The following is a 57521-nucleotide window of genomic DNA, read 5'->3' as shown; positions in this document are numbered from 1 at the left end:
CATTTGCGCAAGGGCGTGAAATTCCACAACGGCGACCCCTTCACCGCCGACGACGTCGTGTTCTCCGCCGATCGCGTCCGCAAGAAAGGGTCCAATATGCAGACCCGCCTTGCGCCCGACGTCAAGGTCGTCAAGGTCGACGACTACACCGTCGACTTCATCCTGCCTTCGCCCAATCCCATCCTGCATAACTCGTGGGATGTCTGGTACATTATGGACAAGAAATGGGCCGAGGAGAACAACGTCGTCGATCCGACGCCGGTGGCGGCGCCCACGCCGAGCTATGCCTCGCTCCACGAGAACGGCACCGGTCCGTTCACCATCGAAAGCCATCAGCCCGGCGTGAAGACGGTTTTCAAGGCCAATCCCAATTACTGGGGCAAGGTCGAGGGTAACCTGAAGGAGATCGTCTTCACCCCGATCGCTTCGGACGCAACCCGCGTCGCTGCGCTGCTCTCGGGCGAAGTCGACGTCATCGAGCCGGTGCCGATCCAGGACATCTCCCGCGTCGATTCCAGCCCCAACGCCCAGGTGCTGAAGGGGCCGGAGCTGCGCACCATCTTCATCGGCTTCGATCAGATGCGCGACGAGCTGCTCTACTCCAACATCAAGGGCAAGAACCCGTTCAAGGACGTCCGCGTCCGCGAAGCCTTCTACAAGGCGATCGACATCGAGCTGATCAAGAAGCGCGTGATGCGCGAGCTGTCGACGCCATCGGCGCTGATGATCGCTCCGGAGCTGTTCGTGCTGTCCAAGGAGTTCACGCGGCCGAAATTCGACCCCGATGGAGCCAAGAAGCTCCTGACCGAAGCCGGCTATCCCGATGGCTTCGAAGTCACGATGGATTGTCCGAACGACCGTTACGTCAACGACGCCGCGATCTGCCAGGCCGTCGTCGGCATGCTTGCCCGCATCGGCGTCAAGATCAACCTGCTGGCGCAGCCGAAAGCGCAGTACTTCGCCAAGGTGTTGAAGCAGGGCGGCTACCAGACCTCGTTCTACCTCCTGGGCTGGACGCCGAGCACGATGGACTCCCACAACGTGCTCTATGACATCATGGGCTGCCGCGACGACGCGAAATCCTCACGCGGCGAGGCCAATCTCGGCGGCTACTGCAACAAGGAGTTCGACGCCATCACCGACAAGGTGCTGGTCGAAACCGATACTGCCAAGCGCAACCAGCTGATCAAGCAGGCCTACGAAATAGGCAACAAGGACTGGTCCTACATCCCGCTGCACCAGCAGGCGCTGGCCTGGGGCGTGTCGAAGAAGGTCAACCTGCCGCAGCGCGCCGACAATCTGGTCATGTTCCATTGGGCGACCAAGAAGGAATAGCACCAGTTGAACACGAGGTCCCGGCGGCGTCAGGCATCCGGGACCTTTCCTTTTCCGGCTGACAAAGACGTCGACCGCACGCACACCCAAGGATAGTGGAAGGCATGCTCGCTTTCACTCTTCGCCGCGCCGTTCAGGCCATCGGCGTCATGTTCGCCGTCGGCATCATCGCCTTCTCGATGTTCCGTTTCGCCGGCGACCCCGTCAATCAGATCGTCTCGATCGACACATCGGCGGCCGAACGCGAAGCCGTGCGCAAGTCGCTCGGCCTCGACGATCCCGTGCCGGTGCAGTTCGTGCGTTATTTCGCCGACGCCGCGCAATTCAAGTTCGGCGTCTCCTACCAGTTCCGCCAGCCGGTCTCGACCCTGCTGATGGAACGTATGCCGGCCACGCTGGAACTTGCGATCTGCGCCACCGTGTTTGCAATGGTGTTCGGCATTCTGATGGGCGTCTATTCGGCGCTGAGGCGCGACACCGTGCTCGCCAAATTATTCCAGGCGGTTTCGCTGATCGGCATCTCATTGCCGACTTTCCTGATCGGCATTCTCCTGATCTATCTGTTCGCGGTGACATTGGGCTGGCTGCCCTCGTTCGGCCGCGGCGAGGTGGTCAAGCTCGGCTGGTGGAGCACGGGCCTGCTCACGCTGTCGGGACTGAAGGCATTGATCATGCCCTCGATCACGCTCGGCCTGTTCCAGATGACCCTGATCATGCGACTGGTGCGGGCGGAGATGCTGGAAGTGCTGCGAACCGACTATATTCGTTTCGCCCGCGCCCGCGGGCTGACCACCCGCGCCATTCATTTCGGCCACGCGCTGAAGAACACGCTCATTCCCGTCATCACCGTGGCCGGCCTTCAGTTTGGCTCGGTTATTGCATTTTCGATCATCACCGAAACCGTGTTCCAATGGCCGGGCATGGGACTGCTGTTCGTGCAGGCCGTGCAAAACGTCGATATCCCGATCATGGCGGCCTATCTGCTGATGGTCTCGCTGATCTTCGTCACCATCAACCTAGTGGTCGACATTCTCTACACCGTAGTCGATCCGCGCCTGCGCGCGACCGTCGGCCGCGCTACATAAGGCCCCTGCATGTCCGACGCCGTCGCCTCCAATTCCGACAAGCAGAGCGCGCCGCCCGCGCATGCCGGTCGCAGCTGGCTCAGCCGCGCCCTCGACAGCGACATCTTCTACTCGTTCCGCCGTTCCAAGCTGACCATGGTGGCGGCGGCCATTACCGTGCTGCTCTTCCTGCTCGCGATCTTTGCATCGGCGCTCGCGGTGCAGAACCCGTTCGATCCGGCGCAGCTCCAGTTGATGAACTCGCGCATCTCGCCGCTCTGGACCGCCGACGGCCAAAGCCCGTTCCTGCTCGGCACCGACGAGCAGGGCCGCGACGTGTTCTCCGCCATCCTCTACGGGATGCGCATCTCGCTCGCCGTCGGCGTGGCCGGCGTGATCTTCGCCGGCGCGCTCGGTATCGCGCTCGGCCTGATCGCCGGCTATTTCGGCGGCGCGGTCGATGGCGTGATCATGCGGATCGCCGACGTGCAACTGACCTTTCCCGCCATTCTGATCGCGCTGCTGGTCAATGGCATTGCGAAATCGATCCTCGGCAACCGTCTGGATGCCACCAGCATGCTGGTGGTGCTGGTGATCTCGATCGGCCTCAGTTTCTGGGTCGGGTATGCAAGGACGGTGCGCGGCTCCGTGATGGTCGAGAAGAACAAGGACTACGTGGCCGCCGCGCAGCTGATCGGCCTGCCCGCGCCAAAGATCATGCTGCGGCACGTGCTGCCGAACACGATGGGCCCGATCCTGGTCATCGCCACCATCAACCTCGCACTGGCCATCATCACCGAGGCAACGCTGTCCTTCCTCGGCGTCGGCCTGCCCGACACCATGCCCTCGCTCGGCACGCTGATCCGCATCGGCAACAATTATCTGTTCGCGGGCGAATGGTGGATTGTCGCTTTCCCCGGCCTCGCGCTGGCCGGCTTGATCCTGTCGATCAACCTGCTCGGCGACTGGCTACGCGACGCGCTCAACCCGAAGCTCCGATGAGCAAAACTTCGATAAGAGCGCCTCACCCATGACCGAGCCCATCCTCTCCGTTCGCAACCTTCAGGTGGAGTTCGCCTCCCGCCGCGGCACGCTGCGCGCCATCGACGGCGTCTCCTTCGACATCGCCAAGGGCGAGGTGCTGGGCGTGGTCGGCGAATCCGGCGCCGGAAAATCCGTGACCGGCCTCGCCGTGATCGGCCTGATCGACCCGCCCGGCCGGATCGCGGGCGGCGAGGTTCGCCTGGCCGGCCTGCGCATCGACAATTTGCCGCCGGAGGAGATGCGCCGCATCCGTGGCAAACGGATCGGCATGATCTTCCAGGACCCCCTCACCTCGCTCAATCCACTCTACCGGGTCGGTGACCAGATCATCGAGACGATCCGAACCCACCTGAACCTGTCCGAGACGGCCGCCCGCCGCCGCGCCATCGACCTGCTTGCCGAGGTCGGCATTCCCGCGCCGGAAAAGCGCATCGACGGCTACCCGCACGAATTCTCCGGCGGCATGCGCCAGCGCGTCGTGATTGCGCTCGCGATCTGCGCCGAGCCCGAGCTGATCATCGCGGACGAGCCGACCACCGCGCTCGACGTCTCCGTGCAGGCGCAGATCATCTCGCTGATCAAGCGGCTCGGACGCGACCACGGCACCGCCGTGATGCTGGTGACGCACGACATGGGCGTGATCGCGGAGACCTCCGACCGGGTCGCCGTGATGTATGCCGGCCGTGTCGCCGAGATCGGTCCGGTGCAGGATGTCGTCAGAAACCCGCTGCATCCCTATGCCAAGGGCTTGATGGGCGCGATCCCGACGCTGGCCGGCGACGACAAGCGTCTCATGCAGATTCCCGGCTCGATGCCGCGGCTGTCGGCGATCCCGCGCGGCTGCTCGTTCAACCCGCGCTGCGCCTTCGCGTTCGACCGCTGTCGTGTTGATCGACCGGAGCCGCTGCCGCGCGGTGCGCAATCGGTCGCCTGCCATCTCTATGACAGCGTGCCGGCGGAGAGCGCGGCATGAGCGCTTCCTTCGTCCAGGCCACAAATCTGCGCCGGGTGTTCGACGTCTCGAAACCCTGGCTCAACCGCATGCTCGAAGGCGGGCATCTCGAATATCTCAAGGCGGTCGATCACGTCACCTTCGACATCAGGAAGGGCGAGACGTTTGCGCTGGTCGGCGAGTCCGGCTCGGGCAAGACCACGGTGGCGCGGATGGTCGTGGGACTGCTGCCGCCGAGCTCCGGCGATGTCTTGATCGACGGCGTCTCGATGACGGATCCGCGGCAGGCGCCGGCGCGCAGGAAGCTGCGCCGCCGCATCCAGATGATCTTCCAGGACCCCTATGCGAGCCTGAACCCGCGCTTTCGCGTCGATGCCATCATCTCCGAGCCGATCCGCGCCTTCGACCTGATCCAGGGCGAGCGCGACATCCAGGCCCGCGTCGGCGAGCTGCTCAGCCTGGTCGGCCTGCATCCCGACGACCGGCTGAAGTTTCCGCACGAGTTCTCCGGCGGCCAGCGCCAGCGCATCGCGATCGCCCGGGCGCTCGCATCGGACGCCGAGTTCATCGTCTGCGACGAGCCGACTTCGGCGCTCGACGTCTCGGTGCAGGCGCAGATCCTGAACCTGATGCGCGACCTCCAGGACAAGTTCGGCCTGACCTACATGTTCATCAGCCACAACCTCGCCGTGGTCCGCCACATGGCGAGCCGCGTCGGCGTGATGTATCTCGGCCGCATCGTCGAGATCGCTGAAGGCAAGGAGTTGTTCGCACGTCCCCGCATGCCCTACACCAAGATGCTGCTGGGCGCCGTGCCTGATCTTGCCATGAGCGGCCGCCAGCGCATTCCGGTGAAGGGCGAGATCCCGAACCCGATCAATCCGCCGCCCGGCTGCGCCTTCAATCCGCGCTGCCCGCTGGCGTTCGATCTCTGCCGCAAGGAAACGCCGGAACTGATCGACGGCGTCGCCTGCCACGCCGTCAACACCGCGCCGGTCCCGGCGTGACGCGCGCGTGCCATGCCGGCAGCGCATTGGCGGCGCGGCATCGCCTGTGATCAATTGCGCGCGCCGCAAATGAGGTAATCCATGGCCAGCATCGTCAATCCCGATCCGTTCACGACCCGCCCCGAGATCGAGGGCACGTTCGGGGTCGTCGCCACCACGCACTGGATCGCGACCGCAGTCGGCATGGCCATCCTGGAGAAGGGCGGCAACGCCTTCGACGCCGGCGTTGCCACCGCCTTCACGCTCCAGGTGGTCGAGCCGCATCTGAACGGCCCCGGCGGCGATGTCCCCATCATCGTGCACGACGTGAAGCGCGGCCGCACCGAGGTGATCTGCGGCCAGGGCCCGGCACCGGCACGCGCCACCATCGCGCATTACAAGAGCGAAGGCCTCGACATGGTGCCCGGCACCGGCCTGCTCGCGGCCTGCGTCCCCGGCACCTTCGAATCCTGGATGATGCTGCTGCGCGACTACGGTACGATGCGGGTGCGCGACGTGCTGGAGCCCGCGATCTCCTATGCACGCGACGGCTATCCGCTGGTCGAGCGCGCCTGCGCCACGATCCAGACCGTCGAGCAATTATTCCGCAAGCACTGGCCGACCTCCGCCGCGGTCTATCTCCCCAACGGCGAGGTGCCGAAGCCCGGCACACTCTTTACCAACGAGACGCTGGCCGCGACCTACGCACGAATTCTCAGCGAAGCCGAGAGCGGCGGCGGTGGCCGCGACGCCGAGATCGAGCGCGCGCGCAAAGCCTGGTCGCAAGGCTTCGTCGCGGAAGCCATCGACAAATTCTGCCGCACCCAGGAGGTGATGGACGTCAGCGGCTCGCCGCATCGCGGCGTGCTTTCCGCCGACGACATGGCGCGCTGGCAGCCGACGGTCGAGGCGCCGCTCACCTACGACTATGGCCGCTACACCGTCTGCAAGGCCGGCGTCTGGAGCCAGGGTCCGGTGACGCTGCAACAGCTCGCACTGCTGAAGGGCTTTGCCCTCGACGGGCTCGACCCGACCGGGCCTGAGTTCATCCATCTCCAGATCGAATGCGCAAAACTCGCCTTTGCCGACCGCGAGAAATTCTACGGCGATCCCAAGTTCAGCGAGATCCCGATTACGACGCTGCTATCGGACGCCTATAACGACGAACGTCGTAAGCTGATTACCGAGAAGGCCTCGCTCGATCTCCGGCCCGGCGCGATCGAGGGCTTCGGCGGCGTCGTCAAGCTGCGCCGCGCTGAAGGCCAGCGCGAGGCCGTTGGCGCGCTAGGCGCCGGTGAACCAACCGTGGGGCGCTTCGGCGAGGTGCGCGGCGACACCGTGCATTTCGACATCATCGACCGGGACGGCAACATGGTGTCCTCGACGCCGTCGGGCGGCTGGCTGCAATCCTCGCCCATCATTCCCGAGCTCGGCTTCTGTCTCGGCAGCCGCGCCCAGATGTTCGATTTGGAGGAGAACCAACCCGGTTCGCTCGCACCGGGCAAGCGGCCGCGCACAACGCTGTCGCCGACCATGGCGCTGCGCGACGGCGAGCCTTACCTCGCCTGGGGTTCGCCCGGCGGCGACCAGCAGGACCAGTGGATCACCCAATTCTTCCTACGCCACGTCCATTGCAATCTCAATCTCCAGGAAGCGATCGACGCGCCGGCCTGGCATTCCGAGCATTTCCCGATCTCGTTCTGGCCGCGTACCGCGCGCCCCGGCGTGCTCGTGGTGGAAAATCGCGTACCCAAGGCGACGATCGAGAACCTTCGTGAGCGCGGGCATATCGTGGAAGTCGGTCCCGACTGGTCCGAAGGCCGGCTCACCGCAGCCTCGCGCGTGGGTCGGCGCCGGCGCGCCGCCGCCAATCCGCGCGGCATGCAAGGTTACGCCGCGGGACGCTGAAGGCAGCACATGACCTGGTCGATCATCGCGCGAGACCCTTTCACCGGCCAGTTCGGCATCGCTGTTGCGACACGTTTTTTCGCCGTCGGCGCACGCGTGCCGTATATTGCCGCCGGCGTCGGCGCCATCGCGACGCAGGCCTTCGTCAATCCCTATTACGGCATCGACGGCGTCAAGCTGTTGCGGGAAGGCCTCAATGCGCGCGACGTGCTGGCCGCGCTACTCGCGACCGACGATGGCCGCGAGAGCCGTCAGATCCACATCATGGATGCGAGCGGCGAGATCGCCGCACATACCGGGCGCGACTGCGTCGACTGGTGCGGGCACGTCGCAGGCAGCGGCTTTTCCATCGCCGGCAACATGCTGGCCGGCGCCGACGTGCTCGACGAGACCGCAAAGACCTATATCGCCAATGACAGCCTGCCCTTCCCGCGCCGCCTGCTCGCCGCGATGCGCGCCGGGGAAGCCGCCGGCGGCGACAAGCGCGGCAAGCAGTCCGCCGCGCTGTTGATTCACGGCGAGGAGGAATGGCCGGCGCTGGACATTCGCGCCGACGACCATCCCGACCCGCTCGGCGAGCTCGAACGTCTCGAACACGTCAGCCACGAGCTCTGGGTGCATTTTCGCGATTCCATGCCGACGCGACGGAACCCGGCCGGCAACACCGACCGCGGCGTCGTCGACGCCAGCATCCAAGCAGCGCGTGCAAGGCAATCATGAGCGCGAGCCCTCTCATCGAGATCAGGGACCTCCGCATCCGCTTCCACGGCGACGACGGCCGCATCACCCACGCGGTCGACAGTGTCGACCTCAGTGTCGCCAACGGCGCGACCCTCGGCCTCGTCGGCGAATCCGGCTGCGGCAAGAGCGTGACCTCGCTGGCGATCATGGGCCTGCTGCCGAAACAAAGCGCGGAGATATCGGGCGCGATCCGCTTCGACGGCCTCGACCTCCTGCAGACGCCGGACCAGACCCTGCGCAATCTGCGCGGCAACCGGCTCGCGATGATCTTCCAGGAGCCGATGACCTCGCTCAATCCGAGCTTCACCATCGGCGACCAGATCATCGAGACCATTTTGCGCCACCGCGGCGGCTCGCGGAAAAGCGCGCGCGAGCGGGCGATCGAGCTGCTGCGCCGGGTCCACATCCCCTCGCCCGAGCGGCGCGTCGACGAATATCCGCACAAGCTCTCCGGCGGCATGCGCCAGCGCGTGATGATCGCGATGGCGCTGGCCTGCGACCCGCGCCTGCTGATCGCCGATGAGCCGACCACTGCGCTCGATGTCACCTTGCAGGCGCAAATCCTGGAGCTGATGCGGGAGTTGAAAGCGGCAAGCGGCGCCGCGATCATCCTGATCACGCACGATCTCGGCGTGGTCGCCGAGGTCTGCGACGAGGTCGCGGTGATGTATGCCGGCGAGATCGTCGAGCGCGCGCCGGTGGACGAATTGTTCTCGGCGCCGCAGCACCCCTACACCGTCGGCCTACTCGGCTCGATCCCGCGGCTCGACCACCGGGCCGAACAGCTTGCGACGATCGAAGGAATGGTGCCGAACATGGCGCAGCCGCCGGCAGGCTGCCGCTTCGCCGCGCGCTGCCCGTTCGTGCTGGACGCCTGCACCACGGCGCCGCCACCACTGATCGAAGTCAGCCCCGGCCACCTCTCGCGCTGCATCCGCGCGCCGCTCGAACGCTTGGTGTCGTGATGGCCTCGTTCTCTCTTCCCGTTCCCCGGGGGCAGCGCAGCACAAGCGCAGCGCGGTGGTGCGCTGCTGAACCGGGGCCCATGTGGCGGCAGACTGGCTCCCGGTTCAGCGTCGCAACACTTCGCGTTGCGCCGCGCCCGGGACACGAGACTGAGTTTCGTCGGGATCACGAACGATGACCGCTCTGCTCGAGGTTACAGGCCTGGTCAAGCATTTCGTCGCCGAGCGCTCGCTGTTCGGCCGGGCACTGGCGCATGTCAAGGCGGTCGATGGCGTCAGCTTCTCGCTCGAGGCCGGCAAGACGCTGGCCCTGGTCGGCGAATCCGGTTGCGGCAAATCCACCGTCAGCCGCCTGGTGCTGCGGCTGATCGAGCCGGATGCGGGCACGATCCGGTTCGACGGCCGCGATCTCCTCTCGCTCGATCCCTATGCGCTCCGCGCCTTCCGCCGCGAGGCCCAGATCATCTTCCAGGACCCCTACGCCTCGCTCAATCCGCGCATGACGGTCGGCCAGATCCTGACCGAACCGCTGGCACTGCACGATCTCGTGCCGCCGGCAGAGCGGCGTGCGCGCGTCGCGGAGCTGCTGCGGCTGGTCGGGCTGGAGCCGAGGCTGGCGCGGCGCTATCCGCACGAATTCTCCGGCGGCCAGCGCCAGCGCATCGCCATTGCTCGCGCGCTCGCGGTCGAGCCGAAGCTGATCATCTGCGACGAGCCGGTCTCGGCGCTGGACGTCTCGATCCGCTCGCAGATCCTCAATCTGCTGCGCGAGCTCCAGGACCGGCTCGGCCTCGCCTATATTTTCGTCTCGCACGACCTCGCCGTGGTCAAGCACATCGCCGACCACGTCGCGGTGATGAATCTCGGCCAGATCGTCGAGACGGCGGAGGCGGACGCGCTGTTCGCCTCGCCGCGCCACCCCTATAGCCGGGCGCTGTTGTCCGCGATCCCGCTGCCGCAGCCGAAGGTGAAGCGCGCGACCGTCCTGCTCGAGGGCGAGATCCCGAGCGCGCTCAACCCGCCTTCTGGCTGCCGCTTCCACACCCGCTGCCCGTTCGTGATCGAGCTCTGCCGCAACGAGGCGCCGGCACTTCTAGCTGACGGCACGGGCCACGCCGCCGCCTGCCACCGCACGGCGGAACTGCCGTCTGCCGACGCCATATTGCCGGCAGCCGGCGGGTTTTCGCCGGCGCTTGCAAAATTGGTCGCCGCCTTCAGCCAAAAGACGGAAGGCGCTGCCACCGCCGGGGTTGGTATACAAGGCACCGCGCCCACAACGACATAGCCGAAGCAATGGGGACTGTCCGATGAAGATGTTTCGCCTGGCCGCAACGGCCGCCGCCGTCCTGCTGTCGCTTGGAGCCGCGCAGGCCCAGACCACGCTGCGCATCGGCCTCGCCGAGGACCCTGACATCCTCGATCCCACGATGGCGCGCACCTATGTCGGCCGCATCGTGTTCTCCGCCTTCTGCGACAAGCTGTTCGACATCGACGAGAAGCTCAACATCGTGCCGCAGCTCGCGCTGTCGAGCGAAACCGCCGACGACGGCAAGGCGCTGGTCATCAAGCTGCGGCCCGGCGTGAAATTCCACGACGGCGAACCGTTCGACGCGGAAGCCGCCAAGTTCTCGCTGGAACGGCATCTGACGTTCCCCGGATCCTTCCGCAAACCCGAGCTCGCCTCGGTCGATCACATCGAAGTCGTCGATCCCCTCACGGTCAAGCTGGTGCTGAAGTCACCGTTCTCGCCGCTGCTCGCTCAGCTCACCGACCGCGCCGGGATGATGGTGTCGCCTAAGGCGGCGAAAGAGGCCGGCGACAAATTCGGCCTGCGCCCGGTCTGCGCCGGCCCGTATAAATTCGTCGAGCGCGTGCAGCAGGACCGCATCGTGTTCGAAAAGTTCGCGGACTATTGGAACAAGGACAACGTCTTCATCGACAAGATCGTGTTCCAGCCGATCGTCGATGCCACGGTGCGGCTTGCGAACTTGAAATCCGGCGGCCTCGATTTGATCGAGCGCGTGCTTGCCACCGACCTGAAGGAAGTCCGCGCGGATTCACGGCTGAAAGTCGCGACCGCCATCGAGCTCGGCTATCAGGGCATCACGCTCAACATCGGCAAGGACAAGGCCAAGGGGCCGCTCAGCCAATCCGCAAAGGTGCGGCAGGCGCTCGACCTTGCGATCGACCGCGACGCCATCAACCAGGTCGTATTCAACGGCGAGTTTCAGGTCGGCAATCAATGGGTCAACCCTGATCATCCCTACTATCAGAAATCCCTTCCGGTCCGTCCCCGCAATGTCGAGAAGGCCAAGGCGCTGCTGAAGGAAGCCGGCGCGACACCGCCGGTCAGCGTCGATTTCCTGGTGCCCAAGGGCGCGGAGACCGAGACGCCGGCGCAGGTGATCCAGTCGATGGCGGCCGAGGCTGGGTTCGACATGAAGATCCGCCTCACCGAATTCGCGACCGGGCTGAAGCAGGCCGAGGCCGGCGACTACCAGGCCTATATGCTCGCCTGGAGCGGGCGCGTCGATCCCGACGGCAACAGCTTCGTGTTCCTGCACAGCGGCGCGCCGCAGAATTACGGCGCGTGGAACAACCCGCAGGCCGACAAGGCACTGGAAGACGCGAGATCGGTCACCGATCCCGCCAAGCGCAAGGCCAGCTATGAGGCCCTGGCCAAGCTGGTCCAGGACGAAGAGCCGCTGCTGTACCTCTACCACCGCCGCATCATCATCGCGCACACGACCAAGCTCGAAGGCTACAAGCAGATGCCCGACGGCCTCGTGCGTGTCATCGGACTCAAGCTGAAGTGACGCCGCGAGAATGCTGAACTTCCTCGCCCGCCGCCTTGCGCAGATCGTGCCGACGCTGTTCTTCGTCTCGGTGCTGATCTTCTCGCTGCAGCAATTGCTGCCGGGCGATCCCGCGCTGGTGATGGCGGGCGAAGAGCGCGATCCCGCCGTGATCGAGCAGATCCGTCATCAGTACCGGCTCGATCAGCCGGTCCCGGTGCAGTACGCCTACTGGATCAAGGGCGTGCTCTCGGGCGATTTCGGCGAGTCGCTGCGCAACAAGATGCCGGTGCGCGAGCTGATCGCGCAGAAGCTGCCGGTGACGTTGCAGCTCGGCGGCATGGCGATCGTGATCGCGTTCCTGATCGGCATCCCCGCCGGCATCGTCGCGGCCGTGAAGAAGGGCTCGGCCTGGGACTACGGCGCGAACCTGTTTGCGCTGTGGGGCATCTCGACGCCGAACTTCTGGCTCGGGATCATGCTGATTTTCCTGTTCTCGATCGAGCTCGGCTGGCTGCCGGCGTCCGGCTACGTGCCGCTCACCGAGAACTGGCGCGCGAGCCTGGCGGCCACCATCATGCCGGCTTTCGTGCTCGGCAATGCCATTGCCGCGGTCCTGATGCGGCATACCCGCAGCGCCATGCTGCAGGTGCTGGAAAGCGACTACGTCCGCACCGCCCGGGCCAAGGGACTCCTGGAGCGCTCGGTGATCCTGAAGCACGCCATGCGCAACGCGCTGACGCCCGTCATCACGCTCGGCGCGCTCGAGCTCGGGACGCTGTTGTCCGGCGCAGTCCTGACCGAGCAGATCTTCTCCATCCCCGGCTTCGGCAAGCTGATCGTGGACGCCGTCTTCAACCGCGACTACGCCGTCGTGCAAGGCGTCGTGCTGGTGACGGCCACGATCTACATCACGCTGAATCTCGTTGCCGACATCGCCTATATCCTCGTCAATCCGCGGCTGCGGGGCTAGAGCATGACCGACGCCGCGCTGCCCGGCCCTCTCACGCAAGCCGACGAGCTGGATAGCCCGGCCCGCCGCGCGCGCCGGCGGCTGTTCAAGCGCAAGGCGGCGATATTCGGGCTCGTCGTGCTCACGATGTTCATCGTGCTCGCCATGCTGGCCCCACTGATCGTGCCCTATGATCCCATCGCGACGAGCTGGAGCCTGGTGCGCAAGCCGCCCACCTCGGCGCACTGGTTCGGCACCGATGAGCTCGGCCGCGACATCTTCAGCCGGATCGTCTACGGCGCGCGCGCCTCGCTGCTCGCGGGCCTCATCTCGGTGGCGATCGCGCTCGGCATCGGCGTGCCGCTCGGTCTCGTCGCTGGCTATCGCGGTGGCTTCGTCGATGCGCTGATCAGCCGGATCACGGATGCGATGCTGGCCTGCCCGTTCCTGATCCTGGCGATCGCGCTGGCGGCGTTCCTCGGGCCGAGCCTCGGCAATGCCATGATTGCGATCGGCATCTCCGCAACACCGATCTTCATCCGCCTGACCCGCGGCCAGGTGCTCGTCGTCAAGGCCGAGGACTATGTCGAGGCCGCGCGCGCGCTCGGCAACCCGCCGTGGCGGATCGCGCTCTCGCATATCCTGCCGAACATCCTGCCCGCGCTGCTGGTGCAGGCGACACTGTCGATTGCCGCCGCCATCATCGCCGAAGCCGCGCTGTCGTTCCTCGGCCTCGGCCAGCAGCCGCCGGCGCCGTCCTGGGGCAGCATGCTCAACGCCGCGCAGCGCTTCCTGACCCAGGCACCGTGGATGGCGATCTGGCCGGGGCTTGCGATCTTCCTCGTGGTGCTGTCGCTGAACCTGCTCGGCGACGGCCTGCGCGACGCGCTCGACCCGCGGCAGCGCTAGATCACCGCTTCCCGCATCACGCGGCGGCAATCCATCTCGTATTCGAGATCGACCACCGGCGGGCGGGCGAAATGCCAGGTCAGGCCGGAGCGCAACGCGCCGCGGCGGACCAGTTCGTCGACGAGCGTATGGTGGAAATCGTGCACGGAATAGGCCTGCACCGCAGTGGTGTCGTTCCAGCCGAAGCCGAAAGCCGCCATCCGGCTTTCCATCTGCGACGTCGTGGTGAAGCGCACCTTCTCCCGCAGCCCCTCAGGGCTGAGGTCGCGATAGCGCACGGTGCGCTCGACATAGGTGCCGCTGCCCTCACGTGCCTCGGCGCCGCCTGATATCACGAAGGACGGCGCTTTCGAGCGGGTCGGACGCGTAAACGAGAACGCATAGAACGACGGCTCGGACGGCGGATCGATCTCGGGACAGACATTGCTGCGCGCCACCGGATTGGTGGTGCCGTCGAAGATGCCCCATTCGGACAGCGTCTTCACATAGTGCAGGTTGAACGCGCGAAAGCCCTCTTCGCTGAAGGCTGCCGGTGAACGCAGCTCGCAGGCACAGAATGCCGTCAACGGCCGCCCGGCCTCCTGGATGAATTTCGCCGCCAGCGCAAACCCTTCCGCGAGCGGGACCACACGGTCGAAGCGGACGCGTTCGATTTCGTAGCCGTCATCCGCGGCGGCGCCCGCCGAATACTGGAACACGGACGGAATGAAACGATAATTGCCGGCAGAGAAGTCACGCATCATGTCGAACCCCTATTCCAGTTGCATGCGAATGCCCTTGGCGCCGTTGAGCAGGCGCTTCAGGTGAAAGCCGGCCAGGGAATCGTCGGCGTGCATGCCGACCAGCGCGGCAAAGGCCGGCATGGCCGCGGCATCGCCGGCCTCCATCTTGGCGAAAGCCTCCGAATACAGTGCCGTTTCCGGCGCTTCGAACTTGCCCGGTGGCAGCGGCTCGAAGGCGCGCAACGGCTCGCTGCGTCCGCGCAGCATCAGCTCCCCCACGGGGCGGCCTTGAAAATTCTCGGCCGCCTCGGCGACGCTGGCGCTGACGCAAATGCGGGTGCCCAGATGCTTGTTGGCGGCCTCCAGCCGCGCCGCAATGTTGATGGAGTCCCCATAGGCGGTGTAGTCGAAGAAGCGATTGCCGCCGAAATTGCCGACCAGCGCGGGACCGGCGTGAATGCCGATGCGGGTGGCACCGAAGGACACACCCATGGCGCTCTGGCGCGCGCGAAAGTCCTGCGCCCAGGCGTCGAGCTCATGGGCGCAGGCGACCGCACGCGTGGCATAATCCGGCTGATCGCCGGGCGCATTGAAGAGCACCTGGATCGCATCGCCGATGATCTTTGCGACCGTGCCCTCATGGACGAAGACGATTTCGGTCATGCCGCCGACATACTCGTTGAGCAGCTTGCCCAACGTCTCGGGCGGCGCGCTCTCGACCAACGAGGTGAAGCCGGTAATATCGGTGAAGATGGTGGCGACATCGCGCCACTGAACTTCGATCCCCTCTCCGTCGCCGCTGGCGGCCAGACGCTTGGCGAGCTCGGGCGAGAAATGGCGCGACAGCGCGGCGTGGGCGCGCTCGGCTTCCATCTGGCGCCGCCGCACCTCGCGCAGCATCTCGATATGGCGGATGGTCTTCTCGATCGTGGCCTCCAGATCGGCGAAGTCGATCGGCTTGGTCAGGAAGTCGAACGCGCCGCGGTTCATGGCGGTGCGGATATTGCTCATGTCGCCATAGGCCGAGACGATGATGGTCGATTTCTTGTCCTCGGCCTCCTGGAGTTTCGCGAGCAGCGATAGCCCGTCCATCCTGGGCATGTTGATATCGGAGACCACCATGTCGACCTGCGGATTCTGCTCGAGCGAGGCCAGCGCCTCGAGACCGTCGCGAGCGAATATGATGGCGACCTGTCCGTCGCGGATCTGCCTGCGAAATTTTTGCAGGACCAGCGCCTCGAGATCCGGCTCGTCGTCGACGAAGAGGATGGTCGCGCTCATGCGGCTTGCTCGAGCCTCGTGTCGATCTCCTGCCGCAGCAAGGCAAAGTCGATCGGCTTGGTGAGGAGCCCGACGGCGCCGCGCTCGATCGCCTTTCGCCGCGTCTCGGCGTCGCCATAGGCCGTGATCATGATGACGGGAACGTCCGGATGCGCGGCACGCACCTTCGGCAGCATGTCGAGCCCGCTCATGCCGGGCATGTTGATGTCGGACAGGATCAGGATCAGCGAGGGATCGCGAACCTCGGCGGCCCGCTTGAGCGCATCGGGCGCGGAGGAGGCGAACTCCATCTGGAAGCGGCCGGCGCGCAGCTCGCGCCGGAATTGCTGCCGGAATAGCGCCTCGACGTCGGGCTCGTCATCGACGACCAGGATGTAAACGTTCACGACTTGCCTCCGGAAGTGCCCTCCGCCGCCATCGTACGCGGCAGGGTGATGATGAACTCGGTGAATACACCTTGCATGGTGTTCACGTCGATGGTGCCGCCGTGCTGCTTCACGACGATATCGTGGCTCATGGACAGGCCGAGCCCGGTGCCCTCGCCGACCGGCTTGGTGGTGAAGAAGGGGTTGAACATCTTCTCCTTCACCTCGGGCGGAATTCCGGTGCCATTGTCACGGATCCGGATCTCGACCCTGTCGCCGAGGTCCTTGGTTGCCGCGCTCAAGGTCGGCTCGAAGGCCTCACCCGCGCTCTCCTTGCGTTTGGCCGTGGCATAGAAGCCGTTCGAGATCAGGTTGAGGAAGACGCGCGTGATCTCCTGCGGATAGATCTCGACCATACCGGCAGCGGGATCGAACGTGCGCTGAAGCGTGACGTTGAAGGAGGGACGTTCGGCCCGCGCGCCGTGATAGGCGAGATTGAGGCTCTCCTCCACGACCGCATTGATGTCGACGGCCCGATGCTCGCCGGAACCTTCGCGCGAATGCAGCAGCATGTTCCTGACGATGGAATCGGCACGCTTGCCGTGCTGCACCACCTTCTCGAGATTGCTCCTGAGCATGCCAGTCAGCTCGTCGACCTCCTCCCTGGTCTTGCCGTCGAGCGCAGCCGATTGCAGGGCCTCCTTGAGCTCGTCGATCAGCTCGGTGGAGACCGCGGAGAAATTGTTGACGAAGTTGAGCGGATTCTTGATCTCGTGGGCGATGCCGGCGGTGAGCTGACCGAGCGAGGCAAGCTTCTCGGTCTGGATCAGGCGATCCTGGGCGGCGCGCAGGTCGTCGAGGGATCGCGACAACTCTGTCGTGCGTTCCTGAACCTCCTCGAACAATCGAACATTTTCGATCGCGATAAGGGCTTGGTCTGCAAAGGTCGTGGCGAGTTCGATTTGCTTCTCGCTGAAGGGACGCACCATATGTCGCGTCAAGACGAACACGCCGATTGGCGATCCTTCTCGAAGCAGGGGGACACCGAGCATCGTACGCACATTGGACCGCCTTCGCGCGGATGAGGGTGCATAGTCCGGATCGGCCTGCACATCGGGGACGTGAACCGTCTTGGCTTCGAGCAGCGTACGCCCGACCACACTTCCCCGTTCTGGTAAAGAAGCAAAGGTCCGAAGCTTGCTTTCCTGCTCCGCATCGAGGCCGCAGCTTGCCGCCAAATAGAAAGCGCCATCGCGCGGTCGAAAGATCGTTCCCTCGTCGGCGTCACACAAGCGGGCGGCCGATCCGACGAGCGTATTCAGCACGGTTTGCAGATCGAACGCCGAGCGGCTGATGACCTTCAGCACGTCGGCGGTCGCCGTCTGCTGCTGGAGAGACTCGCTCAATTCCGCTGTTCGCCGTTCGACCTTGTTTTCGAGATCGGCATAGGATTCCTGCAAGCGCGCGCCCATGTCGTTGAACTGGTCGGCGAGCCCTTCGAGCTCGTCGCCCGTCCGGATCGAGATGCGCTGGGAGAAGTCGCCACCGCCGATCCTTTCCGCGCCGCTGCGCAGCGCCTGGATCGGCCCGACCATGCGGCGCGCCAAAAATATCCCCGCAAGCACCGCGAAGATCGACGCCGCGAGCAGCACGATCGCAAGCCGCTGCAGCGAGGCGTAGAGCGATGCATAGGCCTCCTCGACCGGCAGCTCGACGAACATGGTCCAGTGCAACGGCTCGATCGGCGCCGATGCGGTCAAGACCTTCTGTCCCTGGATGTTGCGCGCTTCCTCGAGCGCGTTCGGCATGGTGCCGCCGGCAGCCTGGGCGGCGCGCACCTGCGCGAGGCCGGACATGTCGGTGTTGCGCAGCACGAGACTGATATCGGGATGCGCGATCAGGCGCCCTTCCGGACCGACGACATAGGCGTGCCCGTGCTGGCCGACCTTGATCTGCGAGACCACGTCCCAGATCAGCTTGAGATTGACCTCGGCAATGCTGACACCGGCATCCCTGCGCGCGCCGGCCAGGGCCAGCGTCATGTAGGGCTCGGACTCCCGGCGGAAATAGACCGGGCCGTAATAGACCTTGTGCGCGACCGCCTCGGTGAACTTCGGATCGTTGGATAGGTCGATCCCGCTCTCGATCGCGTCCATCGCCAGCCGCGAGACACGCAACCGTTCCTTGCCGGTCGAGTCCACCTGGGCAAGCTCGGTAATCCCGGGCACCTGGCGCAACAGCCGCAGCGCGTCGAACCGGCGCTGCTCGATCGAGCCCGCCGACCAGGGCAGTTGCGTGGTCCAGCCGAGCTGGCTCTCGATCTCCTTGACGAACTGGCCGATCTTGGCCGCGGCCGCCTCGGCCTGCTCATGCTGGACCCGGATCAGCGAAGCCTTGTGCTCGCGATAATAGAAGAAGACCTCGAACAGACCGTTGGCCAGCAGCGCGATGGCGACGACAGCCACGAACAGCGCGACATATTTGGTGAACAGCCGGGTCCTGATCCCTCGTCCCGTTCCCCCGCCGGCAGCGACGCCATCCGAGGCCACGCTCGGCAGCGTCCTGGCTTGCGGGGTGTCGGGATGGAGGGAAAGGCTCATCACCCGAAACCTAGCAAGAAGACGGGACCTTGTCTTTCGCAAGCGCGGGATAAGGCCCTCGCCCATCGAAACCGGCGCCCGGGCGCAACGAAAAAGGGCGGCAGCGGACCCGCCGCTGCCGCCCTCTGGATCGCTTGCGAGCCAGCGGCTTCAGGTCGGCCGCAGGGCCTTGGAGCCGAGGTCGAGCTCGTTGACCTGCTTGTTCCGCTCGGAATCGGCCGCCGCGCGATGGTCGGTCGCCAGCACCACGTAGACCGCGGGCAGCACGAACAGCGTGAACAGCGTGCCGATCGACATGCCGGCGACGACGACCAGGCCGATCGAGAAGCGGCTGGCCGCCCCCGCGCCGGTTGCGGTCAGGAGCGGGATCAGGCCGGTCACCATCGCGGCCGTCGTCATCAGGATCGGCCGCAGGCGGATGCGGGCTGACATTTCGATGGCAGAGCGGCGGTCGAGCCGCTCGTTGACCTGGAGCTCGTTGGCGAACTCCACCATCAGGATGCCGTGCTTGGTGATCAGGCCGACCAGGGTGAGCAGACCGACCTGGGTGTAGATGTTCATGGTCGCCACGCCGAAGAACAGCGGGATCAGCGCACCGACGATCGCCATCGGCACCGAGATCATGATCACCAACGGGTCACGCAAGCTCTCGAACTGCGCAGCCAGCACCAGGAAGATGATGATCAGCGCGAAGCCGAAGGTGATCGCGAGCTGATTGCCTTCCTGCACGTACTGCCGGGAGTCCGCGAGATAGTCGTGGCTGAAGCCGGCCGGCAGCTTCTTCGCCTCGCCCTCGAGGAAGTCCACCGCCGCACCGACCGTCACGCCGGGCATCGGCACGGCCGAGAACGTCGCCGAATTGAGCTGGTTGTAGTGGGTCAGCGAATTCGGGGCGGTCTTGGTCTTGACTGAGACCACGGTCGACAGTGGCAGCTGCTGGCCCGTGTTGGTCGTCACGTAATAGCCACCGAGCGATTCCGGCGACAGCCGGCTGCTGCGCGGCACCTGCGGGATCACCTGATAGGAACGGCCCTCGAGATTGAAGCGGTTGATGTAGTTGCCGCCCAGCAGCACGGCCAGCGTGCTGCCGAGGTTCTGCATGTTGACGCCGAGATCCTGCGCCTTGGTACGGTCGATCGTGACCTCCACGTTCGGCTGGTTGTAGGCGAGATCGCTGTCGGAGACGATGAACATGCCGCTCTTGCGCGCAGAGTCCTTCAGCTTCTCCATCTGCTCGAAGACCGTCTGGAAACCCGCGGTGGAATTGATCACCATCTGCACCGGCAGACCGCCCGGTCCGCCCGGCAGCGGCGGCAGGTTGAACGCGAACGCCTGCACGCCCTCGATCTTGGAGAGTTCGGCCTGCACCAGCGGCTTCAGCTGGATCGCCGAACGTTTGCGCTCGTCCCAGGGCTTGAGCAGCATGCCGGCGATGCCGCCCTGCGGACCGTTGATGCCGTTCAGCACGAAGCGCAGATCGGTCTCGGGGAATTTCTCGAATTCCTTGTCGAGCTTCTCGCCATAGAAATCGACATAATCGATATTGGCGTATTTCGGCGCCTTGGTCACCGCGAACACGATGCCCTGGTCTTCTTCAGGCGCCAGCTCTTTCGAGGTGTGCATATAGAGGAAGCCGACGAGCCCGAGGATCGTGATCGCGAACAGGCCGGTAATCGCCTTGTAATCCAGCGAACGGTCGAGCCTGCGGCCGTACCATCGCGTCAGCGCGCCGAACACCTTGTTGACGAGCTTGGCGAAGCGGCCTTCTTCGGTGTTCTTGAGCAGCACCGAGCACATCATCGGCGACAGCGTCAGCGCGATCACGCCCGACACGATCACTGATCCCGCAAGCGTGAAAGCGAACTCGCGGAACAGCGAACCGGTGAGGCCGCCAAGGAAGCCGATCGGCGCGTACACCGCGGCGAGCGTGATGGTCATCGAGATGATCGGGCCGACGATTTCACGCGCCCCTTCCAGCGACGCCTGGACCGGCGTCTTGCCCTCCTCCAGATGGCGATGGATGTTCTCCACCACGACGATGGCGTCGTCGACCACGAGGCCGATCGCCAGCACCATCGCCAGCAGCGTCAGCAGGTTGAAGCTGAAGCCTAGCGCCAGCATCAGGGTGCAGACGCCGATCATCGACAGCGGAATCGTGACAACCGGAATGATGACCGAGCGGAGCGAGGCCAGGAACAGGAAGATGACCACGATCACGATGATCACGGCTTCGCCCAGCGTCTTCTCGACCTCGTCGATCGAGGACTGGATGAACTTGGTCGAATCGTAGGCAACCTTCATCTTCATCGACGGCGGCAGATTGCGCTCGAGCTCCGGGAACAGCGCGCGCACGCCCTTGACCAGAGTCAGCGGGTTGCCTTGCGGCGTCGCGTTCACGCCGATGAAGATCGCATGCTCGCCGTTGAAGGCGACGCTCGCATCCGTGCTCTGCGCGGCCAGCTCGACCGTGGCGATGTCCTCCATCCGGACGAAGCCGCCGTCCTTGGCCTTGACGATCATCTTCCGGAACTGGTTGACGTCAGTGAGGCTTGTGTTCGTGGAAATGTTGGAAACGATCAGATAGCCCTTGGTCTGCCCCGCCGCGGACTGGAAGTTGTTGGCCTGGATCGCCGCGGCGACGTCGGCCGGCGACACGTTGCGGCCCGCCATCTTCAAGGGATCGAGCCACAGCCTCATTGCAAAGGTCTGGCCGCCGAGAATGTCGGCCGAGGCGACGCCGTCGACCGTCGACAACACCGGCTGCACCACGCGCGTCAGATAATCCGAGATCGCCGAGCCCGACAGCTCTTCGGACGAAAAGCCGAGATACATCACGGCCGTGGTCTGGCCCGTGGTCTTGGTCACGATCGGGTCGTTGGATTCCTTCGGGATCAGATATTTGACCGAATTCGTCTTGGCCAGCACCTCGGTGAGCGCCTGGTTCGGATCGAAATTCAGCTTGATGTACACCTGGATCGTCGAGGTACCGAGCACCGAGGACGAGGTCATGTAGTCGACGCCTTCAGCCGAGGCGACGGCCTGCTCGATCGGCGTCGTGATGAAGCCCTGGATCAGGTCCGCGGACGCGCCGGGATAGACGGTCGTGATGTTGATGACCGTGTTCGAAAGCTTGGGATATTGCCGGATCGGCAGCACCATCGCCGCGCGCAGGCCGATCAGCAGGATCAGCAGGCTGACGACGACCGACAGGACCGGTCGCTTGATGAAAATGTCGGTGAAGCGCATCGCGGCGATCTCGATTTCTGTATCTCAAGGAAAGTGATCCGGCCGAGCCGGATCACTTGAATGCAGAGGGTCAGTAGCGCGGCGGCTGCGCCGGGATCTGCGGAGCCGGGTCGGTCGAAATCGACACCGCCGCGCCCGATTGCAGCTTGAGCTGGCCGACGGCGACGACCTTGTCGCCCGCCTTCACGCCCTTGATGATTTCGACGCGACCTTCGACCCGGTTGCCGGTCTGCACGAAGGTGCGCACCGCGGACAGGCTGGTCTTGCCGTCGGCTTCCTTCTTCTCGGTGATCACGAACACCGAGTCGCCGTACAGCGTGTAGTCGACCGCCGTCTCCGGAACGGTGATCACGGCCGGCTTGTCCGGCAGCACCACCGTGGTGGTCACGAACATGCCGGGCTTCAGGATCTTCTCCGGATTGGCGATCGTCGCCTGCACGCGGATATTGCGGGTGTCGGTCGAGATTTGCGGTTCGATCGTGGTGATCTTGCCTTCGAAGATGCGGCCCGGATAGGCATCGACCTTCAACTTGACAGTCTGGCCGACCTTGAGGCTGCCGGAATCCTTTTCCGTCACGGTGAAGTTGGCCCACAGCTCCGACAGATCGGTCAACGACACGATCGCCGTACCCGCCGTCAGATACTGACCGACCTCGACCTTGCGGACGCCGAGATCACCGGAGAACGGTGCGCGCACCAGCTTCTGCGAGATCAGCGCCTCGGTCTTGGCGATGCCGGCCTGCGCCTGGTCGTAGGCGGCCTGCGCGGTATCGACGGTCGCCTGCGGACCGAACTGGCGCGCGGCCAGCTGCTTGGCACGATCAAGCGACAGCTGCGCGACGGTCGCCTGGGCCTTGTAATTGGCAAGGTCGCCCTGCTCCGGCGCGTCGAACAGCTGGACCAGCGGCGTGCCGGCTTCGACGCGCGTGCCCGGCGCGAACTTGATCTCGGTGACGCGGCCGTTGACGTCGGCACTGACGTCGACCTGGTGCACGGCGACGAGGCCGCCGACCGCGGTGAGCAAGTTCGGCACCACCTCGGACTTGGCCTCTGCCGCGCTGACAGCGGTCGGCGGCGGCTTGTTGTTGGCGAAGAACTGCTTGATCATCTGGCCGCGGAAATAGTTGAACCAGACGAGGCCGCCGACCAGCACCGCCAGGAGCGTGCCGACGATGATGAACCAGAGCACCGGCCGGACCGGACGCTTGGGAGCCTTGTTGTCGATCGGTTCGCCCGAAATCTTGTGTTCGGTTACGATGTTCATGTCATGCACTCTCTGCAATCGCCGCCTTGCCGGCATCCGCGGCCTGATTGTGGCCCAGATGCGAAGCAATTGCGGCGTCGTTAAGTCCGATACCCCTCAGGAGAAACTCACACAGCTGCCGCTCGAGGTCTTCAGCCTTGCCGTAAGCGAGGCAAGGCGTGGCCGGCAGCCTGGTCAGCGCCGCAGTCATCACCGAGTGATGCGCAAACCAGAACAGATTGAGCGGATCGCCGCTGCATAGCCGCGCGTCCCCGGCGGCAACGGCACGTTCGAGCGAGGAGACGAAAATCGCCCCGATCAGCGTCTCGATCTTGGCATACAGCAAACGGGCGAATTCGCCATCATCCAAGTGGCTGGTGGCCATCAGCCGCAGGCGCTGGGCCTCTTCCTGATCGGGACCATCAGCGATGTGCAGGAAATGCTCGACCATGCCGCGGATCACCTCGACCAGCGTGGCGGTCGAAGGCTCCCGCTCGAGAAGCTCGGTGAGCGCCGGGTCCGCCTCGCATTCGTCGCTGAGGATTTCGGCGTAGAGGGCCGCCTTGGACGGGAAATGCTTGAACAGCAACGCCTCGGAAATGGCAGCGGCGGCCGCCACGCTCTTGGTCGTGGTGCCGGTATAGCCATGTCGGGCAAAGCAGCGTTTCGCGGCTCCGAGGATCAATTGACGCCTCAGGTCGCTCGTCATACGCAATGAGCTCATGCTAGTGAGTAAGCACTCACCCACGCAAAAGTCAAGCACTATGTTGCATCGCAACCTGAGTGCGTCGTTAATTCAGTGGAAATTGCCCCCGCCTGCACGGTTTCCGTGCAGGACCTGGGCGCCGGTGGGAATGGACAGGCCCGCCCTAGATTGGCTGGAAGCCGAGGTCGCCGCGGATCCGGTTGAGGATGTAAGTCCCATCCCGGCTTGGCAATATCCGCTCCAGGCTGGCGCTGTCGATCTTCATATTGGCAAAGCGAGGCCCCGCAGAGACGTCGTGAACGGCTTTGGCAAAGGCCTCGACCTCGGCCATGGTCGTGACCGCCCGACTATCCCCGATGCCGCAGGCCCTGGCGACGCCGACGAGGTCGGCGGCAGCGGAGGTGTGGCTGGTCTGGCCGCCCGTTTCGCCATAGGCCTCGTTGTCGAGCACTGCGATCGAGAGGTTGGGGGGCTTTTGCAGCCCGATGGTGGCCAGGCTGCCCATGCCCATCAGCATCTCGCCGTCGCCGGTGATGACCAATACCGGCAGTTTTGGCTGCGCCAGGGCGAGCCCCAGCCCGATCATCGCGGCGCCGCCCATGCCGCCCCAAAGGTAGAAATTGCGGGCGTGGTCGCCGGCCGCGCACATGTCGTTGGTGGAGGCGCCGAGGCCGCCGATCGCAACGACGTCCTTGCGGTTCGCGAGCAACGTGGACACCACCTGCCGACGGTCGAGGAGATTGGCCTTGCTCATTTGGTGAAAACCTTGGCGCCGATCAGGCGCTGCGACAGAAGGACGGCGGTAGGCGTGAGCGCGTTGTAGGCTTGCGACGCAGCGGCTTCGAGCACGGCCGGCACCTCGGCTGCGTTCGAGGCCCGCAGCACTTGGACACCCGACAGTTCGAACACGCCCTGCGTGGTCGATCCCATCGGCACCTGCCACGGATTGAACTCGCCCCACTCGCCGCGCATGGTCACCAGCGTGAGGAAGGGGAAGCGCAGGATCGGGATCAGCGACAGCATGTTGATGCAATTGCCGACGCCGCTCGACTGCATCAGCAAGACGCCGCGCTGTCCGCCGGCCCAGGCGCCGGCGAGAAGCGCCACGCCCTCCTCCTCCGTCGTGAGCGGAATGCCGCGCATGGTGGATGAGGCCAGCACGCGCTGGATCAGCCTCGAATGGCCGGCATCCGGCACGTAAGGCACCTGCCTGATATCGAAGCGTTGCAGGGTCGCGAAAATATCGTCGGGCCAATTCGGCGCCGTGTCGGCAGCGTCAGCGCGTGCGTGCATTTTCCTGTCCGGTCGGCTAGCAAGGTGGGAAGACTGTAGACGCATGCATGCGCCGACCAGAACAACAAAAACGGCATAACGGCTTTAACCGGCGAGTATAACGGGATGAACGCAGATGCGAAGGCGCTGGCGGCAAGCTTCGACCTCGAGAAGCTGACGCCGGAATTTTACGACGACCCCTACCCGACCTATCGTGCACTGCGGGAGAACGAGCCGGTCAAGCGCCTGCCGAACGGCACCGTGTTCCTGACCCGTTATGACGATCTCGTCACCACCTACAAGAACACCAAGTCGTTCAGCTCGGACAAGAAGCGCGAGTTCGCGCCGAAATACGGCGACACCCCGCTCTACGAGCATCATACCACCAGCCTCGTCTTCAACGATCCGCCGGCGCATACCCGCGTGCGCCGCCTGATCATGGGCGCGCTGTCGCCGCGCGCGATCGCCGGCATGGAGTCTGACATCATCAAGCTGGTGGACGGCCTGCTCGACGCCGTCGCGGCTAAAGGGGCTTGCGAGCTGATCGAGGATTTCGCCGCGTCCATCCCGATCGAGGTGATCGGCAATCTGCTCGACGTGCCTCATGAGGAACGCGGGCCGCTGCGCGACTGGTCGCTGGCGATCCTGGGTGCGCTCGAACCCGTGGTGTCGCCCGAGGTCGCCGCCCGCGGCAACAAGGCGGTGACGGATTTTCTCAGCTATCTTCAGACGCTGGTGGCACGCCGGCGCGACAAGCCGGGCAATCCCGAGCGCGATGTGCTGACGCGCCTGATCCAGGGTGAGGAGAATGGCGAGCGGCTGACCGAGAAGGAGCTGCTGCACAATTGCATCTTCCTGCTCAATGCCGGCCACGAGACCACCACCAATCTGATCGGCAACGGCCTCGTGGCGCTGGACCGCAATCGCGACCAGAAGCGGCGGCTGATCGGCAGTCCCGACATGATCAAGACCGCCGTCGAAGAGATGCTGCGCTACGAGAGCTCCAACCAGCTCGGCAACCGCATGACCACGGAAAAGGTCGAGCTCGGCGGCGTCACGCTCGATGCCGGCACGTCGGTGACGCTGTGCATCGGGGCGGCCAACCGCGATCCTGCGCAGTTTCCGGACCCTGAAAGCTTCGACATCGCCCGCACGCCGAACCGGCATCTCGCCTTCGCCACCGGCGCGCATCAATGCGCCGGCATGGCGCTGGCGCGGCTCGAAGGCGCGATTGCGATCTCGCGCTTCCTGGCGCGCTTCCCGGACTACGCCGTGAGCGGCCAGCCGGTGCGGGGCGGACGGGTGCGGTTTCGAGGCTTTTTGAGCGTGCCGTGTGCGCTTCGCTGAGGACATCGACACCAAAAACTGCGAAAACAACCCCATGCACAGTAGAGAACCCTCTGATACTTTTGGCAAATCAGATCGGGCTTCGCCACCGGAGGGGATGAAGACTTCCAAGGCGGCAAGTTGATACCCAGATCAAGCTGAGGCCGGCGGTGCAGTCGGTTGGCACCGCCCCGCGCAGCAATGGAGTGACGACAGATGAGCGCGTCGGTCATTGATTTCGTCGCAACGGAAGCACGCTTTGGGGCCCACAATTACGAGCCGATCGGGGTCGTCCTGTCGCGCGGCGAAGGTGTCTGGGTCTGGGATACCGAAGGCAACCGCTATCTCGATTGCCTCTCGGCCTATTCGGCGGTCAGCCAGGGCCACTGCCACCCCAAAATCCTGGCGGCGATGGTGGAACAGGCGCACAGGCTGACGCTGACCTCGCGGGCCTTCCACAACGACCAGCTCGCCCCCTTCTACGAAGAGATCGCGGCGCTCACCGGCTCCCACAAGGTGCTGCCGATGAACAGCGGCGCCGAGGCGGTCGAAAGCGCGATCAAGTCGGTGCGCAAATGGGGCTATGAGGTGAAGGGCGTGCCGGACGGCCACGCCGAGATCATCGTCTGCGCCAATAATTTCCACGGACGCACGCTGGGCATCGTCGGCTTTTCAACCGACCCCGACACGCGCGCACATTTCGGGCCGTTCGCGCCGGGCTTCAAGATCATCCCGTTCGGCGACGCCGCGGCACTGGCGGAGGCAATCACCCCAAACACGGTCGCCTTTCTGGTCGAGCCGATCCAGGGCGAAGCCGGTGTCATCCTTCCTCCGGTCGGCTATTTCACTGAGGTGCGGGAGCTCTGCACCACCAACAATGTGATGCTGGTGCTCGATGAGATCCAGACCGGGCTGGGCCGCACCGGCAAGCTTCTCGCTGAACAGCACGAGGGAATCGAGGCGGACGTGACGCTGCTAGGCAAGGCCTTGTCCGGCGGCTTCTATCCGGTGTCGGCCGTGCTCTCGAACAACGACGTGCTCGGGACATTGAGGCCCGGCCAGCACGGTTCGACGTTCGGCGGCAATCCGCTTGCTTGCGCGGTGGCGCGCGCGGCGCTGCGCGTGCTGACCGAGGAAGGCATGATCGAGAACGCGGCCAGGCAGGGCGCGCGCTTTCTGGAAGGCCTGAAAGACATTCGAGCCAACACGATCCGCGAGGTGCGCGGACGCGGCTTGATGCTGGCGGTCGAGCTGCATCCCGAGGCCGGCCGCGCTCGCCGCTACTGCGAGGCGCTTCAGGCCAAGGGCATCCTCGCCAAGGATACCCACGAGCAAACGATCCGCATCGCTCCGCCGCTGGTGATCACAAGCGACCAGGTCGACTGGGCGCTGGAGCGGCTCGCCACCACCCTGACGCAGGATTTCTCCTGAGCGGCCTGCGTCGGAAGATCGCAATGCCGGCCGCGGCCAGCAACGAACGATTCCGCCAGCTGCGCGTTGAACGTCGTGGGCGATTACGAGCTGGGAGCGACAATCATGCTTCCGCATGGCGCTTGCCTTACGGCTGCTTTAGTTGGTGTCTCGATGCTGACGAGCGTCGGCGCGCTCGCCCAAGGACCCGGCCATGGACATGGAAGGGGCGGACCTGCCGGTCCAGCCGCAGCGCCGGCAGCACGGCCGGCGGCACCACCGGCCATGGCCCGTCCGGCGGCGCCGCCAGCCATGGCACGTCCCGCCGCCCCGGCGTTCCATCCACCGGCCATGCCGCAGCGACCGGCCATGGCGCCGCACCGCCCGGCGCCCCACATCGCCGCACCGCCGTCGCGGCCGGCCCCCCGCTTTGCTGCACCACCGCCGCGAGCGGCCCCGCACGTGGCGGCGCCGCGACCTGAAATCCACCGGGCGCCGGCAGCACCACAACGTCCGGCCATGGCCTCGCGGCCGACGCCGCATATCGCCGCCCCCTCGCGCCCAAGCGCGCCACCTGCTGTGAGCGCGCGGCCGCCGCGACAGGAGCGGATGGAGCAGCGCGCGCAGCAACATCAGCAGCAGATCCAGCAGCGACAGCAAATCGTGCAGCAGCGGCAGCGCGAGACGCTCACACGTCAGAGCTCGGAACGGCAGAGCCGCATCGACCGGATGCAACAGCGCGTGCAGCAATTGCAGTCGCAGAAGCCGGAAGGCGTGCGGGCGCAACGTGCACAGGAGCGGACGCTGCAGACGCAGAACCGCCTGCTCCAGCGCGAACAGGGCATGCAGCAGCGCGATCAGGCGCGCCTGCAGCGGCTGGGCCCCGAGTCCACCACAGTTGGGCGAGCCGCCACTGCCGCCGCCGTGCAGGCGGCCGAGCGCGGGCGATTTGCCGAGCGCTTCCGCGAGCAGGCCCCTGCGCAAGCGCAGGCAGCGCTCACCACCCGCCAGAGCGGCTGGGCTCCCCGGCAGGCCTGGCGACACCGCCATCCCGCGGTGTTCGTGGCGTGGCTTGGGCCCGTGTTCTGGCCTTACGCTTACTCCGACATTTTCAACTACACGTTCTGGTCCTACGGCTACGAGCCCGGTTATTGGGCATACGCCTATGACGACTTCGTCGACACCGTGTTCTGGGGTGGTGACGGCCCCTATTCCGCCTATGCCAGCACCAACCCGTATGACTATCCGCAAGCCGGTGGCGGCAGCCGCGCCCGTCCGCGCGCGAGCGTGAGCCCGCAAACGCTACAGCAATTGTGCGGCACACCGGACAAAGGCGTCACCGCCTGGCCGCTTGCCGATATCGCGAAAGCGGTGCGGCCGGCGCCGGAGCAACGCGCACTGCTCGACGAATTGAAGACCGCGGCGGCCAACGCCGCCGGCGTGTTCAAGGACTCCTGCGCGGAGACTTATGCATTGACTCCCCCTGGTCGCTTGCGCGCGATGATGAACCGCATCAGCGCGACGCTGGAAGCCGTCAAGATCGTGCGACCGGCACTGGAGAATTTTTACAACTCGCTCAGTGACGAGCAGCAGGCCAGCTTCAATGCGCTCGGTCCGAATGTCGGCGAACACCCGCCGCAGCAGCAAGCGAACGTCGAGGGCTGCGGCGATCCGAAATCCGGCCTGACCCAGCTGCCGATCCAAAGGATCGAGGCTGTGCTCCACCCAGCCGGCAAGCAGAAGGAGGCGCTCGACCGCCTCAGTGAAGCGACAGCCAAAGGCGTTGAAGGCCTGCAAGCGGCTTGCCCGAACGATGTGCCGCTGACGCCGGTCGGACGGCTGGAGGCGATGCAGCACCGGCTCGAGGCGATGCTGACGGCCGCCAAGCTGGTAGAGCCTGCGCTGGACGAGTTCTATGCCACGCTGAGCAGCGAGCAGAAGGCGCGCTTTAACACGCTGCAACAGGTCGCGGGGCCGTGAGGACGGCATCGCGTTCTCTCGTTGCAATTTGCGCCGCGGTCGAACGAGCGGGGTGACGTAATCGTCCTGCTTCAAAGCTCGCCATGCATGTCCCTACCGCACACTCCCTGTGAGGGTGCGGCGGCACGTAACGCAAGCGACAGCCTCGTTTCCGACCTCACGAGGAAATCGTCTTCCGCCCAGCCTAGTTCGCGCTTGGGATCGCGTTGCATTGCTGGAAGTGAGAAGACAACTCGAGATTAGCCAGATGATCCCAGTATTCCGCTTCTGCGAGCAGCTTCCATTTGTTCATGCTGTTGTACGCGGCCTGTTGGCGGCACAGTGAGCTCATCGCACGCAAACGCTGCACCTTATCCACTGCGGACCCTCCTTCACGCTTGCTTGTTTGCAAGCGCATTTGTGTTGTCACAGCTTCGCAGATCGAATTGACGGGTGATAGTCCGGTGTTTGACGGTGAATCAATGATAGCGCAATCGTCCGACTTTTCAGCGCCCGGCAAATTCGATCGCAAACCAGTTTGGCCCCGCGCATTGAATTGCAGATTGTCCTTGGCGGTCTTTCGCCGCAATAAAGCACGCTGGTGCCTTCGCAAAGCTCGCCAGCCATGTCACGCCGATCACGGCAATGGCCCCGACGGTTGCACGTCGGGGCCATTCAAGATCAACAGGCATGGGTACATCCGCCGTCCCTGCTGATCGTTGATGCCACTGATTACCGCATCCGATCTGGCACAGACTGTGGCGAGGCTGCGGCATCGGCATGATGACATTCTGCCTGAAAGCTGATGGTAGTCCACCACATCTTTGGTGGTACTCCGACCAGTTCGCTGCTTCGCCAGCGGGGCGAACTTGCGCTGGACGAGTTCTATGCGACGCCGACAGCGAGCAGAAGGCCCGCTTCAACGCGCTGCAACAGCTCGCAAGCCCGTATGGGCCGCACTCGTGGTAACTCTACACCACCGTCTTATGACGCGCGATGCAGGTCTGCAGCACCTCGCCCATTGGCTTGCTCCACCAGGCGTTGGAGAAGATCTCGATCTCGGAATAGCCAGCAAAGCCCTCCGCTTCGACCGCCGCACGCACTGATTTGATGTCGATGACGCCGTCGCCCATCATGCCGCGGTCGTTGAGGATGTCCTTTGTCGGCACCAGCCAGTCGCAGACATGGAACGCGAGCAGACGATCCTTGCCGGCGCGCGCGACCTGGCTCATCAGCTCCGGGTCCCACCAGATGTGATAGACGTCGAGCGCGACGCCGAGCATGCCGCTGCGAGCGGGATCGAGCCGGTCGCAGATATCGAGCGCCTGCTTCGTGGTGTTAACGCAGGCGCGGTCGGCCGCGTAAGCCGGATGCAAGGGCTCGATCGCCAGCGGCAGGTTTGCCTGCCTGGCATAGTCGAGCATATCGGCGAGAGCTTCCTCGACCTGCCCGCGCGCTGCCGCGATGTCCTTCGACACCTCGCTGCCCGGCCTGGAATATTGCGGCAGGCCACCGACGACAAGGACGATGCAGGGCGCGCCCAGCGCCGTGGCTTCATCGACGCAGCGCCTGTTGTCGTCGCGCACCTCGCCTCTGCGCGATGCGTCCGAGGTGAACATGCCGCCGCGGCAATAGCCTGAGAGCTCGAGGCCGGCATCGCGCACCGCGCGCGCGGCGCGCTCGAGACCGACGGATGCGACCTGATCGCGCCAGGGATCGATGGCGCGGATGCCTTGCTTTGCACAGGCGTTGATGATCTCAACCAGGTCACCCTGCTTGCGGACGGTCGCCGTGTTCAGCGACAGCCAGCGGTGGTCGGACGAAAAATCGCGCATCAGGATTCGATACCGTGGGTGGCGAGCACGGTCTTCATCCGCTGCGTCGCGAGTTCAGGGTTGGCGAGCAGGCCGGCCTTGTCGGCCAGACGGAACAGCTCGGCCAGATGCAACGTGGAGCGCGTGCTCTCCTGTCCCCCGACCATGGTGAAATGGTCCTGGTGGCCATTGAGATACGCCATGAATACCACGCCGGTCTTGTAGAACCGCGTCGGCGCCTTGAAGATGTGACGCGACAGCGGCACTGTCGGCCCCAGCACGTCGTGGAATCCGGCTTCGTCGCCAGCCGCCAGTCGCGACAGTGCGTAGGATGCCGCCGGCGCAATGGCGTCAAAAATACCAAGCAGCGCGTGCGAAAAGCCCTGCTCGTCGCCGGCAATCAGCTCGGCGTAATTGAAATCGTCGCCGGTGTACATCTTGATGCGCTTGTCGAGGCGACGGCGCATGTCGATCTCGCGCTGCTTGTCGAGCAGCGACACTTTTACGCCGTCGACCTTGGCGGCGTTGCCGTTGATGATGGCGACCGCAGTGTCCATCGCCTTGTCGAGATCCCCGGTGCCCCAATAACCCGTCAGCGCCGGATCGAACATGTCGCCGAGCCAGTGGATGATCACGGGCTGCGCTACCCCCGACAGCACGCGATCATAGACCTTGGCGTAGTCATCGGCGTTGCGGCCGAGTTTCGCCAGCGCGCGCGATGCCATCAGGATGATGCGGCCACCGACCTTCTCCACCGCCGATATCTGTTCCTCGTAAGCGCGGATCACGTCGTCGAGGCTCCTGGCATCCTCGACCGCGAGATGGTCCGTGCCCGCGCCGGAGAACACCAGCGCGTTGCGGCGCTTGGCGGCGGCGACCGAGCGCGTGATCAGCTCCAGCGAGGTCGGCCAGTCCAGCCCCATGCCGCGCTGAGCGGTGTCCATGGCTTCGGCAACGCCGAGACCGAGATCCCAGACGTGCTCGCGGAAAGCGATGGTCCTGTCCCAATCGACGGCAGCCGACAGCCAGGGATCGTTGTCGGCGAAGGGATCGACGACCGTGTGCACGGCCGAGAAGGCGATGCGGTTCAAGGGGCCTTCGAGCTTTGCGGGGAACGTGCGCGAGGCCGCGAGGCGGTAGGTCTCGATCGAGCGATCGGCCTTCGGCAATTTCAGCGACAATGATGACATGGGTTGGACGGGCTTGTTCATGATTTCGGACCTCTCCCCGTCATTGCGAGGAGCGGAGCAACGAAGCAATCCAGGCTCCTCTGCGGAAAGGCTCTGGATTGCCTCGCTCCGCTCGCAACGACGGCTTGGCAGACATCGGGACTCTATCTATTCGATCTCACGCCTTGATCGGCGCGACGTCGATCCAACGCCGTTCCTTCCAGCTCTTGAGCGCGCATTCGGCAAGCTGCACGCCCTTGACACCTTCGAGCAGCGTGAACTTGTAGGGCGCGTCCTCGTAGACGTGGCGGATGAACATCTCCCACTGCTCCTTGAAGCCGTTGTCGTAGCTGACGTTGTCAGGCAGCTTCTGCCAGTCGCCGTAGAAATCGTGCAGCCGCTTCTCGTCGGGATTCCAGACCGGCCTCGGGGTAGCCTGCCGCGCCTGGATCATGCAGTCGCTGAGCCCGGCGACCGCCGAGCCATGCGTGCCGTCGACCTGGAAGGTGACGAGGTCGTCGCGATAGACGCGCGTCACCCAGGACATGTTGATGTGGGCGATGACACCGCCTTCGAGCTGGAAGGTCGCGTAAGCGGAATCATCCGCGGTCGCCTTGTACTTCTTGCCCTGCTCGTCGAAACGCTCGGGGATGTCGGTGTTACCGATGCAGACCACGCTCTGGACATTGCCGAAGAGGTTGTCGAGCACGTAGCGCCAGTGGCAGACCATGTCCAGAATGATACCGCCGCCGTCTTCGTCGCGATAGTTCCAGGACGGCCGCTGCGCTTCCTGCCAACCACCTTCGAACACCCAATAGCCGAACTCGCCGCGCACCGAGAGGATGCGGCCGAAGAAACCGGAATCGCGCAAAAAGGCGATCTTCTTCAGGCCTGGCAGGAACAGCTTGTCCTGCACCGTGCCGTGCTTGACACCCTTGGCATTGGCGAGCTTGACGACTTCGAGCGCCTCCTCGAAGTTCGTCGCGATCGGCTTCTCGCAATAGACGTGCTTGCCGGCATTGATCGCCTGGGTCAACAGGCCCGGGCGCGCCTGCGTGGTCGCGGCGTCGAAGAACATGGTGTCGTTCTTGTCGGCGAGCGCCGCATCGAGGTCGGTGGTCCAACGTGTGATGTTGTAGCGCTTGGCAAGCGCCTCGACCTTCTCGGCGCTGCGGCCGACCAGGATCGGATCGGGCATCACGCGGTCGCCGTTCTTCAGCCGTACACCGCCCTGCTCGCGGATCGCGACGATCGAGCGGATCAGATGCTGGTTGAGCCCCATGCGGCCGGTGACGCCGTTCATGATGAGGCCGAGGCGTTGGGTGGTCATGTCAAATGCTCCTGAAGTGATCTTGGCTGTTCGAGCGGGAGAAGCGCCGACCAGTCCGGATGGACCGACGTCGCAAAGCCCGTTGCATGAAGCGATCCCGTCAGGAGATCGCCGTCGTGAATGGAGAGCCGGATGCCCTGCCCGGTATCGGCGTAGAGATCGGGATCCGCGGCGGCGAACGCCTGCGCTTCAGCGAGAGGCGTGTCGCCAAAGCCGTCGACATAGTGATGGCCGTTGCGTTCGGCGTGGGTGACACCGAGGAAGGCGCCGAGCGCGAGGTCCTGCTGCACGGCGAGGCCGGCTTGGCAGGTGAGGTCCTCGCCGGTGACGAAGAACCTCTCGCCGTTCGCGCTCCATTTCGCGGCGCGCGTCGCGTTGATGATGGACTTGTAGAGCCCCTTGCAGGATTTCGAGGAAATGCCGCAATAGCCGAGCGCCCGCGCTGCCGGGAAGGCATCGTAGGAATCGTCGGCCTCGTCGATGATGAAGCCGTGCGCGGCCAATGCGCCAAGCGGCGATTGCCTCGTGATGTCGCGCGGCATCGGCTGCTCGACATAGAGCAAGCGCGTGGCGATCGGGCGTAGCGCTGCGTCGTGATCGAGCCGGTCCATCAGCGCCTGCAACGCAGCGAGGTCGGCATATTGCTCGTTGGCGTCGAGCGTCACCTTGTAGTCGTGTCCCAGCGTAGCGAGCTCCTTGCCGATGCGGGAGAGCCGCGCCGCGTCGGCTGCGGGATCGCCCGACAGCTTCAGCTTGAAGTATCGTGCACCGGAGTTCTCGCGGGCATCGGCGACGCCGCGCTCGCCTTCGACGGCATCATCAAGGCCTACGGTATGCCTGATGGCAACACGCTCCAGCGGTACCCGGCCGGAGAGAAAGGTGGTGATGTCCAATCCCACGAGGTCAGGTGAGAGTCGCGCATCGATGCCGGCGATGTTGCCGGCCATTCCATCGAAGAAGCTGGTTTCGGCGGCGCGCAGCAACGCATCGAGGATCGCCTTGTCGATCTCCGCCGGACCGTAAGCCGCGGCGAGCGGCGGAATGTTCTTTTTCGCACACGTCGCGACCTGCGCACCGATGCACGAGGCATGCAGATCGAACGCCGTCAAGAATCCGGTCCGTGCCAAATAGAGCCCGCGCGCAATCTCCAGCGAGCGGCGCAGGCCATCGACCGTCTGCGCCGGCGACAATTCCGGCCGCTTGTCGAACCATTTTGGCACCAGCAGCTCGGCGCTGGCGCCGACCGCGACGCCCCTGCCCTCGACCTCGATCTCGGCGCGCACGAACAGCTGCGGCGTCGCGTTGATCGTGATCGCGCCGAAGCGGAACGGCCGCGCGAACTGCACGGGACGTTCGAAGAAGGCGATGTCTCGCAGCTTCAGGCGCACGGGGATGGTCCTGGAAAGGTCGTCATGCCCAGGCTTGTCCCGGGCATCCACGTTCCTCGTCGCGCGGGGCAGGACGCGGATGGCCCGGACAAGCCCGGCCATGACGCTCTGGGAAGTAGAGCTTCTCCCATCATCTCTAGTCCAATGCCCCTTGCGAGAAGAAATGCTTGCGGATGCGCTGCACGAGTTCGGTAAACACCGGATCGGCCATCACGTCGAGCGAGCGCGGGCGCGGCAGCGGCACGTCGTAGATCGCAGCGACCGCGCCGGGACGCTCGGTCATGACGAGGACGCGGTCGGCGAGGAACACGGCTTCCGGAATCGAATGCGTGATCAGCAGCACCGTCTTCCTGGTTTCGCGCTGAATCCGCATCAACTCGACATTCATGCGCTCGCGCGTCAGCGCGTCCAGCGCGCCGAACGGCTCGTCCATCAGCATGATCTTGGGGTCGTGCACCAGCGCGCGGCAGATCGAGGCACGTTGCTGCATGCCGCCGGAAAGCTGCCAGGGCAGCTTCTTCTCGAAGCCTTCGAGCCCGACGAGCTTCAACAGCGCCTTGGCACGGGCAAGATATTCGTCCCGCGGCAGCCGCTTCATGTCGATCGGCAGCATGACGTTGGACAGGATGTTGCGCCAGGGCAGCAGCAACGCGTTCTGGAAGACGATGCCGACATTGCCGTGCGGCGTCGTCACCTTCTCGCCCTCGACCAGGATCTCGCCCGCGGTCGGCGGCAGCAAGCCCGAGATCAGCTTGAGCAGCGTGGACTTGCCGCAGCCGGATGGCCCGACCACGACGAAGAACTCGCCGTCATTGATGTGGAAGTCGAGCGGACGCAGCGACGGCACATCGCCGTCGCGCGTCCGGTAGGTTTTGGACACGCCGGAGAGCTTGATGCCCGAGGCATCACCGGCCCGGTCGTTCACCAGTCTCAGATGCGCGGCCGGCTGGACGTCGATTGGTTTGGTCGCAGGGTTCATCGCAGCGCTCTCCCCCCGTCGTCCCTGCGAACGCAGGGACCCATACGCCGTGCCGGCGCGTCCGGGCACGCGGAGTGAGACCTTTCGTAACAATCGAGGCCGGTGGTAATGGGTCCCTGCGTTCGCAGGGACGACGGCGAATATTGATCGCTCACGAGCCGCTCTTCGGCAGATAGTCGTTGGTGTAGAAGGCCTTCGGGTTGTCCTTGGCCTTGGCATCGAGGCCGCCATATTCGACCATCAGATTGACTGAGTCCGTCATGTTCTGGTCGGTGACCTGGAACGGCCGCTTGCTCTTGGTCTCCGCGGTCCGGTACAGCGGAATCGTCAGCTCAAAGCCCTGCGTCAGCGTGTCGATCTTGCCGCCCTTGGGGTTGGCATCGAGGATCGACTGTGCGGCGGCCTTCGGCTCCTTCTCGGCGGCTTCGACCGCCTTGGTCGTCGCCGACATGAAGCGGCGGACCAGATCGGCATTGGCTTTCACATAGTCGGCATTGGCAATGATGCCCGAGGAGACCATGTTGATCCCGTAGTCGGCGAACTTGATCGGGTAGACGTCCTTGCCGGTGGCGTCCTTGATCTTCATCGATTGGTCCATGACATAGCCGAGCAGCAGATCAGCCTGGCCGTTGATGACCGCGTTGAGCTTGGTCTGGCCGTCGCCTGCGACGGTCTGGAAGTCGCTCTCCTTCAGGCCTGTCTTCTTCAGGAACAGCGGCCAGATCTGGGTCATGGAATCGGCGGGCGTGATCGCCACCGTCTTGCCCTTGATGTCTTCGGGCTTTTTGATGTTCTTGTCAGCAAAACCCATGGCGGACATCGGTGAGGTCTGCAGCAGCACCCCGGTTGCAACGACAGGCGCGCCCTTGATGGCGGCGCGCATCATGGTGGGAACGTCGACATAGCCGAAATCGGCGGTCTTGGCGGCGACGGCCTGTGTGGTCGCAGCCGAGCCCCGGCCTTCCTGGATTTCGAGCTCGATGCCTTCGGCTGCGTAGATGCCCTTGGCCTTGCCGTAATAGAACGGCGCGTGCTCGCCGTAGACGTACCAGTTCAACATCAGCACGACCTTGTCGGCCGCCTGCGCCGGCACGGCCGCAAAAACCATCAGCGCCACTGATGCAGCCCCAATCAACCGCTTCATCGTCACTCTCCCTTGCCGTTGTTGTTTCGGCCGTTGGTGGCCGTTGTGCTTTAGTTAAGAGGCGAAAATCACGTCCTCGCGCTGGCTGACATGCCAGGGAATGACCAGCTTCTCGATCCGGTCGACGATCCAGAACAGGATCACGCCGAGCAGCGCGAGGATCACCAGGGCCGCGAACATCGTCGGCAGGTCGAACGTGCCGATCGAGCGTTGCATCACGTAGCCGATGCCGGAATTGGACCCAACGAACTCGCCGACGACGGCGCCGACCACCGCGAGCGTCACCGACACTTTGAGACCCGAGAAGATCGCCGGCAGCGCGTGCGGCAGATTCACCGCACAAAACACCTGGAAGCGGCTGCCCTGCATGGCGCGGGCGAGATCGACCATGTCAGGATCGACCGATTTGAAGCCCTGCACCGCCGAGACCACCACCGGGAAGAAGCCGAGCAGGAACGCCGAGATGACCTTTGGAATGATGCCGAAGCCGAACCAGACCACGAACAGCGGCGCGATCGCGATCTTGGGCACGGATTGCGAGAACACCAGCAGCGGATAGATGTAGCTCTCCACCGTCTTCGAACCCGCAATCAGCATCGCGACGGGAATGCCGAACAGAGCGGACAGCGCGAAACCGCAGACCGTCGCATAGGTTGTCGGCCAGGACTGGCGCAGCAATTCCGGCCAGTCGGTACGCAGCACCGCGACGACGTCGAGAGGCGACGGGATCTGGTAGGCAGGGATTCGGAACAGCCGGATGGCCAGATCCCAGGCCACGACGATGAAGACGAGGAACAAGAACGGCCGAACCCAGGCCGCATTCAGCACCTTGGAGATCGCATTTTGCGGCTTCGGCTCGGCCAATTTTCACTCCCGGCAGTCTTCTTCGTTGTGGAGAGAAATTAACCCGTTGGATAAATACTGTCCAGAGGATTTACTGTGACGTTTTGCGGCGGCGGTTCCCAGGTGCTTTGGAAATGGAACGGTCGCCTCCATGTCCCGGACGCGCTGCAGCGCTCTTGCGTTGCTGCGCAGAGCCGGGACCCAGGAGCCACGCGTCCCGTCGATCCATGGGCCCCGGCTCTGCAGCGCACCGCGAAGACGCGCTGCGCTGCGTCCGGGGCACGAGACCGCTCCACTCTCGACGTCATATCAGTGAAAGCGGGCAATAACGGCGGAGATTGAGAAAACGACGGACGATCCGTCCACCAATGCGCGGGACCAGACCGCCCTAAACCGTTTGCGCCACCGTGGCGCGCGACTTCGGCGCCTTCGCGATCTCGAACAGCGCGACCGACTGCCCGGTCAGCGCGGCCAGCACCAGGCCGACCATGTGCGCCAGCCGCTCGTCCTTGGCCTTTTTGTCCAGGAGGTCGCGGCCGAAGATCACGCTGAGGGTCGCCGAGTTCGAGAGATAGAAGAAGCAGAGCCCTGCGATCGAGATGTAGAGCTGCACCGGATCGACTGCGACCTGGAAGTCGCCGCTGTCGACGCCGCGCCGGACCACGGTGCGGATCATCTCGACGAAGGGCGAGTGCATCGACTTGACCTTGGTCGAGCGCTTCAGGTGCTTTGCGCGCGCGAGGTTCTCGGTCTGAAGCAGCGACAGGAATTCGGGATTGCGCAGGAAGTAATTCCAGGTGAACTCGATCAGGCGCCGGATCGCCTCGGGCGGCTCGAGGTGCTCGAGATCGAGCCCGCGCTCCTCGCTGCGGATCTTGTCATAGGCGCCTTCGAGCACCGCGAGGTAAAGCTCGTCCTTGTTGCCGACGTGGTAGTAGAGCATGCGCTTGTTGGCGCCGGCCTTGGCCGCAATGCGGTCGACGCGAGCGCCGGCGAGCCCGTGAGCGGAAAACTCCTGCTTGGCGGCTTCGAGAATGCGCAGTCGCATCCCCTCGGGATCGCGCTGCCATTTCAGAGTTCGCTTTGCCTTCGCCAAACCGGGTGCTCGCTGGGTGCTGTCGGTACGCGTGTAACACGCGGGCAGCCCGCCGCATAGTTTCGCGACAGTGAAAGCCGAGCAAGCCGGTTTCGTAGGGTGGGCAAAGGCGCTCTTGCGCCGTGCCCACGTCTTCGCATCAATTGGGCAAAGACGTGGGCACGCTTCGCTTTGCCCACCCTATGGGAGTCTTCGAACGGAGAAAGCGGCGCTTTCACTCCACCGGCTTCGGCGAGCGCTCCAGCAGGACCGTCTGAATGCCGCAGGTGCCGTTGCGCACCGTCATGATTCGCGTGCCGGGCTTGCGGCCGTTGCGGACCTCGGTGACGTCGAGGCCGGCGGCGATCAGGCGGGCGCGCGTGGCGTCGATGTCGGCGACCCGCCAGCTCAGGCCCCAGAGCCGGTCATGCGCAAGGTCGCCGCCGGCGACCGGCCGTCGGACCACCTCGACGATCAGATCGCCGCAGCGGAAGAACATCAGCTGGCCCCAATCCTGGTGCGAGCGGTCGAGCGCCAAATCGAGCCCGAGCCGTGCGCCATAGAGCGCGGCAGCGCGTTCGGAATCCTCGGTGGTGACCACGACGTGGTCGAGTGCGTCGATCGGCGCGATGTCGGTCGCGGGGGAGAGCGGACGCTCGTCGGCCAGTTCGAGGAAGAACATGCGCACGCCGCGCGTGAGTTCCGTGGCGGCGCGCGTGCGCTTCCAGTGCAGGACGGCGCCCGACTCGTCGTCGCTGCTTTCGACCTCGGCAACCGGATCCGGGCTCAAGGCCACTCGCTGCAGCCGCCGCTGCATCCTGCTCATGTCTGCGACACGAAAGCACAGGCTGGCGAGCACGCCCTCCTGGTCGTCGAGCAGCGCGCGCATGCGATCGGCCGTCACGCTGAAACCGCTCGGCGCCATCAATTCGATCGTCATGTTCTCGAGGGTGAACAGCACGCGGTCGGCGCCCTCGCCGGAGTTCTGCCAGGCCGGCGCGCGGGCGAGTAGCGTCTGGTAGGCCGCCTTGGCTGCACCGATATCCCTGACGAGAGCGACGACGTGATCGAGGCCGGTGATCATATGTCCCCCTTTTGATCGACCCTTTTATTGACGTGGAACCAATGCGCCGAAACACGGCGTTTGTCCGGGCTTGGCATTGCCCGGTGATGGTCGTATTCCGGCCTCATGCTGACCTCAAGCGCTTGGGGCGGCAGATTTGCGAATAATTTCAGCGATCCCTGAGCGGAACCGGTGCTACAGTAAGCGCGCCGGCCTGGACCACAAAGCGCATGACGGACAAGCAATGCAGGCTCTCTTCATCGGACAGACCTATATCGACGTCGTCTTCATCACCGACCATATGCCGACCGGGGACGAGAAGCACGTGGCCTCGGACTACGCGGTCTCCTTCGGCGGCAACGCGGTGACGGCGGCGTTCTGCTGCGCCAAGCTCGGCATCGTGCCTGACCTGATCGCTACCGCGGCCAATGACTGGCTGGGGCGCATGTTCCAGGACATGTGCGCGAAATACGCGATCTCGCTGCACGGGCGGAAGGTGAACCAGTCCTCGCTCTCCTTCATCATGCCCAAGGACGGCAAGCGCGCCATCGTCCGCTGCCGCGACGACGAGCACATCCATCCCTTTCCGATGCTCAATCTCGGCGGCTGCCGCGCGCTGCACGTGGATGGTCATCAGCCGGATGCCGCGATCCACTACGCCAAGGTCTGCCGCGAGGCCGGCATCCTGACCTCGCTCGACGGCGGCGGCCTGCGCACCAACACGCATGAGCTGCTGGAATATATCGACGTTGCCATCGTCGCCGAGCGCCTGTGCGAGCAGATGGACCTGACGCCGGAGAAGATGCTCGACTATCTCAAGAGCCGCGGCTGCAAGATCGGCGGCATCACCATGGGCGAGAAGGGCCTGCTCTGGTACAACGAGACAGGTGCGGTCGAGATCATGCCGGCGATGCCGATCCCGCGCGAGCGCGTGATCGACACCAACGGCGCCGGCGACGTTTTCCACGGCGCCTATGTCTATTCCTACCTCGCTCATCCCGGCAAAAGCTGGCGCGAGCACTTTGATTTTGCCCGAGCCGCCTCGACCTTCAAGATCCAGCGCCTCGGCAACGAGGCCGGCTTGCCGACGCTCGTCGATATCGCCAAGGTTCGGCACGAGTTCGAGGTCAGGGTTTAGATCCAGATGGGGCGCGTTTTCGTCGCCGGCAGCATCAACATGGATGTGGTGGCGACCGCCGATCGCCACCCGCGCGTCGGCGAGACCGTCGCCGGCCGCGAGGTACTGTATTTTCCAGGCGGCAAGGGTGCGAACCAGGCGGTGGCGGCGTCACGGCTTGGCGCGCGGACCACGCTGATAGGGCGGCTGGGGAAGGATTCCTTTGGCGCTGAGCTAAAGACGTTCCTCGGCGCGCAAGGCATCGATCTCGGCTCGGTGCGCGACGCCGACACCCACACCGGCACTGCGATCATCACCGTCGCGGCCTCAGATAACACCATCGTCGTCATTCCCGGCAGCAATGCGCAGGTCGGCGCGGATGATGTGGCGGACGTGCCGCTGACGAAGGGTGATGTCGCGGTCAGCCAGTTCGAGATCCCGCTGCCGACGATCGCCGCGTTCTTCCGGCGCGCACGCGAGGCCGGCGTCGTGACCGTGCTCAACCCGGCGCCGGCGCAAAAGATGTCCGGTGAGCTGCTCGCGCTGGTCGACATCCTCGTGCTGAACGAGACCGAACTCGGCTTCCTCGCCGGTGAGGAATTGTCCGACGGCGACGAGGCCGCGAAGATCTTCGATGTCGCGCGAAAACTTCAGGCGCGCGCGGACCAGAGCATCTGCGTCACGCTCGGCAGGCGCGGCGTGCTTGCGCTTGCGGGGCGCGAAGAGGCCGCCGTGCCCGGGCGTGCCGTGAAGGCGGTCGATACCACCGGGGCCGGCGATTGTTTTGTCGGCGCGCTCGCCGCGCAACTGGCTGACGGTGTGCCCTTGCGTGCCGCCCTCGCCTTCGCCAACGCCGCCGCCTCGATCAGCGTGCAGCGCATGGGCGCGGGGCCGTCGATGCCGACGGCCAGGGAAGTTGCTGCTGTGTTGTCGGCGCCCTAAGCCAGCGCGCTCTTCAGGTCAAAGCTTTCGTCCGCAGCCTGCGCCGGCGTGATCGAGCGATTCATGCCCTGCAACCGCCGGCCGAACATGTGGTCACCGGCGCGGTTGATCGATTCGATGCCGAGCAGCGTCTCACCCTTGTAGCAGAACGCGGAGAACGCCTTGTTCGCGGCGCTGCCACGCAGCACGACGCGGTCGTAGCCGGTGGTGAGGCCTGAGATCTGGAGCTTGTCGTCGCCCTGGTCGCTCCAGAACCAGGGATGGCTGTCGTACGGCTTCTTGTCGCCCGTCAGCCGCGCGGCGAGGCAGCGGGCGTGGTCGGTGGCGTTCTGCACCGATTCCAGCCGCAGCGATCCGCCGAAGCGGGGGCTTGCGAACAGCGCGCAATCGCCGATCGCGGAGATGTCAGGGTCAGCCGTCGACAGATATTCGTCGACGATGATGCCGGCGGCGACCGGCAGCCCGGCCTCAGCCGCAAGCTCGATGTTCGGCAGCACGCCGACGCCGACCACGACGAGATCGGCGGGCAGATGCCGTCCGTCGCTCAGGGAGACCCCTGTGACCTTGCCGCCTTCTGCCTCGATCGAGGTCGCCTGCACGCCGAGATGGACGCGGATACCGGCCTCGCGATGGCGTTCCTGAAAATACTCCGACACCTCCGCCGTCACCGCACGCGCCATCACGCGCGGGGCAAGCTCGAGCACGTCGACCTCGAGGCCCTTGATCCGGGCGGTGGCCGCGAATTCGAGACCAATGAAACCGGCGCCGATCACCACGACCCGTGTCTTCGAGGGCATGATCGCACGCAGCGCATCGCTCTCGTCGAGGATGCGCAAATATTTCACGTCGGGCAGATTGGCGTTGGGCAGGTCGAGCAGCCGGTTGCGTGCGCCGGTGGCCAGCACGAGGTGAGCGTAGGCCAGCGTCTCGCCCGAGGCGAGCAGCACCTTGTGGCCGGCGCGATCGATCGACACTGCGCGGCCCGCGATCAGCTCGATCTTCTGGTCCTGATAAAATTTCTCCGGCCGGAACATCAGGCTCTCCGGCCCGGCCGAGCCCTTGATATAGGCCTTGGACAAGGGCGGCCGCTGATAGGGCAGATGCGCCTCGTCATTGATCAGGCAAATGCGCTGCGAAAAGCCCGCCTGGCGCAGCGATGCCGCGACCTGATAGCCGCCATGGCCGGCACCGACGATGATCACCGGACCGTCGCTCATTGGACAGCCCATTTCCGGAAGACACGAGCGTGACCCATGTCGTCTCCTCTCTCGCTGATTTTGGTTGCTGGCCTTACGAGGAGCCGGCGCTCGTGTCCGTCCCTTGGCGAAGGCGGCCCCATTTGAGCCTATCGTTTCGCCCCGCGCAAGGGCGGCGGTCGGGGATTGTCACTCCTCCGCTTCTGCGATTTAGTCGCACGAGCCACCTCATGCCGGGGATATTCCAGATGCCAGCTCCCATCTCCCTGCCCGATGATCCCGCCCTGCTGCGGATCGACGGCCCGATCGCGACCATCACGCTCAACCGTCCCGCCGCGTTCAACTCCATCAATCTCGCCATCGCGCAGAAGCTCGAGCAGCTCGCGGCCTATATCGAAGCCGCTGACGACATCAGGGTCGTCGTGCTCGAAGGCGAAGGCCGTGCCTTCTCGGCCGGCGGCGATCTGCAGACGATTGGTGCCGCCGCCGAAGCGGGCACGGTGACGCCCGTGGTCGGCGAGCTCTTGAAGCACTATCACGCCTTCATCGAGATCGTCAGGCGCATGCCGAAAATTTCGTTATCCAGCGTGCACGGCTCGGCGGCCGGCGCCGGCATGGGCCTCGCCTTCGTCACCGATCTCTGCATCGCCGCTGATGACGCCAAGTTCACACCCGCCTATGCCAAGATCGGAGTGTCGCCGGACGGCGGTTCGACGGTCGGCATCGTCGGCACGGTCGGCTCCCGCCGGGCGCTGCAGATCTTCCTGTCCGAGGACAACTTTACCGCGCAGCAGGCCTATGAATGGGGCCTCGTCGCCAAGACGGTTCCGGCCGCCGAACTGAAGGCGGCCACGCGAAAACTCGCCGAGCGTCTGGCGCAGAACCCGCCGGCTGCAATCGCCGGCACCAAATCGCTGGTCTATCAGGCCGCCACCACGCCGGTGAAGCAGCAGCTCGATGCCGAGGAACACAAGATCATCATGGCGATGAACACGGAGGAATTTCGCAGCGCCGTGAAGAAATTCACGAGCAAGTCAAAGTGACGACACCAGCGCGTACGTTCTACGGCCTTCGTCACGGCGCGACCGACTGGAATCGCGAGGGACGATTCCAGGGGCGGACCGACAATCCGCTGAACGAGGACGGCCTCCGGCAGGCGCACGAGGCCGTGGACATGCTGCGCGGCGCCGGCATCAGCCGAATCGTTGCAAGTCCCTTGGCCCGCGCGGCACGAACGGCCGAGATCATCGCGGCCGCGATCGCGGTGCCGCTGGCGATCGACGACGGCATCATCGAGTTCGACTTCGGAAGCTTTGAAGGCCTGCCTGTCCGCGACCTCATGATCAAGCACGGCGTCACGTCGGCGACGGGCCTCGTCTCGATCCTGCCGGCCGACGGCGAGAGCTGGGACGCCATGACGGAACGGTCGCTGGCTTGCGTCGCCGCGTGGCTCGACCGTCATCCCGGCGACGATCTCCTGTTCGTCTGCCATGACGCGGTGATGCAGGGGATGGCCAACGCGCTGTCCGGCAGCTACTTCAAGAACAGCCACGGCACGCCGTTTCGCTACGTCTGCGACGGCGCGCATTGGCGGGTCGAGCAAGTCGTTACTTTGGACAGATATAGCCCGTCCCCGCCGGCGACTTGAAGCAGCCGACCGATTCCGGCAGCACCTTCTGCGGCAGCCACAGCACCACGCTCGGGAAGTAGATCGCGAATGCGATCGTCCCCAGGAACACCAGATAGATCGGCAACGCAGCGCGTAGCGCTTTCGCGAAACTTATGCCGACGAATTTCGACGCCATCAGCAGCACCAGCCCGTAAGGCGGCGTGATCAGGCCGAAGGCGAGCGTGGCGATCAGCACCACGCCCATATGGACGCTATTGATGTCACCGGCCTCCGTCAGTGTGTTGACCAGCGGCATGAAGATGATGATGGTCGGCACCGGTTCGATGAAGTCGCCGACGATGGTGAAGAGCAGCACCATCAGCAGCATGATCAGATGCGGATCGTTACCTGCCATCGAGGTGAGGATCTCGGCGATGTAGCTCGCACCCCGCAGATAAGCGAGCATCCAGCCGAAGGCATTGGCTGCGCCGATGGTGACCAGCGGCAGCGAGAAGATCAGTCCGGCAATGCAGAAATCGTAAGGGATACTCTTGATGTGCCCGCGATTGAGCGCGGGAATCACGACCAGGACGATCCAGACCACGGCGACCACGCCGGCTTCGGTCGGCGTGAACCAGCCGGTCAGGATGCCACCGAGCAGGATCACCGGGATCATCAGCGGCAAGGCCGCATCGCCGGCCGCGAACACCACCTGCCGCAGCGGCGCGCGCGGCTTGCGCAGGCCGGAGGGGCCGAAGAAGTAGCAATAAAGCATCAGACCGAAGCCGATCATCAGGCCGGGCACCACGCCCGCCATGAACAGGCCGGCGATCGAGACGTTGCCGACCGCGCCATAGACGACGGCGGTAATGCTCGGCGGCACCAGCGCGGCGATTGTGGAGGCCGAGGCGATGATGGCGGCGATGAAGGCCGGATCATAGCCTTCGCGCTTCATCGGGCCGCCCAGCGCCCGGCTCATCACGGCGACGTCGGCGGTGGTCGAGCCCGACATTTCCGAGAAGAACATGCTGAAGACGACCACGACCTGCGACAGCCCGCCCCTGATGTGACCGACCAGCGATACCGAGAGATTGGCTATTCGCACCACCACATTCGCCGAACTCATGAGCTCGCCGACCAGCAGGAAGAACGGGATCGCCAGCAGCGCCTCGGAATCGACGCCGTCAAAGATCTTCTGGATGATGGCGGCGAGCGAGACGTCGGACAGGATCGCGCCGATGAAGACACCGGCCATCAGCGAGAACGGCACCGGCACGCCGAGATAGCCGAACGACAGGAAGCAGACCGTCATCAACGCCAGGACAACAGGTGCGCTCATAGCTGCGCCCTCGCCTGCGCGTCGGTGACGATGGGCGTTCCATCTTCCTCGGGCGGCTCGGGATGATCAAAGCCGTTGCGCAGGCCGTTGACCAGCTGCTCGATGGTGAACAGGCCGATCAGTACGCCCGAGAGCGGAATGATCGCGTAGAGCGAGGCGATCGGGGTGCCGGACGGCAACCGAAAGCTGCCGAAGCCGCGCAGATAATTCTGATAGCCGTACCAGATCAGGCAGAACGCAACCCCGAGCACGACGATGCGGATGATGACTTCGACGATCATGCGCGACGTGCCGTGCATCGCCTCGGAAATCGCGGTGAGATAGAGGTGGTCGTTGCGCCGGGTCGCAGCCGCCGTGCCGACGAAGATCGCGTAGATGAACAGCGTCGAGGTCACCTCCTGGAGCCACAGCCAGGGATGACCGATGGTCCGGGTGACGATGTCGGCGGTGACCGACAGCGAGAAGCCAAAGCAGAGCACGCCGCAGAGGATCATCAGCGCGAGCTCGAGCCAGTCGAGCCCGCGCCATTTCAGGTGGCGTTGGCGATGCACAAGCAGTTTGTCGGCGATGGCCATTAGTCCCCCGTCCCAAAGCTATCGGATGTGACAGCTGCGAAGCTGCCGATCACGCTCGGCCTGCATGGTTCGAGGCGCCCGCTTCACGGGCTCCTCACCATGAGGGTCTAAAATCTCGCCGCGAAACGAGACCTCATCCTGAGGGCCCGCCGCAAGGCGGGCGTCTCGAAGGATGGCCGCAAGCGCCCTAGTTAATCGACCGGATCAAGTCCTTGACCTTCTCGGCGTGCGGGCCAAGCTCCTTGGCGAGCTTGTCAAGATAGGGATCGGCGACCGCCGTGAAGCTCTTCTTGTCGACGTTGTCGACGATCTTCACGCCCATCTTCTTCAGCTTTTCGGCGGCGGTGCGCTCCAGCTCGAACGCCTTCGCCGGCTCTTTGGTGCTGATCTCGTTGGCCGCGGTCTGCACCCAGCCCTTTTGCTCGGCCGAGAGGCTCTGCCAGAGCTTGTCGGAGATGAACACCAGCGCGTTGTTGGCCTCGTGCTCGGTGATGTTGAGGACCGGCGCGACCTCGTAATGCTTGTTGACGAGGTAGACGTTGATGCTGTTCTCGGCGACGTCGACGACGCCGGTCTGCAGGCTCGTGTAGACGCTGCCGAACGGCATGTGCACGGTCTGGGCACCGTAGGCCGGGAACATGGTGTCCTCGGTCGCGGTCGCCTGCACGCGGACCTTTGCGCCCTTGATATCGGCCACATTGCGGATCTCCCGCTTCGCGTACATGTGGCGCACGCCCTGCGAGCCGGTCGCGATCACATGCAGGCCCTGGGTGGTCTCGTCGATCATGGCCTTGAGCGCTTCGAACACGCGGGGATCCGCGAGGCCCTTGACCACGTGGTTCTCGTCGCGGAACAGATAGTGCAGCGACATCACACCGGCTTGCGGCGAGATCGTCGCGGTGTTCGCAGAGGAGATGATGGAGAATTCGACATCTCCGGCTTTCACGAGTTGGAGCACTTGCGGCTCCTGCCCGAGCTGCGCGCCCGGATACTGGTCGATGATCATGGTGCCTTTGCTCAACTCCTTGAGCTTTTCGGCAAAGATGTCGCCCGCGATGGAATAGCCGGTGTTGCGCGGCTGGTCGTAGGCGAAGCGATAGTGCTTCGCCTCCTGCGCCCCCGCCCCGGTCACGAACAGCACGGCGGCCGCAGCCGCCAACCCACGCATGGATCGTGCAATCATCGTTTCCCCCTGTGTTATGCCCGCCGCTTGTGCGGTCTGGGCGTTCGTCGTTCGGTCAGCTTGTCTCGGTCTTCCCAGTCCTCTGCATGAAATCGAAGTCGCAGCCCTCGTCGGCCTGCATGATGGTCTCGTTGAACAGCCAGGCATAGCCGCGCCGCGCTTCATCGGGCGCGGCCGCCGGCTTCAATGCAGCGCGCCGGCGCTCCAGCTCGGCCGCATCGACCAGCAGCTCGATGCTGCGCTTGGCCACATCGAGGCTGATCATGTCGCCGTTCTTCACCAGCGCCAGCGGCCCGCCGACGGCGGATTCCGGGGTGATGTGCAGAACGATGGTGCCGAACGCGGTGCCGCTCATGCGCGCATCGGAAATGCGCACCATGTCCTTGGTGCCGCCGCGCGCCAGCTTCTTCGGGATCGGCAGGTAGCCCGCCTCCGGCATGCCCGGCGCGCCCTTCGGGCCGGCATTGCGCAGCACCAGCACGTCGTCGGCGGTCACGTCGAGATCGGGATCGTCGACCCGCAAGGTCATGTCCTCGACGGATTCGAACACGACGGCGCGGCCGGTGTGCTTCAACAGCTTGGGACTCGCGGCCGATTGCTTGATCACCGCGCCGCGCGGCGCGAGATTACCGTGCAGGACGGCGAGGCCGCCTTCCGTCTTGATCGGATTGTCGCGCGGACGGATCGCATCCTGGCCCGGCACGTCCTCCGCATTGGCGACGACGTCGCGCAGCGTTTGGCCCGAGATCGTCTTGGCATCGAGATCGACGAGGTCGCCGAGTTGCGCCAGCAGCTTCGGCACGCCGCCGGCGTGATGGAAATGCTCCATATAGTGCTCGCCCGACGGCTTGAGGTCGACCAGCACCGGCACCTCCCGGCCGATCTGGTCGAACACTCCGAGATCGAGCCGATGCGGCGAGCGATGCGCCATCGCGGTCAGATGGATCAGGCCGTTGGTGGAGCCGCCAATCGCCTGGAGCACGACCTGCGCGTTCTTGAAAGACGCGGGTGTCAGAAGCTCGCTCGGCTTCGGCCCCTTGGTCTTGGCCATTTCGGCGGCAACCTTGCCGCTCGCTTCCGCAAGTCGGAAACGTTCGGCATGCGGCGCCGGGATCGTCGCGCTCATCGGCAGCGACAGGCCCATGGCTTCGATCATGCAGGCCATGGTCGAGGCCGTGCCCATCACCATGCAGGTGCCGACCGACGGCGCGAGGCGGCCGTTCACTGCTTCGATTTCGACATCGTCGATTTCGCCGGCGCGATACTTGCCCCAGAGACGGCGGCAATCGGTGCAGGCGCCCAGCACCTCGCCCTTGTGATGGCCGACCACCATCGGCCCGACCGGAATGACCACGGTCGGCAGGTCGGCGCTGATCGCGGCCATCACCTGCGCCGGAAGCGTCTTGTCGCAGCCGCCGATCACGATCACCGAATCCATCGGCTGGGCCCGGATCATCTCCTCGGTGTCCATCGCCATCAGGTTGCGCAGATACATCGAGGTCGGATGCGCAAAGCTCTCGGCGATCGAGATGGTCGGAAACACGAACGGCATCGCGCCCGACAGCATCACGCCGCGCTTGGCGGCTTCGATGATCTGCGGAACGTTGCCGTGGCAGGGATTGTAGTCGCTATAGGTATTGGTGATGCCGACGATCGGACGCTCCAGCGCGTCGTCGGAATAGCCCATGGCCTTGATGAACGCCTTGCGCAGGAACAGCGAGAAGCCGGCATCGCCATAGCTCGTCAGACCCTTGCGCAACCCACTCGTCATCATGCCACTCCTGAAGTTGCCATTGTGGTACAGCCTGAACGTGGATTGTCAATAAGCCTGGTCCATATTGTCGCATTTTCCGCCCATAAGCACCTTCTTCGGCACAAATTATTGACAATCTGTCCCTTGCCTGCTCCACAGGGCGAGCCGGCCAGACGCCGGGAGGCCGAAGGCATGTCCGACATTCGCACCGCAGACAGCACGCCGGTCCGGCGCGACGATCCGGACGACGTCGTCGCGCGGCTGGAGGAGGACATCATCTTCGGTCGCCTGCCGCCGGGCGCGCGCCTGACTGAAGACGCGCTGATGTCGCGCTACGGCACCTCCCGCCACTTCGTGCGGCAGGCCTTGGTGGATGCGGAGCGGCGCGGCATCGTCCGCCGGGAGAAGAACGTCGGCGCCACCGTCCGGTTCTACTCGGCCGAGGAAGTCCGGCAGATCTACGAGGTCCGGGAGATGCTGACGCGGCAGGCCGCGTTGATGATCCCGCTGCCCGCGCCGCGAGTGCTGATCGACGATCTCTCCGCGCTGCAACGACAATATTGCGCGAAGGCCGATGCGCAGGATCTGCGCGGCATCCACGAAGCCAATGACGCCTTCCACCTCGCGCTGTTCTCGGCCTGCGGCAATCCCTATCTGGTCCGCTCGCTCCAGGACTACATGAACCTGACCCTGCCGATGCGCGCCAAGAACCTCGCCGACCGCGAGGGGCTCGCGCAATCGCGGCGCCAACATGAGATGATGATCGAGCTACTCAGGGGACGCGACAGCTGGGCGCTGGCGCAGTTGTGTGTCGATCACATGCAGTTCAGCAAGAGTGATTACCTGGCGAGGATTGGAGGGGCTAGCGCGTAGACCGATCGAGCTGCCGTTGGACGACGCTGAAGATCCGTTCAGTACCGCCTCAACAGCCCACGATCCACGCTCGCCTCGCCATAATCGGCGCAGGCCCTTTTCGGGTTTCTGATCAAGTCCGTGCGGATGCGCCTGAAGGTCTTGCTCGCCGCGTCGGACACTTCAGGGCGGAATTTGCCGGGATCGTAGCTCTCGCCGTCGCGGGCCCTGATGGCCGCGGCATAGGCGTCGATCATGGCCATCGCGACGTCGGGACTGCCGAGTAGCCGGGCGCCGAGCTGAATGCTGCCGCTGCCATCGACCTCGTAACCGTCGCATCGCTGTTCGAGCACCACCGATGCCGTGACAAGCTGGTCGAGGAATGCCGCCTCGGCCTCGGTGAGGGGGGCGGCTAGCGTCGGTCTGGAAACCATCATCGCGAATATCGCGACTGACAATTTGATTTTCATTGCCGTGGCTTTCGCTGCCGCCTCTGCGGCGTCATCAACGCAATCGTTGCTGAATTCCGATCGCACAGATCGAAAGCCGAAAAGCTGGAGTACCATTGATCCACATCAAGGGGCGGGACACCAGAACAAAGCGGCGGCGCCGGCTGACCCGAACGAAAAACCACGTGCCGCTTGACAAGGCAGGGACGCATCGCGGACGGTCGCTAGGCAGCGCGTCCCGTCGCACGCATATCGGCCTCGCGTCGCAAAGCCGCACACTCAGCCTCGAACTTCCGAGAGCCTAGTTCGCCGGCCACGAGCCGCGCCGCATGAATTTCCGCCGAGGCGCCTCGAACGTCATCATGCGCCAATTGCAGCTTCGCGATCCGCAGCCTCAACCTGACGGCCTGCACTCGCCCGTCGATGCTCGACCACAATTGCCGGCCCAGATGCAGATGTCGCAGTGCTGCCTCATAGTCGTCGCGCGCATGCGCGAGGACCGACTGCGCTTCGTTCGTCAATGCCCGGATCGACGGCATCGGCCACCGGTCCGGACTTCCGGAGAGCTCCTCGATCAGTTCAAGCGCCTGCTCACGACGGCCCGTGTGCGCGGCCGCGAGTGCAAGATGTGCGAACAGGATCCCACGCCGCTGCAGGGTCCACCAGGACTTTCCGATCAGACTGCGCTCGAGGCTGGCGTAAGCCGCCTCCGCTTCACCGCGTTCCAGCAACAGCATGGCGCGACCGGGTTCCGGGCACCAGCCGAGCGCGTAAGCCTTTTCATAGGCCTCGAGCGCGTCGTCTTCATTGCCGATCGCTGCGTAAACGTCGCCAAGCACGCGATTGGCGTCGCCGATCGCCCAAGGCGCATCACCGGTGAGCCGTGCCAACGAGTCCTGAATTCGGAGCAAAGCTTCGCCGAGCGAGCCCCTGACACCGAGAACTTCTGACCGATGAAGCTGGCAGGAGCCGGACAATTCCATCCCGCTCTCGGTGCAATATTTCTGATAGCCCAGCGTCCACTGGTCGGCCCTCGCCCAATCTCCGAACATCCGCGCCGCCCACAGGATGTTGCAGTAGAGGATGCCTCCGACGATTGGATCGATATCGCCACTGGAGAGCGCCATCGCAGCGGCGAGGTCCTGATCCGCTAATCCAGCACGTGTATCGCCAAGACACAGCCGGTAGAACCCGCGATAAGCAAGACTCAGCGCCTCGATGCCAATAGCGTTCTTGTGCCGGACCGTGCTGTACGCGACATCAGCAAGTGAAAGCGCCTGTTCAGGCTCGCCCTCGAACGCGGCGACCTTCGACTTCATCCAGAGAATGAGCGCAGTCGTGGCGGGATCCTCGACTTCGGAGGCCCAATCTTCCGCCCGTGCCAGCCAGCCCTTGGCAATCGCCGCCTGGCCGCGCTCGAAGTGCAAGCCGGAGAGCGTGACGGCGTCGACGACGGCCAGCGGGACGTTGCCGGCCCTGGTATGGGCGGCAACTGCACGAGCCAAAAGAGGCAGGGCCGCATCGGCCTTGCCAGCGCATTGCAAGGCCAGCGCCCATTGGTGCAAGTCGGCGCCATCAAGCGGTTCGACGGTATCGGCTGCCTCGAACAACGCTGCGGCTTCGTCCCAGGCTTGCACGGCAGCGGCGCGTTGCGCTTGCGCCCGCACGTCCGGGGCCTGCTCGTCCGTCGTCTCGGAAGCGGCGACCTGCATCTCGGATACGCCGTCGATGCAGAAACGATATCCCCTGCCCGGCATGTTCCGGATGGCACTATCCATGCCACCCTTGCGCAGCACGCCACGCAGCATGCTCACCGCCCGCTGCAACGAATTGTCGGTGACGGTTACATCAGGCCAGAGGGTATCGAGCAGCTCTTCCTTGGTGACGACCCGATCCCGGTTGCGCGTCAGGTAGACCAGCAGATCGAACACACGCGGCTGCAACGCGACTTCCCGCTGCGCGTGGATGAGCGCACGGCCCTCTTCATCGAGCTCGAAGGGTCCAAACCTGAGGGTCATATCGTTAAGTCCAGGCGATGCGGAAAAGGTTCAGACAAGGATCAGGCAATGATCAGCCCGCGGTAAGGACGGTCAGCACCGGTCGCCTCTATAGCTCCTCACGGCCTGGGTCGCTTCCGCCCCGCAGGCAAAAACCCCGAGGAGATGTCTGATGGAACTCTATGTCATCCGCCGCCCGAGCGCCTGGGCAAATTTGAGCGAACTGGAAGCCGCCGGCGCGAGGTCCGCTCGGATCGGCAACGAGCAGATGTCCCACCGCGTCCGTTGGATCCGCAGCTATGTGGTCCATGAGGCCGACGGCCGCATCGGCACCTTCTGCATCTATGAAGCGCGCGATGGGGAGTCGATCCGCGAGCATGCACGGCGCGTCGGCATGCCGGGCGAGGAGTTCTACAAGGTTGCCACGACAGTGGTCGTCCGCGGCGATCCCACACCGCAGACGGCCGCCGCCGAATAGCAAATCAGCGCGGGCGCCGTCATCGACTCGTGATTCCACGAAAGGATAAGAAAATGTCCGTTCAGTCTCAGGCGCCGCCCGCACTGAGCCCCTCGCAGCGGTATCTCGCCGGCATCCTGTTGCGGCTTCGCCGGCTCATCAATCAGTCTGTCGCCAGCATGCTGGCGAACCGCGAGAAGGCCGCAATGCAGTTCGCGAAAGGTTGCGGCGGCACCACGGCCAGCGGTGATGGCACGGTTCGAGACACGCTTCACGATCAGAGGATTTGCATTTCCAGCAACAGCTTCAATTCGAGGAGATAGTCATGAATTCTTTCTTCCAATCCGACGCTTCCGAAGCCAAGACCTCCTATTTCAAGAATTTCAAACTCGGAAATTTCAAATCCAGAACCGCCGCGCTGGCGATCGGGACGATCGGGGCCGTCCTGATGTCGCTTGTTCTGGCTTCGGCTGCGACGACGTTCGGCGACCATCGCACCGAGGGCGTGAGCGGCGGCGCAATGGTCCAGAAAAGCCCCGGCAAATGCAAGGCCGCGACGGTTCCGACAGCCTTTGCAACCTGACGAAGGCGGCGGTGACACGCCCGCTGAAACAGCCGTTCAAGCTCTCACCACTGAACTGGAAACTCTATCATGTCCATCACCATGCAAAACGGACCTACACAGACGGCAAGCTCGCTCTTGGCACGAAGCTTCGTGCTCGGCTATGGCCTCCTTGCCTATCTCATCTTCTTCGGGACCTTTCTCTACGCCGTCGGCTTCATTTCGCGGTTCATCGTGCCCAAGACGATCGACAGCGGCGTGGCTGGTTCGACCGCACAGGCCCTCTTGATTGATCTCGCGCTGATGTCCCTGTTTGCCGTCCAGCACAGCGGCATGGCTCGCCAGGGCTTCAAGAAGCTGTTCGCCGCCTTCGCCTCACCCGCGCTCGAGCGCAGCACCTATGTGCTGCTGGCAAGCCTGAGCCTGATCCTGCTGTTCTGGCAATGGCGTCCCATCACCGCCGTGGTTTGGGAGATTGAGACGCCGGTGGCAGCCTACGCCGCTGTCGCCGGCAGCTTCGCCGGCTGGCTCATCGTGCTGTACAGCACGTTTCTGATCAGCCATTTCGAATTGTTCGGACTTACGCAAGTCGTCAGCCACTTTGCGGGGCGGCTCGCCGAGCCGATGAAGTTCAGGACGCCGGGCCTCTACCGCCTGATCCGGCATCCTATCTATCTCGGCTTCATTATCGCGTTCTGGTCGACGCCTACCATGACGCTCGGGCACATGCTGTTCGCGATGGTGACGACGGCCTACATCTTCGTCGGCATCTGGTTGGAGGAGCGCGACCTGATCACTCTTTTCGGAGATCAGTACCGACACTACAGGGAGAAGGTAGCGATGCTGCTCCCGGGCCTGTTCTGATCCGGCGCGAAGCTACGGTTTGAGCGGCCAAGCAGAGCTCGGCCGCTCTGGCCATGTCGAGCGCGCTCCCTAGCGCTTCTTCCAGTCGATGATCCGGCTCGGGTCCGCATCGAACTCCATGCTGCAGAACGTGCCGCCCTGGAAATAATCCCCGACCGGATCCGGCTTCAGCTTGGCCTGCTCGGCCATCGCGTGCTCGCGGAAATCTTCGGCGCGGCCGGTGGGGCGATAGCCGAGTTCATAGGCGCGGTGGTTGTCCCACCAGGCGCGCTCGTTGAGGGAGGCGCCGTAGAACACCTCGAAATGGATGTCGGGATGCTCGAGCCCGATGCGGCAGAGCTGCACGAGGTCATCGGGCTTGAGCCAGATGGCGAGCCGGCGCTGGTCGAGCGGCATGTCGCCGAAATTGCCGATGCGCAGGCACGTCACCTTCAGCCCGTGCTTGTCGGCGTAGAGCGCGCCGACGGCTTCGCCGAACACCTTGCTGACGCCGTAGCGCCCGTCGGGGCGCGGGGTCACGTCGGCGCCGATCCTGTGGTGTCGCGGATAGAAGCCGACGGCGTGGTTCGACGAGGCGAACACCACGCGCTTGACGCCCTTGCGGTACGCGGCCTCGAACAGATTGTAGCCGCCGATGATGTTGGCCTGGAGGATCTGGTCCCAGGTGCCTTCGACCGAATAGCCGCCGAAATGGATGATGCCGTCGACGCCTTCGCAGATCGCCTCGCATTGCGCGAGATCGGCGAGGTCCGCCGCCTTGAATTTTTCGTTCGCACCGAGATCGACAGGCGGCTTGATGTCGGAGAGCAGAAGATCCGGATAGATCGGCGGCAGCAGTTTTCGCAGGCTCGTGCCGATTCCGCCCGAAGCTCCCGTCATCAAAATACGCGGCATGTCTTCCCTCACCGTTGGTGACCGATTTGCCGTCACGTGTCCCTAATGATAGCAGGATTGTCCAGAGGGAACGAAACGAGAGAACCGACATGAATGAGGCATCGTCCCACACCCAGGAACGGCCGGGCTGGCGGCCGGCGACCTATTACCCCGACTCCGCGATCAAGGCGCTCGATCCCCGCTTCGAAAAATACTGGCTGAAACTGTCGGCGGTGGAGCGGCTCGCGACCGGCCTACGCTGGGCCGAGGGTCCGGTGTGGTTCGGCGACGGGCGCTATCTCTTGTGCAGCGACATCCCGAACCAGCGCATCATCAAATGGGAGGAAGAGACCGGCGCGGTTTCGGTGTTCCGCAAGCCTTCCAATTTCGCCAATGGCAACACGCGCGACCGCCAGGGCCGGCTCGTCACCTGCGAGCACGGCGGGCGGCGCGTGGTGCGCACTGAATACGACGGCAGCATCACCGTGCTGATGGATCAATTCAACGGCAAGCGGTTGAACTCGCCGAACGATGTCGTTGTTAAATCGGACGGATCGATCTGGTTCACCGACCCGACCTTCGGCCTGCTCGGCAATTACGAGGGCTACAAGGCCGAGCCCGAGATCGACCCGAACGTCTACCGGCTCGATCCCGCGACCGGCAAGGCGACCATCGTCGCAGAGGGCGTGCTCGGGCCGAACGGGCTGTGCTTCTCGCCGGACGAGAGGATATTGTACGTCGTGGAATCCCGCGGCGTGCCGAACCGCAAGATCCTCGCCTATGACGTTTCGCCCGACGGCACCAAGATTTCCAACAAGCGCGTCCACATCGACGCAGGTCCCGGCACGCCGGACGGCATGCGCTGCGACATCGACGGCAATCTCTGGTGTGGCTGGGGCATGGGCGATCCCGAACTCGACGGCGTCGTGGTGTTCGCGCCCGACGGCGTGATGATCGGCCGCATCGCGCTGCCCGAGCGCTGCGCCAATCTCTGCTTCGGCGGCGTCAAGCGCAACCGCCTGTTCATGGCGGCGAGCCAGTCGATCTACGCGTTGTATGTGAACACGCAGGGTGCGCTCGGCGGCTAGCGCCGCACTCGTAGCAACCATTAAAGCACGCCCGATTTCCGCGAGCATGACGCCGTGCTTGCGGCCGTCAAGGCGTGGC

52 protein-coding genes (1 of these 52 running past the window's edge) are annotated in these 57521 nt (G+C 64.5%); 24 read left to right on the top strand and 28 right to left on the bottom strand.

Annotated elements, in window-relative coordinates; translation table 11 throughout:
* The 12 genes from XH81_RS06180 to XH81_RS06125 all read left to right on the top strand — a co-directional run.
* On the top strand, nucleotides 1-1335 hold the 3' portion of the coding sequence (locus XH81_RS06180; protein WP_028143435.1) for an ABC transporter substrate-binding protein. It extends 261 nt beyond the left edge of the window; the window shows 1335 of its 1596 coding nt (coding positions 262-1596); its start codon lies off the left edge, out of view; the stop codon is at nucleotides 1333-1335.
* A 104-nt stretch (nucleotides 1336-1439) separates the two neighbouring features.
* Nucleotides 1440-2420 carry an ABC transporter permease gene (locus XH81_RS06175; RefSeq protein WP_026201522.1) on the top strand — a complete coding sequence of 327 codons (981 nt, stop codon included), beginning with the start codon at nucleotides 1440-1442 and terminating at the stop codon, nucleotides 2418-2420.
* A 9-nt stretch (nucleotides 2421-2429) separates the two neighbouring features.
* Nucleotides 2430-3401 (top strand): ABC transporter permease, encoded by a 972-nt coding sequence (locus XH81_RS06170; protein WP_028143436.1) that lies wholly within the window; start codon nucleotides 2430-2432, stop codon nucleotides 3399-3401.
* A gap of 28 nt (nucleotides 3402-3429) precedes the next feature.
* Nucleotides 3430-4416, top strand: coding sequence for an ABC transporter ATP-binding protein (locus tag XH81_RS06165; protein WP_028143437.1), 987 nt, complete (start codon nucleotides 3430-3432; stop codon nucleotides 4414-4416).
* A complete protein-coding gene (locus XH81_RS06160; protein WP_028143438.1) occupies nucleotides 4413-5402 on the top strand; it encodes an ABC transporter ATP-binding protein in 990 nt (329 codons plus the stop codon). Before XH81_RS06165 ends, XH81_RS06160 begins: the two co-directional genes overlap by 4 nt.
* Before the next feature lie 81 nt (nucleotides 5403-5483).
* Nucleotides 5484-7289, top strand: a complete 1806-nt coding sequence (locus XH81_RS06155) for a gamma-glutamyltransferase family protein (RefSeq protein ID WP_271596084.1) — start codon at nucleotides 5484-5486, stop codon at nucleotides 7287-7289.
* Between the two features lie 9 nt (nucleotides 7290-7298).
* Nucleotides 7299-8009 (top strand): DUF1028 domain-containing protein, encoded by a 711-nt coding sequence (locus XH81_RS06150; RefSeq protein ID WP_038947051.1) that lies wholly within the window; start codon nucleotides 7299-7301, stop codon nucleotides 8007-8009.
* A complete protein-coding gene (locus XH81_RS06145; protein ID WP_028143441.1) occupies nucleotides 8006-8995 on the top strand; it encodes an ABC transporter ATP-binding protein in 990 nt (329 codons plus the stop codon). Before XH81_RS06150 ends, XH81_RS06145 begins: the two co-directional genes overlap by 4 nt.
* 175 nt (nucleotides 8996-9170) lie before the next feature.
* Nucleotides 9171-10280: an ABC transporter ATP-binding protein gene (locus XH81_RS06140; protein ID WP_038947050.1), complete on the top strand. Its 1110-nt coding sequence runs from the start codon at nucleotides 9171-9173 to the stop codon at nucleotides 10278-10280.
* Nucleotides 10281-10302: 22 nt separating this feature from the next.
* Nucleotides 10303-11811 (top strand): ABC transporter substrate-binding protein, encoded by a 1509-nt coding sequence (locus XH81_RS06135; RefSeq protein WP_038947049.1) that lies wholly within the window; start codon nucleotides 10303-10305, stop codon nucleotides 11809-11811.
* Between the two features lie 10 nt (nucleotides 11812-11821).
* On the top strand, nucleotides 11822-12763 hold the full coding sequence (locus XH81_RS06130) for an ABC transporter permease (protein ID WP_028143444.1): 942 nt from the start codon (nucleotides 11822-11824) through the stop codon (nucleotides 12761-12763).
* Between the two features lie 3 nt (nucleotides 12764-12766).
* The gene (locus XH81_RS06125; RefSeq protein WP_271596083.1) at nucleotides 12767-13651 is read left to right on the top strand and encodes an ABC transporter permease; all 885 of its coding nucleotides are present in this window, start codon (nucleotides 12767-12769) and stop codon (nucleotides 13649-13651) included.
* Here the strand turns inward: XH81_RS06125 and cnbZ are convergent.
* The 9 genes from cnbZ to XH81_RS06080 form a co-directional block, all read right to left on the bottom strand.
* Nucleotides 13648-14394: a 2-amino-5-chloromuconate deaminase CnbZ gene (cnbZ, locus tag XH81_RS06120; RefSeq protein WP_095426359.1), complete on the bottom strand. Its 747-nt coding sequence runs from the start codon at nucleotides 14392-14394 to the stop codon at nucleotides 13648-13650. The genes XH81_RS06125 and cnbZ overlap by 4 nt on opposite strands.
* A 9-nt stretch (nucleotides 14395-14403) precedes the next feature.
* Complete coding sequence (locus XH81_RS06115; protein WP_095426360.1) at nucleotides 14404-15654, bottom strand: adenylate/guanylate cyclase domain-containing protein; 1251 nt, start codon at nucleotides 15652-15654, stop codon at nucleotides 14404-14406.
* Entirely contained in the window at nucleotides 15651-16040 is a 390-nt protein-coding gene (locus XH81_RS06110) for a response regulator (RefSeq protein ID WP_018315558.1), read from the bottom strand. Before XH81_RS06110 ends, XH81_RS06115 begins: the two co-directional genes overlap by 4 nt.
* The gene (locus XH81_RS06105) at nucleotides 16037-18619 is read right to left on the bottom strand and encodes a sensor histidine kinase (RefSeq protein WP_028143448.1); all 2583 of its coding nucleotides are present in this window, start codon (nucleotides 18617-18619) and stop codon (nucleotides 16037-16039) included. The genes XH81_RS06110 and XH81_RS06105 overlap by 4 nt, the downstream gene beginning before the upstream one ends.
* Nucleotides 18620-18769: 150 nt before the next feature.
* Complete coding sequence (locus tag XH81_RS06100) at nucleotides 18770-21865, bottom strand: MexW/MexI family multidrug efflux RND transporter permease subunit (RefSeq protein WP_028143449.1); 3096 nt, start codon at nucleotides 21863-21865, stop codon at nucleotides 18770-18772.
* 70 nt (nucleotides 21866-21935) lie between these two features.
* On the bottom strand, nucleotides 21936-23129 hold the full coding sequence (locus XH81_RS06095; RefSeq protein WP_028143450.1) for an efflux RND transporter periplasmic adaptor subunit: 1194 nt from the start codon (nucleotides 23127-23129) through the stop codon (nucleotides 21936-21938).
* Between the two features lies 1 nt (nucleotide 23130).
* Entirely contained in the window at nucleotides 23131-23817 is a 687-nt protein-coding gene (locus tag XH81_RS06090) for a TetR/AcrR family transcriptional regulator (protein ID WP_028143451.1), read from the bottom strand.
* A gap of 160 nt (nucleotides 23818-23977) precedes the next feature.
* Nucleotides 23978-24568: a thiamine pyrophosphate-dependent enzyme gene (locus XH81_RS06085; RefSeq protein ID WP_028143452.1), complete on the bottom strand. Its 591-nt coding sequence runs from the start codon at nucleotides 24566-24568 to the stop codon at nucleotides 23978-23980.
* Nucleotides 24565-25107, bottom strand: coding sequence for a phosphonopyruvate decarboxylase (locus XH81_RS06080; protein WP_028143453.1), 543 nt, complete (start codon nucleotides 25105-25107; stop codon nucleotides 24565-24567). The genes XH81_RS06085 and XH81_RS06080 overlap by 4 nt, the downstream gene beginning before the upstream one ends.
* 105 nt (nucleotides 25108-25212) lie before the next feature.
* Between XH81_RS06080 and XH81_RS06075 the strand changes: the two genes are divergently transcribed.
* The 3 genes from XH81_RS06075 to XH81_RS06065 all read left to right on the top strand — a co-directional run bounded on the left by XH81_RS06075 (nucleotide 25213) and on the right by XH81_RS06065 (nucleotide 29802).
* Nucleotides 25213-26433, top strand: a complete 1221-nt coding sequence (locus XH81_RS06075) for a cytochrome P450 (protein WP_028143454.1) — start codon at nucleotides 25213-25215, stop codon at nucleotides 26431-26433.
* A 195-nt stretch (nucleotides 26434-26628) separates the two neighbouring features.
* On the top strand, nucleotides 26629-27843 hold the full coding sequence (gene rocD / locus XH81_RS06070; protein WP_028143455.1) for an ornithine--oxo-acid transaminase: 1215 nt from the start codon (nucleotides 26629-26631) through the stop codon (nucleotides 27841-27843).
* Between the two features lie 588 nt (nucleotides 27844-28431).
* A complete protein-coding gene (locus XH81_RS06065; protein WP_244626211.1) occupies nucleotides 28432-29802 on the top strand; it encodes a Spy/CpxP family protein refolding chaperone in 1371 nt (456 codons plus the stop codon).
* Nucleotides 29803-29986: 184 nt separating this feature from the next.
* Here XH81_RS06065 and XH81_RS06060 read toward each other — a convergent pair whose 3' ends face one another.
* From XH81_RS06060 to XH81_RS06010, 11 genes are all read right to left on the bottom strand, one after another.
* The gene (locus tag XH81_RS06060) at nucleotides 29987-30160 is read right to left on the bottom strand and encodes a hypothetical protein (RefSeq protein WP_162832241.1); all 174 of its coding nucleotides are present in this window, start codon (nucleotides 30158-30160) and stop codon (nucleotides 29987-29989) included.
* Nucleotides 30161-30287: 127 nt separating this feature from the next.
* A complete protein-coding gene (locus XH81_RS06055) occupies nucleotides 30288-30473 on the bottom strand; it encodes a hypothetical protein (RefSeq protein WP_179879989.1) in 186 nt (61 codons plus the stop codon).
* A 279-nt stretch (nucleotides 30474-30752) separates the two neighbouring features.
* Nucleotides 30753-31616, bottom strand: coding sequence for a sugar phosphate isomerase/epimerase family protein (locus tag XH81_RS06050; protein ID WP_028143457.1), 864 nt, complete (start codon nucleotides 31614-31616; stop codon nucleotides 30753-30755).
* A complete protein-coding gene (locus tag XH81_RS06045) occupies nucleotides 31616-32806 on the bottom strand; it encodes a dihydrodipicolinate synthase family protein (protein WP_028143458.1) in 1191 nt (396 codons plus the stop codon). Before XH81_RS06045 ends, XH81_RS06050 begins: the two co-directional genes overlap by 1 nt.
* A 136-nt stretch (nucleotides 32807-32942) precedes the next feature.
* On the bottom strand, nucleotides 32943-34094 hold the full coding sequence (locus XH81_RS06040; RefSeq protein WP_028143459.1) for a Gfo/Idh/MocA family protein: 1152 nt from the start codon (nucleotides 34092-34094) through the stop codon (nucleotides 32943-32945).
* The gene (locus XH81_RS06035) at nucleotides 34091-35488 is read right to left on the bottom strand and encodes a hypothetical protein (RefSeq protein WP_028143460.1); all 1398 of its coding nucleotides are present in this window, start codon (nucleotides 35486-35488) and stop codon (nucleotides 34091-34093) included. The genes XH81_RS06040 and XH81_RS06035 overlap by 4 nt, the downstream gene beginning before the upstream one ends.
* A gap of 130 nt (nucleotides 35489-35618) precedes the next feature.
* Nucleotides 35619-36461: an ABC transporter ATP-binding protein gene (locus XH81_RS06030; protein WP_028143461.1), complete on the bottom strand. Its 843-nt coding sequence runs from the start codon at nucleotides 36459-36461 to the stop codon at nucleotides 35619-35621.
* Between the two features lie 151 nt (nucleotides 36462-36612).
* Nucleotides 36613-37605 carry an ABC transporter substrate-binding protein gene (locus XH81_RS06025; protein WP_028143462.1) on the bottom strand — a complete coding sequence of 331 codons (993 nt, stop codon included), beginning with the start codon at nucleotides 37603-37605 and terminating at the stop codon, nucleotides 36613-36615.
* Between the two features lie 54 nt (nucleotides 37606-37659).
* A complete protein-coding gene (locus tag XH81_RS06020; RefSeq protein ID WP_028143463.1) occupies nucleotides 37660-38469 on the bottom strand; it encodes an ABC transporter permease in 810 nt (269 codons plus the stop codon).
* 367 nt (nucleotides 38470-38836) lie between these two features.
* Nucleotides 38837-39544 (bottom strand): TetR/AcrR family transcriptional regulator, encoded by a 708-nt coding sequence (locus XH81_RS06015; protein WP_173015882.1) that lies wholly within the window; start codon nucleotides 39542-39544, stop codon nucleotides 38837-38839.
* Nucleotides 39545-39758: 214 nt separating this feature from the next.
* Nucleotides 39759-40607, bottom strand: a complete 849-nt coding sequence (locus XH81_RS06010) for a VOC family protein (protein ID WP_028143465.1) — start codon at nucleotides 40605-40607, stop codon at nucleotides 39759-39761.
* 223 nt (nucleotides 40608-40830) lie between these two features.
* Between XH81_RS06010 and XH81_RS06005 the strand changes: the two genes are divergently transcribed.
* Together XH81_RS06005 and rbsK are read left to right on the top strand one after the other, a co-directional pair.
* Entirely contained in the window at nucleotides 40831-41724 is an 894-nt protein-coding gene (locus XH81_RS06005) for a sugar kinase (RefSeq protein ID WP_028143466.1), read from the top strand.
* 6 nt (nucleotides 41725-41730) lie between these two features.
* On the top strand, nucleotides 41731-42645 hold the full coding sequence (rbsK, locus tag XH81_RS06000) for a ribokinase (RefSeq protein ID WP_028143467.1): 915 nt from the start codon (nucleotides 41731-41733) through the stop codon (nucleotides 42643-42645).
* Here the strand turns inward: rbsK and XH81_RS05995 are convergent.
* The gene (locus tag XH81_RS05995; protein ID WP_028143468.1) at nucleotides 42642-43862 is read right to left on the bottom strand and encodes an NAD(P)/FAD-dependent oxidoreductase; all 1221 of its coding nucleotides are present in this window, start codon (nucleotides 43860-43862) and stop codon (nucleotides 42642-42644) included. The genes rbsK and XH81_RS05995 overlap by 4 nt on opposite strands.
* A 227-nt stretch (nucleotides 43863-44089) precedes the next feature.
* On the opposite strand from XH81_RS05995, the gene XH81_RS05990 reads away from it, so the two are divergent.
* Nucleotides 44090-44884, top strand: coding sequence for an enoyl-CoA hydratase/isomerase family protein (locus XH81_RS05990; protein WP_028143469.1), 795 nt, complete (start codon nucleotides 44090-44092; stop codon nucleotides 44882-44884).
* Nucleotides 44881-45489, top strand: coding sequence for a histidine phosphatase family protein (locus XH81_RS05985; RefSeq protein WP_028143470.1), 609 nt, complete (start codon nucleotides 44881-44883; stop codon nucleotides 45487-45489). The genes XH81_RS05990 and XH81_RS05985 overlap by 4 nt, the downstream gene beginning before the upstream one ends.
* Here XH81_RS05985 and XH81_RS05980 read toward each other — a convergent pair.
* The 4 genes from XH81_RS05980 to XH81_RS05965 form a co-directional block, all read right to left on the bottom strand.
* Complete coding sequence (locus XH81_RS05980; protein ID WP_271596082.1) at nucleotides 45449-46789, bottom strand: TRAP transporter large permease; 1341 nt, start codon at nucleotides 46787-46789, stop codon at nucleotides 45449-45451. The two genes, XH81_RS05985 and XH81_RS05980, sit on opposite strands and share 41 nt — an antisense overlap.
* Nucleotides 46786-47364 (bottom strand): TRAP transporter small permease, encoded by a 579-nt coding sequence (locus XH81_RS05975; protein WP_028143472.1) that lies wholly within the window; start codon nucleotides 47362-47364, stop codon nucleotides 46786-46788. The genes XH81_RS05980 and XH81_RS05975 overlap by 4 nt, the downstream gene beginning before the upstream one ends.
* A gap of 187 nt (nucleotides 47365-47551) precedes the next feature.
* Complete coding sequence (locus XH81_RS05970; RefSeq protein ID WP_028143473.1) at nucleotides 47552-48547, bottom strand: TRAP transporter substrate-binding protein; 996 nt, start codon at nucleotides 48545-48547, stop codon at nucleotides 47552-47554.
* 55 nt (nucleotides 48548-48602) lie between these two features.
* A complete protein-coding gene (locus XH81_RS05965) occupies nucleotides 48603-50318 on the bottom strand; it encodes an IlvD/Edd family dehydratase (protein ID WP_049824224.1) in 1716 nt (571 codons plus the stop codon).
* Between the two features lie 174 nt (nucleotides 50319-50492).
* Here XH81_RS05965 and XH81_RS05960 point away from each other — a divergent pair, with 174 nt between their 5' ends.
* Entirely contained in the window at nucleotides 50493-51173 is a 681-nt protein-coding gene (locus XH81_RS05960; RefSeq protein ID WP_271596081.1) for a GntR family transcriptional regulator, read from the top strand.
* Between the two features lie 38 nt (nucleotides 51174-51211).
* Here XH81_RS05960 and XH81_RS05955 read toward each other — a convergent pair whose 3' ends face one another.
* Entirely contained in the window at nucleotides 51212-51622 is a 411-nt protein-coding gene (locus tag XH81_RS05955; protein ID WP_028143476.1) for a hypothetical protein, read from the bottom strand.
* Nucleotides 51623-51825: 203 nt separating this feature from the next.
* Complete coding sequence (locus tag XH81_RS05950) at nucleotides 51826-53619, bottom strand: winged helix-turn-helix domain-containing protein (protein WP_028143477.1); 1794 nt, start codon at nucleotides 53617-53619, stop codon at nucleotides 51826-51828.
* Nucleotides 53620-53770: 151 nt separating this feature from the next.
* On the opposite strand from XH81_RS05950, the gene XH81_RS05945 reads away from it, so the two are divergent.
* The 3 genes from XH81_RS05945 (at nucleotide 53771) to mddA (ending at nucleotide 55481) form a co-directional block, all read left to right on the top strand.
* Complete coding sequence (locus tag XH81_RS05945; protein WP_028143478.1) at nucleotides 53771-54076, top strand: nickel-binding protein; 306 nt, start codon at nucleotides 53771-53773, stop codon at nucleotides 54074-54076.
* A 265-nt stretch (nucleotides 54077-54341) separates the two neighbouring features.
* Nucleotides 54342-54638 carry a hypothetical protein gene (locus XH81_RS05940; protein ID WP_131233129.1) on the top strand — a complete coding sequence of 99 codons (297 nt, stop codon included), beginning with the start codon at nucleotides 54342-54344 and terminating at the stop codon, nucleotides 54636-54638.
* A gap of 69 nt (nucleotides 54639-54707) precedes the next feature.
* A complete protein-coding gene (gene mddA / locus XH81_RS05935; RefSeq protein WP_038974296.1) occupies nucleotides 54708-55481 on the top strand; it encodes a methanethiol S-methyltransferase in 774 nt (257 codons plus the stop codon).
* A 69-nt stretch (nucleotides 55482-55550) separates the two neighbouring features.
* Here mddA and XH81_RS05930 read toward each other — a convergent pair whose 3' ends face one another.
* On the bottom strand, nucleotides 55551-56375 hold the full coding sequence (locus XH81_RS05930) for an NAD-dependent epimerase/dehydratase family protein (protein ID WP_028143482.1): 825 nt from the start codon (nucleotides 56373-56375) through the stop codon (nucleotides 55551-55553).
* 89 nt (nucleotides 56376-56464) lie between these two features.
* On the opposite strand from XH81_RS05930, the gene XH81_RS05925 reads away from it, so the two are divergent.
* Nucleotides 56465-57442, top strand: a complete 978-nt coding sequence (locus XH81_RS05925) for an SMP-30/gluconolactonase/LRE family protein (protein WP_028143483.1) — start codon at nucleotides 56465-56467, stop codon at nucleotides 57440-57442.
* Nucleotides 57443-57521: the final 79 nt, after the last annotated feature.

This window comes from Bradyrhizobium sp. CCBAU 25360, assembly GCF_028128695.1.
Lineage (GTDB): Bacteria > Pseudomonadota > Alphaproteobacteria > Rhizobiales > Xanthobacteraceae > Bradyrhizobium > Bradyrhizobium ottawaense.
Note: the sequence above shows the minus strand (reverse complement) of the source record. Positions and strands in the feature narration are given on the sequence as shown.

Bases quoted from the DNA above. Each gene is read 5' to 3' on its own strand.
- XH81_RS06175 (WP_026201522.1), top strand. From the start codon at position 1,440: ATGCTCGCTTTCACTCTTCGCCGCGCCGTTCAGGCCATCGGCGTCATG.
- XH81_RS06170 (WP_028143436.1), top strand. From the start codon at position 2,430: ATGTCCGACGCCGTCGCCTCCAATTCCGACAAGCAGAGCGCGCCGCCC.
- XH81_RS06165 (WP_028143437.1), top strand. From the start codon at position 3,430: ATGACCGAGCCCATCCTCTCCGTTCGCAACCTTCAGGTGGAGTTCGCC.
- XH81_RS06160 (WP_028143438.1), top strand. From the start codon at position 4,413: ATGAGCGCTTCCTTCGTCCAGGCCACAAATCTGCGCCGGGTGTTCGAC.
- XH81_RS06155 (WP_271596084.1), top strand. From the start codon at position 5,484: ATGGCCAGCATCGTCAATCCCGATCCGTTCACGACCCGCCCCGAGATC.
- XH81_RS06150 (WP_038947051.1), top strand. From the start codon at position 7,299: ATGACCTGGTCGATCATCGCGCGAGACCCTTTCACCGGCCAGTTCGGC.
- XH81_RS06145 (WP_028143441.1), top strand. From the start codon at position 8,006: ATGAGCGCGAGCCCTCTCATCGAGATCAGGGACCTCCGCATCCGCTTC.
- XH81_RS06140 (WP_038947050.1), top strand. From the start codon at position 9,171: ATGACCGCTCTGCTCGAGGTTACAGGCCTGGTCAAGCATTTCGTCGCC.
- XH81_RS06135 (WP_038947049.1), top strand. From the start codon at position 10,303: ATGAAGATGTTTCGCCTGGCCGCAACGGCCGCCGCCGTCCTGCTGTCG.
- XH81_RS06130 (WP_028143444.1), top strand. From the start codon at position 11,822: ATGCTGAACTTCCTCGCCCGCCGCCTTGCGCAGATCGTGCCGACGCTG.
- XH81_RS06125 (WP_271596083.1), top strand. From the start codon at position 12,767: ATGACCGACGCCGCGCTGCCCGGCCCTCTCACGCAAGCCGACGAGCTG.
- cnbZ (WP_095426359.1), bottom strand. From the start codon at position 14,394: ATGATGCGTGACTTCTCTGCCGGCAATTATCGTTTCATTCCGTCCGTG.
- XH81_RS06115 (WP_095426360.1), bottom strand. From the start codon at position 15,654: ATGAGCGCGACCATCCTCTTCGTCGACGACGAGCCGGATCTCGAGGCG.
- XH81_RS06105 (WP_028143448.1), bottom strand. From the start codon at position 18,619: ATGAGCCTTTCCCTCCATCCCGACACCCCGCAAGCCAGGACGCTGCCG.
- XH81_RS06100 (WP_028143449.1), bottom strand. From the start codon at position 21,865: ATGCGCTTCACCGACATTTTCATCAAGCGACCGGTCCTGTCGGTCGTC.
- XH81_RS06095 (WP_028143450.1), bottom strand. From the start codon at position 23,129: ATGAACATCGTAACCGAACACAAGATTTCGGGCGAACCGATCGACAAC.
- XH81_RS06090 (WP_028143451.1), bottom strand. From the start codon at position 23,817: ATGACGAGCGACCTGAGGCGTCAATTGATCCTCGGAGCCGCGAAACGC.
- XH81_RS06085 (WP_028143452.1), bottom strand. From the start codon at position 24,568: ATGAGCAAGGCCAATCTCCTCGACCGTCGGCAGGTGGTGTCCACGTTG.
- XH81_RS06080 (WP_028143453.1), bottom strand. From the start codon at position 25,107: ATGCACGCACGCGCTGACGCTGCCGACACGGCGCCGAATTGGCCCGAC.
- XH81_RS06075 (WP_028143454.1), top strand. From the start codon at position 25,213: ATGAACGCAGATGCGAAGGCGCTGGCGGCAAGCTTCGACCTCGAGAAG.
- rocD (WP_028143455.1), top strand. From the start codon at position 26,629: ATGAGCGCGTCGGTCATTGATTTCGTCGCAACGGAAGCACGCTTTGGG.
- XH81_RS06065 (WP_244626211.1), top strand. From the start codon at position 28,432: ATGGAGCAGCGCGCGCAGCAACATCAGCAGCAGATCCAGCAGCGACAG.
- XH81_RS06055 (WP_179879989.1), bottom strand. From the start codon at position 30,473: ATGCCTGTTGATCTTGAATGGCCCCGACGTGCAACCGTCGGGGCCATT.
- XH81_RS06050 (WP_028143457.1), bottom strand. From the start codon at position 31,616: ATGCGCGATTTTTCGTCCGACCACCGCTGGCTGTCGCTGAACACGGCG.
- XH81_RS06045 (WP_028143458.1), bottom strand. From the start codon at position 32,806: ATGAACAAGCCCGTCCAACCCATGTCATCATTGTCGCTGAAATTGCCG.
- XH81_RS06040 (WP_028143459.1), bottom strand. From the start codon at position 34,094: ATGACCACCCAACGCCTCGGCCTCATCATGAACGGCGTCACCGGCCGC.
- XH81_RS06030 (WP_028143461.1), bottom strand. From the start codon at position 36,461: ATGAACCCTGCGACCAAACCAATCGACGTCCAGCCGGCCGCGCATCTG.
- XH81_RS06025 (WP_028143462.1), bottom strand. From the start codon at position 37,605: ATGAAGCGGTTGATTGGGGCTGCATCAGTGGCGCTGATGGTTTTTGCG.
- XH81_RS06010 (WP_028143465.1), bottom strand. From the start codon at position 40,607: ATGATCACCGGCCTCGATCACGTCGTCGCTCTCGTCAGGGATATCGGT.
- XH81_RS06005 (WP_028143466.1), top strand. From the start codon at position 40,831: ATGCAGGCTCTCTTCATCGGACAGACCTATATCGACGTCGTCTTCATC.
- rbsK (WP_028143467.1), top strand. From the start codon at position 41,731: ATGGGGCGCGTTTTCGTCGCCGGCAGCATCAACATGGATGTGGTGGCG.
- XH81_RS05995 (WP_028143468.1), bottom strand. From the start codon at position 43,862: ATGAGCGACGGTCCGGTGATCATCGTCGGTGCCGGCCATGGCGGCTAT.
- XH81_RS05990 (WP_028143469.1), top strand. From the start codon at position 44,090: ATGCCAGCTCCCATCTCCCTGCCCGATGATCCCGCCCTGCTGCGGATC.
- XH81_RS05980 (WP_271596082.1), bottom strand. From the start codon at position 46,789: ATGAGCGCACCTGTTGTCCTGGCGTTGATGACGGTCTGCTTCCTGTCG.
- XH81_RS05975 (WP_028143472.1), bottom strand. From the start codon at position 47,364: ATGGCCATCGCCGACAAACTGCTTGTGCATCGCCAACGCCACCTGAAA.
- XH81_RS05970 (WP_028143473.1), bottom strand. From the start codon at position 48,547: ATGATTGCACGATCCATGCGTGGGTTGGCGGCTGCGGCCGCCGTGCTG.
- XH81_RS05965 (WP_049824224.1), bottom strand. From the start codon at position 50,318: ATGACGAGTGGGTTGCGCAAGGGTCTGACGAGCTATGGCGATGCCGGC.
- XH81_RS05960 (WP_271596081.1), top strand. From the start codon at position 50,493: ATGTCCGACATTCGCACCGCAGACAGCACGCCGGTCCGGCGCGACGAT.
- XH81_RS05955 (WP_028143476.1), bottom strand. From the start codon at position 51,622: ATGAAAATCAAATTGTCAGTCGCGATATTCGCGATGATGGTTTCCAGA.
- XH81_RS05950 (WP_028143477.1), bottom strand. From the start codon at position 53,619: ATGACCCTCAGGTTTGGACCCTTCGAGCTCGATGAAGAGGGCCGTGCG.
- XH81_RS05945 (WP_028143478.1), top strand. From the start codon at position 53,771: ATGGAACTCTATGTCATCCGCCGCCCGAGCGCCTGGGCAAATTTGAGC.
- mddA (WP_038974296.1), top strand. From the start codon at position 54,708: ATGTCCATCACCATGCAAAACGGACCTACACAGACGGCAAGCTCGCTC.
- XH81_RS05930 (WP_028143482.1), bottom strand. From the start codon at position 56,375: ATGCCGCGTATTTTGATGACGGGAGCTTCGGGCGGAATCGGCACGAGC.
- XH81_RS05925 (WP_028143483.1), top strand. From the start codon at position 56,465: ATGAATGAGGCATCGTCCCACACCCAGGAACGGCCGGGCTGGCGGCCG.